This is a genomic window from Enterococcus ureasiticus, assembly GCF_001730285.1.
Lineage (GTDB): Bacteria > Bacillota > Bacilli > Lactobacillales > Enterococcaceae > Enterococcus_L > Enterococcus_L ureasiticus.
Window position 1 is genome coordinate 346,029 of the sequence record NZ_MIJZ01000014.1, and the last position, 50,594, is coordinate 396,622.

General features: G+C 34.8%; 48 protein-coding genes and 1 pseudogene (1 of these 49 only partly in view). 7 read left to right on the forward strand and 42 right to left on the reverse strand.

What is annotated here, in order from left to right; genetic code table 11:
* From BCR21_RS12425 to BCR21_RS12505, 17 genes are all read right to left on the reverse strand, one after another.
* A protein-coding gene (locus BCR21_RS12425) for a cation-translocating P-type ATPase (protein WP_069646766.1) crosses the window boundary here: on the reverse strand, positions 1 to 2,651 show its 5' portion. The gene continues 61 nt to the left of window position 1, outside the view; the window shows 2,651 of its 2,712 coding nt (coding positions 1-2,651); it begins with the start codon at positions 2,649 to 2,651; its stop codon lies beyond the left edge, outside the window.
* Positions 2,652 to 3,142: 491 nt separating this feature from the next.
* Positions 3,143 to 3,895 carry a tRNA 2-thiocytidine biosynthesis TtcA family protein gene (locus BCR21_RS12430; protein WP_069646767.1) on the reverse strand — a complete coding sequence of 251 codons (753 nt, stop codon included), beginning with the start codon at positions 3,893 to 3,895 and terminating at the stop codon, positions 3,143 to 3,145.
* Between the two features lie 27 nt (positions 3,896 to 3,922).
* The gene (locus BCR21_RS12435) at positions 3,923 to 5,761 is read right to left on the reverse strand and encodes an LTA synthase family protein (protein ID WP_069646768.1); all 1,839 of its coding nucleotides are present in this window, start codon (positions 5,759 to 5,761) and stop codon (positions 3,923 to 3,925) included.
* A gap of 103 nt (positions 5,762 to 5,864) precedes the next feature.
* Positions 5,865 to 6,899: a Gfo/Idh/MocA family protein gene (locus tag BCR21_RS12440; protein WP_069646769.1), complete on the reverse strand. Its 1,035-nt coding sequence runs from the start codon at positions 6,897 to 6,899 to the stop codon at positions 5,865 to 5,867.
* 204 nt (positions 6,900 to 7,103) lie between these two features.
* Positions 7,104 to 8,072, reverse strand: a complete 969-nt coding sequence (locus BCR21_RS12445) for a sugar phosphate isomerase/epimerase family protein (RefSeq protein WP_069646770.1) — start codon at positions 8,070 to 8,072, stop codon at positions 7,104 to 7,106.
* Positions 8,069 to 8,806 (reverse strand): ThuA domain-containing protein, encoded by a 738-nt coding sequence (locus tag BCR21_RS12450; RefSeq protein ID WP_069646771.1) that lies wholly within the window; start codon positions 8,804 to 8,806, stop codon positions 8,069 to 8,071. The genes BCR21_RS12445 and BCR21_RS12450 overlap by 4 nt, the downstream gene beginning before the upstream one ends.
* A 319-nt stretch (positions 8,807 to 9,125) precedes the next feature.
* Entirely contained in the window at positions 9,126 to 10,202 is a 1,077-nt protein-coding gene (locus BCR21_RS12455) for a Gfo/Idh/MocA family protein (protein ID WP_069646772.1), read from the reverse strand.
* Between the two features lie 894 nt (positions 10,203 to 11,096).
* On the reverse strand, positions 11,097 to 11,237 hold the full coding sequence (locus BCR21_RS17035; RefSeq protein WP_167351787.1) for a putative metal homeostasis protein: 141 nt from the start codon (positions 11,235 to 11,237) through the stop codon (positions 11,097 to 11,099).
* Between the two features lie 46 nt (positions 11,238 to 11,283).
* A complete protein-coding gene (gene rpsN / locus BCR21_RS12460) occupies positions 11,284 to 11,553 on the reverse strand; it encodes a 30S ribosomal protein S14 (RefSeq protein ID WP_069646773.1) in 270 nt (89 codons plus the stop codon).
* Positions 11,554 to 11,859: 306 nt separating this feature from the next.
* Positions 11,860 to 12,546 (reverse strand): winged helix-turn-helix domain-containing protein, encoded by a 687-nt coding sequence (locus tag BCR21_RS12465; RefSeq protein WP_069646774.1) that lies wholly within the window; start codon positions 12,544 to 12,546, stop codon positions 11,860 to 11,862.
* A gap of 376 nt (positions 12,547 to 12,922) precedes the next feature.
* Positions 12,923 to 15,580 (reverse strand): leucine-rich repeat domain-containing protein, encoded by a 2,658-nt coding sequence (locus BCR21_RS12470; RefSeq protein WP_167351788.1) that lies wholly within the window; start codon positions 15,578 to 15,580, stop codon positions 12,923 to 12,925.
* A 277-nt stretch (positions 15,581 to 15,857) separates the two neighbouring features.
* Complete coding sequence (locus tag BCR21_RS12475) at positions 15,858 to 16,889, reverse strand: WxLIP family cell surface protein (protein ID WP_069646776.1); 1,032 nt, start codon at positions 16,887 to 16,889, stop codon at positions 15,858 to 15,860.
* Between the two features lie 14 nt (positions 16,890 to 16,903).
* On the reverse strand, positions 16,904 to 17,596 hold the full coding sequence (locus tag BCR21_RS12480; protein WP_069646777.1) for a WxL domain-containing protein: 693 nt from the start codon (positions 17,594 to 17,596) through the stop codon (positions 16,904 to 16,906).
* 54 nt (positions 17,597 to 17,650) lie between these two features.
* Positions 17,651 to 18,316 (reverse strand): WxL domain-containing protein, encoded by a 666-nt coding sequence (locus BCR21_RS12485; RefSeq protein WP_069646778.1) that lies wholly within the window; start codon positions 18,314 to 18,316, stop codon positions 17,651 to 17,653.
* A gap of 87 nt (positions 18,317 to 18,403) precedes the next feature.
* Entirely contained in the window at positions 18,404 to 19,105 is a 702-nt protein-coding gene (locus BCR21_RS12490; RefSeq protein WP_069646779.1) for a hypothetical protein, read from the reverse strand.
* A 357-nt stretch (positions 19,106 to 19,462) separates the two neighbouring features.
* Positions 19,463 to 19,807 (reverse strand): cell wall protein, encoded by a 345-nt coding sequence (locus BCR21_RS12500; protein ID WP_069646781.1) that lies wholly within the window; start codon positions 19,805 to 19,807, stop codon positions 19,463 to 19,465.
* Positions 19,808 to 19,820: 13 nt separating this feature from the next.
* On the reverse strand, positions 19,821 to 20,945 hold the full coding sequence (locus BCR21_RS12505) for a WxLIP family cell surface protein (RefSeq protein ID WP_069646782.1): 1,125 nt from the start codon (positions 20,943 to 20,945) through the stop codon (positions 19,821 to 19,823).
* Positions 20,946 to 21,374: 429 nt separating this feature from the next.
* On the opposite strand from BCR21_RS12505, the gene BCR21_RS12510 reads away from it, so the two are divergent.
* The 3 genes from BCR21_RS12510 (at position 21,375) to BCR21_RS12520 (ending at position 24,915) form a co-directional block, all read left to right on the forward strand.
* Positions 21,375 to 22,148, forward strand: coding sequence for a LytR/AlgR family response regulator transcription factor (locus BCR21_RS12510; protein WP_069646783.1), 774 nt, complete (start codon positions 21,375 to 21,377; stop codon positions 22,146 to 22,148).
* Positions 22,102 to 23,469, forward strand: coding sequence for a sensor histidine kinase (locus tag BCR21_RS12515; protein ID WP_240488098.1), 1,368 nt, complete (start codon positions 22,102 to 22,104; stop codon positions 23,467 to 23,469). Before BCR21_RS12510 ends, BCR21_RS12515 begins: the two co-directional genes overlap by 47 nt.
* A gap of 162 nt (positions 23,470 to 23,631) precedes the next feature.
* The gene (locus BCR21_RS12520) at positions 23,632 to 24,915 is read left to right on the forward strand and encodes a GHKL domain-containing protein (protein WP_069646785.1); all 1,284 of its coding nucleotides are present in this window, start codon (positions 23,632 to 23,634) and stop codon (positions 24,913 to 24,915) included.
* 178 nt (positions 24,916 to 25,093) lie between these two features.
* Here the strand turns inward: BCR21_RS12520 and BCR21_RS12525 are convergent, their stop codons facing one another.
* The 5 genes from BCR21_RS12525 to pfkB form a co-directional block, all read right to left on the reverse strand.
* Positions 25,094 to 25,963: an AraC family transcriptional regulator gene (locus BCR21_RS12525; protein WP_069646786.1), complete on the reverse strand. Its 870-nt coding sequence runs from the start codon at positions 25,961 to 25,963 to the stop codon at positions 25,094 to 25,096.
* 120 nt (positions 25,964 to 26,083) lie between these two features.
* Positions 26,084 to 27,061 (reverse strand): tagatose-bisphosphate aldolase, encoded by a 978-nt coding sequence (gene lacD / locus BCR21_RS12530; RefSeq protein ID WP_069646787.1) that lies wholly within the window; start codon positions 27,059 to 27,061, stop codon positions 26,084 to 26,086.
* A gap of 9 nt (positions 27,062 to 27,070) precedes the next feature.
* Entirely contained in the window at positions 27,071 to 27,526 is a 456-nt protein-coding gene (locus BCR21_RS12535; protein WP_069646788.1) for a PTS sugar transporter subunit IIA, read from the reverse strand.
* 24 nt (positions 27,527 to 27,550) lie between these two features.
* Entirely contained in the window at positions 27,551 to 28,960 is a 1,410-nt protein-coding gene (locus tag BCR21_RS12540; protein ID WP_069646789.1) for a PTS fructose transporter subunit IIC, read from the reverse strand.
* A 1-nt stretch (position 28,961) separates the two neighbouring features.
* On the reverse strand, positions 28,962 to 29,900 hold the full coding sequence (pfkB, locus tag BCR21_RS12545; protein WP_069646790.1) for a 1-phosphofructokinase: 939 nt from the start codon (positions 29,898 to 29,900) through the stop codon (positions 28,962 to 28,964).
* A 162-nt stretch (positions 29,901 to 30,062) separates the two neighbouring features.
* Between pfkB and BCR21_RS12550 the strand changes: the two genes are divergently transcribed.
* Entirely contained in the window at positions 30,063 to 30,806 is a 744-nt protein-coding gene (locus tag BCR21_RS12550; protein WP_069646791.1) for a MurR/RpiR family transcriptional regulator, read from the forward strand.
* A 52-nt stretch (positions 30,807 to 30,858) separates the two neighbouring features.
* Here BCR21_RS12550 and BCR21_RS17040 read toward each other — a convergent pair whose 3' ends face one another.
* Complete coding sequence (locus BCR21_RS17040; RefSeq protein WP_167351789.1) at positions 30,859 to 31,014, reverse strand: hypothetical protein; 156 nt, start codon at positions 31,012 to 31,014, stop codon at positions 30,859 to 30,861.
* Positions 31,015 to 31,230: 216 nt separating this feature from the next.
* Between BCR21_RS17040 and BCR21_RS12555 the strand changes: the two are divergent.
* Positions 31,231 to 31,929 (forward strand): annotated as a pseudogene (locus tag BCR21_RS12555) (TIGR00266 family protein).
* Positions 31,930 to 31,986: 57 nt separating this feature from the next.
* Here BCR21_RS12555 and BCR21_RS12560 read toward each other — a convergent pair.
* From BCR21_RS12560 to BCR21_RS12645, 19 genes are all read right to left on the reverse strand, one after another.
* Positions 31,987 to 32,919 carry a DUF975 family protein gene (locus BCR21_RS12560; protein WP_069646792.1) on the reverse strand — a complete coding sequence of 311 codons (933 nt, stop codon included), beginning with the start codon at positions 32,917 to 32,919 and terminating at the stop codon, positions 31,987 to 31,989.
* A gap of 198 nt (positions 32,920 to 33,117) precedes the next feature.
* Positions 33,118 to 34,044, reverse strand: a complete 927-nt coding sequence (locus tag BCR21_RS12565; RefSeq protein WP_069646793.1) for a hypothetical protein — start codon at positions 34,042 to 34,044, stop codon at positions 33,118 to 33,120.
* A 532-nt stretch (positions 34,045 to 34,576) separates the two neighbouring features.
* Positions 34,577 to 36,046, reverse strand: a complete 1,470-nt coding sequence (locus tag BCR21_RS12570) for a glycoside hydrolase family 32 protein (protein WP_069646794.1) — start codon at positions 36,044 to 36,046, stop codon at positions 34,577 to 34,579.
* The gene (locus BCR21_RS12575; RefSeq protein WP_069646795.1) at positions 36,043 to 37,479 is read right to left on the reverse strand and encodes a PTS transporter subunit EIIC; all 1,437 of its coding nucleotides are present in this window, start codon (positions 37,477 to 37,479) and stop codon (positions 36,043 to 36,045) included. Before BCR21_RS12575 ends, BCR21_RS12570 begins: the two co-directional genes overlap by 4 nt.
* On the reverse strand, positions 37,469 to 39,160 hold the full coding sequence (locus BCR21_RS12580; RefSeq protein WP_084013304.1) for an alpha-glucosidase: 1,692 nt from the start codon (positions 39,158 to 39,160) through the stop codon (positions 37,469 to 37,471). The genes BCR21_RS12575 and BCR21_RS12580 overlap by 11 nt, the downstream gene beginning before the upstream one ends.
* A gap of 62 nt (positions 39,161 to 39,222) precedes the next feature.
* Complete coding sequence (locus BCR21_RS12585; RefSeq protein WP_069646797.1) at positions 39,223 to 40,221, reverse strand: LacI family DNA-binding transcriptional regulator; 999 nt, start codon at positions 40,219 to 40,221, stop codon at positions 39,223 to 39,225.
* Between the two features lie 101 nt (positions 40,222 to 40,322).
* Positions 40,323 to 40,745, reverse strand: a complete 423-nt coding sequence (locus BCR21_RS12590) for a helix-turn-helix domain-containing protein (protein WP_069646798.1) — start codon at positions 40,743 to 40,745, stop codon at positions 40,323 to 40,325.
* A gap of 129 nt (positions 40,746 to 40,874) precedes the next feature.
* Positions 40,875 to 41,309 carry a GNAT family N-acetyltransferase gene (locus tag BCR21_RS12595; RefSeq protein ID WP_069646799.1) on the reverse strand — a complete coding sequence of 145 codons (435 nt, stop codon included), beginning with the start codon at positions 41,307 to 41,309 and terminating at the stop codon, positions 40,875 to 40,877.
* 31 nt (positions 41,310 to 41,340) lie between these two features.
* Positions 41,341 to 41,799 (reverse strand): DUF3592 domain-containing protein, encoded by a 459-nt coding sequence (locus tag BCR21_RS12600; RefSeq protein ID WP_069646800.1) that lies wholly within the window; start codon positions 41,797 to 41,799, stop codon positions 41,341 to 41,343.
* 218 nt (positions 41,800 to 42,017) lie between these two features.
* Complete coding sequence (locus BCR21_RS12605; protein ID WP_069646801.1) at positions 42,018 to 42,206, reverse strand: hypothetical protein; 189 nt, start codon at positions 42,204 to 42,206, stop codon at positions 42,018 to 42,020.
* A gap of 157 nt (positions 42,207 to 42,363) precedes the next feature.
* Entirely contained in the window at positions 42,364 to 43,044 is a 681-nt protein-coding gene (locus tag BCR21_RS12610; RefSeq protein ID WP_069646802.1) for an amino acid ABC transporter permease, read from the reverse strand.
* A complete protein-coding gene (locus tag BCR21_RS16870; RefSeq protein ID WP_069646803.1) occupies positions 43,045 to 43,890 on the reverse strand; it encodes a transporter substrate-binding domain-containing protein in 846 nt (281 codons plus the stop codon).
* 9 nt (positions 43,891 to 43,899) lie between these two features.
* A complete protein-coding gene (locus BCR21_RS16875) occupies positions 43,900 to 45,360 on the reverse strand; it encodes an amidase (protein ID WP_069646804.1) in 1,461 nt (486 codons plus the stop codon).
* 128 nt (positions 45,361 to 45,488) lie between these two features.
* The gene (locus BCR21_RS12625; RefSeq protein WP_069646805.1) at positions 45,489 to 46,004 is read right to left on the reverse strand and encodes a GNAT family N-acetyltransferase; all 516 of its coding nucleotides are present in this window, start codon (positions 46,002 to 46,004) and stop codon (positions 45,489 to 45,491) included.
* Between the two features lie 36 nt (positions 46,005 to 46,040).
* Positions 46,041 to 46,217, reverse strand: coding sequence for a hypothetical protein (locus tag BCR21_RS17045; RefSeq protein ID WP_167351790.1), 177 nt, complete (start codon positions 46,215 to 46,217; stop codon positions 46,041 to 46,043).
* 99 nt (positions 46,218 to 46,316) lie between these two features.
* A complete protein-coding gene (locus BCR21_RS12630) occupies positions 46,317 to 46,745 on the reverse strand; it encodes a hypothetical protein (RefSeq protein WP_069646806.1) in 429 nt (142 codons plus the stop codon).
* A 50-nt stretch (positions 46,746 to 46,795) separates the two neighbouring features.
* Positions 46,796 to 47,278, reverse strand: a complete 483-nt coding sequence (locus BCR21_RS12635) for a hypothetical protein (RefSeq protein WP_069646807.1) — start codon at positions 47,276 to 47,278, stop codon at positions 46,796 to 46,798.
* Positions 47,279 to 47,485: 207 nt separating this feature from the next.
* Positions 47,486 to 47,908: an SRPBCC family protein gene (locus tag BCR21_RS12640; protein ID WP_069646808.1), complete on the reverse strand. Its 423-nt coding sequence runs from the start codon at positions 47,906 to 47,908 to the stop codon at positions 47,486 to 47,488.
* 446 nt (positions 47,909 to 48,354) lie between these two features.
* Positions 48,355 to 48,477, reverse strand: coding sequence for a putative holin-like toxin (locus tag BCR21_RS12645; RefSeq protein WP_069646809.1), 123 nt, complete (start codon positions 48,475 to 48,477; stop codon positions 48,355 to 48,357).
* Positions 48,478 to 49,639: 1,162 nt separating this feature from the next.
* Here BCR21_RS12645 and BCR21_RS12650 point away from each other — a divergent pair.
* Both BCR21_RS12650 and BCR21_RS12655 read left to right on the forward strand, forming a co-directional pair.
* Positions 49,640 to 49,924 (forward strand): hypothetical protein, encoded by a 285-nt coding sequence (locus BCR21_RS12650; protein ID WP_069646810.1) that lies wholly within the window; start codon positions 49,640 to 49,642, stop codon positions 49,922 to 49,924.
* Between the two features lie 104 nt (positions 49,925 to 50,028).
* Positions 50,029 to 50,594: restriction endonuclease subunit S (locus BCR21_RS12655; protein ID WP_420809829.1), on the forward strand; the 566-nt coding region annotated here is incomplete at its 3' end.

Sequence of the window (50,594 nt, forward strand, 5' to 3'; positions counted from 1 at the left end):
AATGATGTTCCGGCAACGATTGCCCATTGGTAACCGTCTAAAGAAGTTACGCTGAACAAGTCATTGAATCCTGGAATTAGAATCGTTGCTGCTAGTAATAAGAACGATACTAAAATTGCCCAGTTGAATGATTTGTTTCTGAACAAGCCAACTTTAAAGATTGATTGGTAAATAGATTTTACGTTAAATGCATGGAACAATTGGATCAAACCTAATGTTGCAAAAGCCATTGTCAACGCATCGCCATGTTGTAAGTCGTACAAGGCTGTTGCAGATAAGTTTGGCATATTTGCCGCCGTATGTGCAGGGAATTCAATCGCCATTTTATAGACAATCAGAGTCAAGGCACCTTGTGTGATCCCTTGATAAATGACACTGCTCAAGACACCGCCAGAGAAGAAGTTTGATTTCTTTCCACGAGGAGCATGGCTCATTACGTCACGTTCAGCAGGTTCTACACCCAACGCAATTGCTGGGAAGGTATCCGTTACTAAATTGATCCACAATAAGTGAACAGGCAGTAAGGTATCCCAAGCTAACATTGTTGCGATAAATAGTGTTAATACTTCCCCAAGGTTGGCAGAAAGTAGGTATTGAATCGTTTTTTGGATATTTGAGAAGACTTTACGTCCTTCTTCAACAGCTACAATAATTGTCGAGAAGTTATCATCCGCTAAGACCATATCAGAGGCACCTTTTGATACTTCTGTACCAGTGATCCCCATCCCAATACCGATGTCGGCTGCTTTCAAAGCTGGAGCATCGTTCACACCGTCACCTGTCATGGCTACAACTTTACCTTCTTGCTGCCATGCTTTAACGATACGAACTTTATGTTCAGGTGAAACACGAGCATAAACGGAATAATGTTCAACCATTTTGGCAAATGCTTCATCCGTTAATTCGTTTAGTTCAGCACCTGTAATAACAGCATCGTCGTCGCCTTCTTTGATGATACCTAGACGAGCAGCGATTGCTTCTGCTGTATCTTTGTGGTCACCTGTGATCATAATTGGACGAATACCTGCTTCTTTAGCAACTTTAACAGCTTCTGCGGCTTCTTTACGCTCTGGATCGATCATACCCACAAGACCTGCAAATACTAAGTCCTTTTCAACTAAATCAGAATCCATTTCAGCAGGAACTGCATCAACGATTTTGTATGCCATTCCTAAGACACGTAGTGCTTGTTTGGCTAATTTTGTGTTGGTTGTCAAAATTTCTTGACGTTGTTTGTCATCCATTGCTGGTGTTTGTCCATTTAATAAGGCTTGGTTACAACGTTTTAATAATTCATCTGGTGCACCTTTGACAGCAACTAGGAATTTACCATCTGCTAATTGGTGAACAGTTGTCATTAATTTACGGTCTGAATCAAATGGAATTTCAGCAACACGAGGTTCAGCTGCAACTTTTTCGGTTACGTTGAAATCGTGGTCTAAACCATATTGGACAAGGGCTGTTTCGGTTGGATCACCGATCAACGTACCATCTTGTGCAATTTTTGTATCATTTGTATAGTTCATGATTTTTAATGCCATATTATCCATTGCAACAGCATCTGTCGCAGGTTTTACTTCATTATCTGTGTAAAGAGCTTCAACGGTCATTTGGTTTAATGTTAACGTTCCAGTTTTATCAGAACAGATAATGTCTGTACTACCTAATGTTTCAACTGCAGGCAGTTTGCGGACGATCGCATTTTTCTTCGCCATTTTTTGTGTACCTAATGCTAAAATGATTGTTACGATTGCTGGTAATCCTTCTGGAATTGCTGCAACGGCTAATGAGATAGACGTTAAGAGCATGTCGATCCATGTACGGCCGTTCATCATACCGACAACGAACATCACAGCTGCGATCACTAATATAGCGATCGTCAACATTTTACCTAATTGATTTAAATTTTGTTTTAATGGAGTTTCCGTTTCTTTTTCGTTGGCTAACATGCCGGCGATTTTACCGACTTCTGTATTCATTCCTGTACCAACGACCACGCCGATTCCGCGGCCATAAGTGACATTACTGTTTGAATACGCCATATTGATACGGTCACCAATGCCGATATCATCAGATGTTCCTTCTAAAACGATTGCTTCTTTTTCAACTGGTACAGATTCACCAGTTAGAGCTGCTTCTTCGATTTTTAGACTAGCTGCTTCTAATAAACGTAAATCTGCAGGAACAACATCTCCTGCTTCTAATAAAACGATATCTCCTGGTACTAATTCGTCACTTTTAACCGTGATCACATGACCATCACGACGAATATTCGCATTTGGTGAAGACATTTCTTTTAATGCTTCAATCGCTTGTTCTGCTTTGGCTTCTTGGATTACACCAAAGATTGCGTTTAAGATAACTACGAGTAAAATGATAATCGAATCAACAAAATCTCCTGAAAAGACTGCCGAAATCACAGCCGCAAATAGTAATACAATGATCATAAAATCTTTAAACTGTTCAAAGAATTTTACAACGATCGATTTCTTTTTCCCTTCATCTAAAGCATTAGCCCCATAGCTTTCTAACCTCTTCTTGGCTTCTTGATCTGATAGTCCATCGACTGTCGTATCAAATTTTTGCAAGACCTCTTCATCTGACTGCGTGTAAAATGCTTCAGATAATTGAACCTTTTTCTCTTCTGACATGTTCTTCCTCCTTATAATTTGCAGCTACTTAAATCTATTTTACTTCATAATAGCAAAACGAACACGTTTTTGGACTTATTCGTTCGCAACAAAAACGAAAAAAAATAGACCTCTGTATGCTAAATAGAACATACATAAGTCTCACCGTTTAAGACAACACCAGAAATTTCTTTCGGAGTTGGTGATGTTGCCGCAGCTAGCGCCGCCAGTTACTCCCTCATGAAATAATAACCTGGCGACGGACAAGTCCTTCACCAACTATTATTGATAAAGTAATTATACCTGTTCTTTTAGTGTTTTTCAAATGAAATCGTATTGATTTTCAGAAAAATTTCTGTTTAGTTTGAAAAAGACTTACGTTATTTGATAGACGGCTTTTTTCGCTGCTTCTTTTAAGGAGGTAGTTTTATCAGTTAAACAGTAAAACACCTCGAATGCCCAAATAATACTGAGCAATCGGGGTGTGATGATGTCTACTAGAAAAGTAACCTTCACTCTTGATTCATTGATTTCGTCCAGAAATTGTCAGACAAACCTTGTTCCATACCCAGAATAAATTTTTCTCGGATATCAGGATAGCTTTGTGCCAATCCACTTACCAGATGTTTGATTTCTTCTCGCTTGGTTTTCTTATCAACAGGACAGGGATTGAAAATCACAGGCAATTCTTCTCGTTGAACAAACTGAATAATCTGTTTCTCTTCAAGGTAAAGTAATGGACGGATCAGCGTAATATCTGTTTTTGATAAATAGCTTAGTGGGTCAAAACTAGCCATTTGACCATGGAATAGAAAATTCATAAAATACGTTTCGATCGCATCATCCAAGTGATGGCCTAAAGCAACTTTATTACAACCGACTTCTTTCGCTCGTTTATACAAAATTCCTCTACGTAGCTTGGCACATAACGAACAAGGTGAGCGTTCTTCCCGAATATCAAACACAACTTGCGCAATATTTGTTGGCACAACATCCAATTCATACCCTAAGCCTGTCACAAATTCCTGTAATGGTGTGATATCCATCTCAAATCCCATTGCTAAGGTGATCGGCACGATTTCAAATTCAAAGCCTAACCGCTTTTGTTTGCTGATCATATCTAGAAAATACAATAAACTTGTACTATCTTTCCCACCACTCATTCCGATCGCCACTTTATCACCTGGCTGAATCATTTGATGATTCAAGACTGCACGACGAATCGGGTTATAATAGGTCTGATTGTCTTTCTTTTTAAAACTCATTGTATACTCCTTTTTTGCTCACTGAATTTATTTGAAAAAATTGGTGTTCAAACTATAGCTTTCACCTGAAACAATGTCGTATTGAATCAAACGATAGTCTTCATATAATTCTTTTTGTGATTCATTCAATGATAATGTTTTGCTCCATTGGTTATCTTTATAATAGAAGCCTTTTTCAAATGCAGGAACTTGTTTTTCAAGCTCGGTCAATAATTGGTAGAATCCAGTCATTTGCATACCACTTTGATCAAATAGTGTTGGTGCAAAGTAAAATGGACTGCTAAGTGCATCATGGGTATTTTTTCCACTTAACTTATCTTGATTGTCATACATTAAAAATTCCGTTTCATGCATCCGGACTTCATCGTTTTCTGCTTTGATTTCATCTGAATAGATACTTGGTAAATGATCTCCCCAGAAAACAACCAGCGTTCGCCGTTTTACATCTTTTAAAGCTGTCGTAAATTGTTTCAACGCTTCACTGCTGTACGCAACATCCTGCATATAGCTATCGATTGCTGTTTTATTGCCTAGACTTTGAGAAGAATAATCTGACTTAGTATATTTATCGCTATACGGCATATGCGTTTGCATCGTGACTAAATGGACAAATTGTGGATCATCATCATTTTCTAGCAGATCCAACACTTCTTTGTAGGCGGATTCGTCCGAGATAAAAGGATTTTTTTGTAATTTTTCTTTATAAGTCATTGTGTCTTCGCTGATAAATTGATCAAAACCTACTGTTTTATAGACATCTTTGCGCTTATACATCGAAGTATTATAAGGATGAATAGCGGTTGCTTGATAGTCTTGCCCCTTTAGCAGTGAAACGATCGATGGAATTTCGGTCATTTTTGGAATCAGCATAGTATAAGGCGTTGTCATTTGCGGATTGAACAACTCCATTGAAAAGCTAGTTAGTGCTTCAAATTCAATATTGGCCGTTCCACCACCGTAATTTTGTGATAACATCTTACCGCTATAAGTCGTTTTGGCTATGTCATAATAGTCTTTTAAAGGATCTTTATCAGCTGTTACACCTGTTAAATTCTGCGGATCAGAAAAACTTTCACTCATCACAAAAATAATGTTTGGTTGTTCTTCTTGTGAGCTAGTATTCGTCTCTTTTATCTTGTCAGTGTATTTATTGGTAATTTCTTCGATCGTTTTTTTAGAATAATTCTCTGGTTTATCCATCGCTTCTACCTTTAAATTATATAAAAAACCACCCATAAATCCTGTGTTGTAGTAATTCATTTTTTGGCTGTAAGGAATCCACAGCGCCGTTCGATCATAAGCTTTTCTCAATAGATTATTTTGACTGTTAAAATTACTAACATAAATCAATAAAAGCAGTGTCAAAATGAAACCTGAGATACGAATAATTTGCATTTTTTTCGATAGCAGCCGACTTTTGTAGATTGCTCGCCCAAAGAAGAACAAACCAATGACTGCCACGAGTAGAATAAATAGGAATGGAATCGTTCCGATCATTTCTCTTAGTAAACCAAACTCAGTGATCATTTTTAAATCATCCGGATAAATTGGCTCCGAGCGGTAGAACATCTTTTGATAATCCGCGAACCCCAAAATACCGATCGTAATTGTGTAAAGTAAGCTTCCTAAAACGAGCGATCCTGCTAAACTACATAGAAATAGTAAAAATATCAATAAGACCAAGCTACCTAGAATAAATTTTTCTGTATGCCATGAAAAAGCAAATTTAACTACTAAATCCAGTGATAATTCATTTTGGCACCATTGTAAATATAGATTGCTGATCAAAACTAACAACAGTAATCCTATCACGATCAGTGTATATTTAACTGGTTTTTTCTTGACTATCTGCAATTTTTTCTTCACAACATTCTCCCTTTTCTCTTTCCTTAATACGTCCCTTAATATTTTATGCTTAGACGAAAAAAAAGTAAAGCTCCTGCATTGAGAAGCTTTACGTTGCATTTGATTATCTTTTGGCTGCTTTAAAAATTTCCTCGATCAGAACCATTACTTTACGAACTTCTTCATTTTTGACGACTGGTTCTGCTTGTTCTCGTACAACTTTATAGAAATTCTTATAGAATGTGTCATATTCAGCAGAAGCTTTTGGTAATGGTAAGGTCTCCGTTGCTTCTTCTGAGGGTGGCGCCATTGTTTTGGTTAAGCCGACCCCTGCTTGGATTGGTTTTGGTGCTTGGATATTTTTCTTCCCTGATTCGATGACCATTTCACCTGATAAATCCCAGTCATGAATGACAGCTGTTCCTTGTGTTCCTTTTAGATACCAGCGTGGGAGTTTAGTATAATTCGTTGTTCCAACTTCTATGATTGCGCGGACACCATTTTCAAAAATAATATACGTGATGAAGCCGTCATCTACTTCATCGCCAAGAATGTAGCTTAAATCGGCTGATACTTTTTCAATCCGACTATCAACTAAAAATAATAGCTGATCTAGTAAATGGACACCCCAGTCTAAAAGCATTCCACCGCCATGTTTTAATTCATGGCGCCAATCACCAGGAATTCCGTTAGCGCCTTGTACACGAGTTTCGATTTGGAATAATTCTCCGATTTGTTGATTTTTATAGAGTTCTCGAGTGATTAGAAAATCTGGGTCCCAACGGCGGTTTTGGTGGACCATAAAGGTTTTGCTTGTTTCTTTGGCTACTTTTAATACGTCGTCTAATTCTTCTACATTCATTGTGACTGGTTTTTCGCAGACAACGTGTTTTCCTGCTTTTAATGCTTGGATCGCTAAGTCTTTATGGGAGTCATTGGGTGTAGCGATCAAAACAGCTTCGATGGTATCATCTGTTAGTACGTCTTCAAGTGAAGTGTATATTTTATGATTGTGTTGGCTGGAAATTTGTTGACGCTCGCCTGAAATATCGTAGGTTCCGACAACGTGGATTCGTTCGTTTTCGTTGGGCATAATGTTATGGATATGGTAAGAACCCATACCGCCGTAGCCGATTACGGCAAAGTTGATTGCTGTCATTTTTTGAGTCCTTTCTATTATTGAGGATGATTGATTTTTGGTGGTGAAAGAGTTGGTCAGAAACTGTCGTATTCTTCTCTTTGACATCCAGCTTCACGAACTAGCTCTTTCGGCAAATAGACAAATTTTCTTCAAAGATAAAAAGCATCTTTGAAAAAATTTCCTAATTTGCTCAAGAGCTGAACGAGTTCGTTCAGCTTTTGATTACACCCACCACATTTCCGTAGGTTGTTCTTTGATCATAATACTTTTCAAATTAGTAATCGCTCTGTTCAAACCTTCTTCTGTCGACATGATCGGGTCTTCATGTTCAATACTTAAAACGTAATCGTATCCGTAAATTCTAAGTGCACTAATAATATCTGACCAGACTTTTAAATCATGGCCGCATCCAACTGAACGGAACGTCCATGCGCGGGTTTTAACATTTCCATATGGTTGCATATCCGTCAGTCCGTGCATATTGATGTTGTCTTGATCTAAATACGTATCTTTTGCGTGAAAATGGTGGATCGCACCTGCTTCACCTAAAATTTTAACTGCTGCAACTGGATCAATGCCTTGCCACCATAAATGACTTGGATCTAAATTACAGCCGATTGCGTTGCCCGTTGCTTCACGGAGTTTCAACATTGTATAAGGTGTATGACATAAGAAGCCGCCATGCAGTTCGATCCCGATTTTCACCCCTGCATCTTCTGCGATCGTATTGATATTTTTCCAATAAGGGATCAATTTCTTTTCCCATTGGTAATTGTAGTTATCATCATATTCAGTTGGCCAAGGCAAAACAGGCCAATTGACTTGTGTATCTGTTGGGTTTCCTCCTGAAACACCAGAAAAACCATTGACTACTGATACATTCATTAAAGAAGCTAACTTGATTGTTTTTTGTAATAGTTGGTCTGCTTCTTGGGCGGTTTCTTTTAATGGAGAAATCGGATTATTATGACAGCTCAATGCACTGATCGTTAACCCTTTATCAGCCAGTTTTGCTAAATACTCTTTTCTAGCGTCAGAACTTGCTAATAATTTATCAATATCTAAATGTGCATTTCCAGGAGAACCACCTGTTCCGATTTCAACTGCTTCTAATCCTGCTTTTGAGACTGTATCGATCATTTCTTCAAAACTTAAATTATTGAATAATGGAGTAAATACACCTAATTTCATTGTTTAGTTCCTTTCTCGTTCGTAATAGATTCTAAAGGTTCGTGATGCCCGTAATTTGGATAAGCATTTTGTGTTGGTTGACACCAACAAACGCCGTTTTTAATGACTTTTTGGATCTCTTTATTATAATAAGAAGGATACGTTTCATGTCCTGGTTGAAAATAAAAGATTTTTCCATTGCCACGATGATAGGTACAACCACTACGGAAGACTTCTCCGCCAGGATACCAGCTAATAAAAATCAAGTCATCTGGTGTTGGGATATCAAAATGTTCGCCGTACATTTCTTCTTTTTCTAGTTCAATGTACTCGCCGATTCCTTCGACAATCGGATGACTTGGCGCAACGGTCCATATGCGGCAATGTTCTTCAGCTTCTCGCCATTTTAAATCGCAAGATGTGCCCATTAGTTTCATAAAAATCTTTGACATATGGCCTGAATGAAGTACGACTAATCCCATTCCTTCTAACACACATTGATAGACACGTTGAACGATTTCATCCGATACTTCTTGATGCGCGACATGTCCCCACCAAATCAACACATCGGTATTCGCTAGAACCTCTTCTGTTAAACCATGTTCTGGTTCGTCTAAAGTTGCCGTTCGAACCGAAAAATCATCTTCTTTTAAAAATCGAGCAATTTGTTGATGAATGCCGTCTGGGTATACTTTTTTTACAGCTTCATCTGTTTTCTCATGACGGAATTCATTCCATACTGTGACTTGGATCATTATTTTTCCTCCCTAATTTAAAAGCGTATCGGGCTCGTTTAGTCTCGACTGAAAAATAGGAAATTATGACTGAGGCGCTTTTTGCCTCATTCATAATTTATCTTTTTTCGAGACCTTCAATCCTTAGAGCTTTAGCTCTTAGGAATTGATGTGATCGAAGCAAAGCGTAGTACTAGCCCGTGAAGCTAGATAATTTAAAAGCTGAATGGGCCGTTTAGCATTGACGAAAAATAGGAAAACATGACTGTGACGTTTTTTGTCACATTCAGGTTTTATCTTTTTTCCGAGATGCTGGCTCATGAAGCTAGATAATCTTGATTTAATTGAAAAATACAGGTTGATTCGTTTCAGATGCTTTGTAAATGGCTTCAAGAATTTCTGTTACAACTAAAGCTTGTTCTGGTTTAACAATCGGTTCTGTGTCATTGATGATTGCATCGATCCATGATTGTGCTTCTAAAACTTCCGGTTTGTCGCCAGCGCCATCGTAAAAATCAACACCACCAGGTTCTAATTCGATTTTTTTCTCAAAAAGTGTGTTGTGGTCTTCTCCATTAATGGTTAAGCCATTATTCATATCAGCTCCACCTTTCGTACCGTGAAGAGTCGTTTTGGCTTCTTTTACATCTAAACTATTCAATGCCCAGCTAGATTCTAAAAAAATCGTTGCGCCGTTTTCCATCATGATAAAACCAAATGCTGAATCTTCGACGGTGAACTTTTTGGGGTCCCAAGAGCCCCAAGCATTGGCTGCATTATTAGTCTCAGCTAATTTATGATAGGCTTTTCCTACTACATATTTCGGTTTGTAATTGTCCATCATCCATAACGTCAAATCCAAGGCATGCGTGCCGATATCAATCAATGGTCCACCACCTTGTGCTTCTTCATCGAGAAAAACACCCCAAGTTGGCACTGCACGACGACGAATGGCATGAGCTTTGGCGAAGTAAACTTCACCTAACTCACCTTCTTCACAAACCTCATGTAAATAAGTCGAATCTTTCCGGAAACGATTTTGATAGCCAATCGTTAATTTTTTTCCTGTTTTATTTGCTGCTTCGATCATACTGCGTGCTTCAGCAGATGTTTTTGCCATTGGTTTTTCACACATCACATGACAGTCTGCCTCCATTGCTGCGATCGATAGTTCTGCATGCGAGCTATTTGGTGTACAAACATGAACCACATCCAAGTCCATTTCTTCAAGCATCTCTTGATAATTTGTAAATGTTTTCGCTGTCAACGTTCCATAATGCATTTTTGCTTCTTCTGCTCGTTCACTGATCAAGTCACAAAAAGCAACCATTTCTACTTCTTTTACTTGTGCAAGTGCCGGTAAATGTTTGCCATTAGCAATTCCGCCGCAACCAATAATTCCTACTTTCAACGTCATCAAAAAACCTCCAGTAATCTACTCATATTATTTTGTGGAAAAAATAAAACGGTTCCACTTCTACACTCTTACTATACAAAATTATGAAAGAGCTTTCTTCCTAGATTTCGGTTGGAAAGTTCCCGGATATTGCTGTGAATCACTGCGACTGGCTTCGCCAGAGCAGATGATGAACAGTACTTGGCGACCAGCGGGAGAGAAGTTTCATTACTTGTGAATCACCAAACGCCTTATTCCAAACTGATTTTAAACAGTTCTTAACAACCAGCGGGAGAGAAGTTTCATTACTTGTGAATCACCAAACGCCTTATTCCAAACTGATTTTAAACAGTTCTTAACAACCAGCGGGAGAGAAGTTTCATTACTTGTGAATCACCAAACGCCTTATTCCAAACTGATTTTAAACAGTTCTTAACAACCAGCGGGAGAGAAGTTTCATTACTTGTGAATCACCAAACGCCTTATTCCAAACTGATCTTACACAGTTCTTAACAACCAACGGAAGAGAAGTTTCATTCCTTATGCATCACCAAACGCCTTATTCCAAACTGATTTTAAACAGTTCTTAACAACCAACGGAAGAGAAGTTTCATTCCTTATGCATCACCAAACGCCTTATTCCAAACTGATCTTACACAGTTCTTAACAACCAACGGAAGAGAAGTTTCATTACTTATGCATCACCAAACGCCTTACTCCAAACTAGTCTTAAACAGTTCTTAACAATCACCGGAAAGAAGTTTCGATCATGCCAAATTAATCACACCATAGAAATAGAAACGGAGCAGCATAAATAAAAAAAACTTTACAAGCCTAATAACCTCAACAAAAAAAGCCCTTCCCTTCTATACTAAAAAGGAAGAACTTTATTCTCTACTTTTAAAAATGATACACTCAGCCAACACTACCAGAAGCCATCACTCGATGTCTTTGCTCCCGTTTATATTGTTGAATGATTTTCAATGCTCGTTTTCTTGTTTTTCGATTCGTACACTTTAATCGTCTGCGTGCACTTGAAAGATCTTGTTTCTCCATCAAATCACCTCTTTGCATCTGTTTGTCGGTTACTTATTCTTACTGATTACCAGCTTGCTTTGTGTACACCAGGAATTTGTCCTTGATGTGCTAAAGTTCTAAAATTGATTCGTGACATGCCGAATTTACGTATGTATCCTCTTGGTCGTCCATCGATCAAATCGCGATTTTTTAAGCGATTTGGGTTTGAATCTTTTGGTAATTTTGCTAAAGCTTCATAGTCTTTATTCGCTTTTAACTCAATGCGTTGTTCAGCGTATTTTTCAATTAGCGCTTGTTGATGCTTTGCTTTGGCAATTTTTGATTTTTTAGCCATATTTTTCCACCTCCCACAAAACGTAATGATTACTATTTGACAGATGTAATGCTAACATCAACTAACATAAAATGCAAGTATTCTTCTTTATTTCATATCCGATATATATCCTTTTGAACTGACTGTTTTAATAATTCTTGACTTCATCGAATTTTATTGCGTTAATGGAAAACGACATTAGCTGAAGATATGTATCTATAGTTCAAAAAAATAAAAGCAAGAGAACGATGTTTTATAACACAGTTCCGCTTGCTTTTATTTTTTTGTTAACGCAGAATTTTTTCCATCTAATGCTGGATTATAAAACTATCTATCGTTAAACATGTATCCTTTAGATCGAATCGTTTTAATAAACCTTGGCTTCATTGAATTTTGTTCTATCTTACTCCTTAAGTGGAAAACTGTATTAGCGATGCGATAGTTTTTATCCTCAATATCTGTTTCGTTCCCCCATATTTTTTCCTTAAACTCTTCATACGAAATTGCTCTACCTGGATTGTTACATAAAATTTCCATTGTTTGAAATTCTTTTTTCGTTAAAGGAACTTCCCGCTCTCCATCAATGACAACACTTAAATTGTTTGGCAATAATATGAAAGCATCGGAATTTATCGGATATCCCTGTTCTAACGCATCACTGAAGGGTTGACTATCTGTTAAGAGATTGTTCAAAGTCAATAACAATTCTTCTGGATAGATTTCTGACGAAAAACAAATTTTGATTCCTAATTGTAAATAGACAATATTTGCGTGAAAGTCGCCCTCTTTTGAAAGCAAATAAATTGGTGAATAAGTATTTTTTGTCAGTTCGATCAGCCAATTGCAAGTTGTAGGCATATTGGTTTCTTGGATAATGATTGCATCAGTTTGTATTTTTTCAGTTGGTAACTTATCGTTTGGTATCAGTACAACATTCCAGCCTTTTTCAGTTAAATATTTCATATGAGCACATTTTTCAGGTTTTTCTGACGTTAAAAAGCCAATTGTATGCATCCTCTAGTCCTCCTATTAATTTAATTTGGTTTTACTAGTCCATCATCTAATGGATAAATTAGCTCTTCTTTATATAACTCTCCTTCATGAAAAAATACAGAAGAGACAATTCGATTGATTGAAATAGTTTTATATACAAGTTCTATTATATAAAATGTTTGGCATAAATAAGTATAGTGATCAAGTTTAGTGTAGCCTCAATAAGTGATCAACCTATAAGTTACTTCTGTCATATTTAATATGGCAGGTAATAGCTTGCAGATTGATCACTTTATTTTCACTCTATTTAGTGGCATGTACCGCTATGAGTAATTGTCACGACCTCATTCTCATTTATTTTCCATAGTCCTAATTTAATCATTCATATTTGTTGTATTTATCCTCCTGTCGGAGCATCTACTAATTGCCATTCAAGTTGTCCAGTATATGAACCTTTATAATTACCGATATTTACCTGTTTATAAAATAAGCCTTGTTTGCCATTCCACTCGTTAGATAAATTGATTGTCCCTAAAGTTGGCTCACTCTGTCCAATTTCAATTGTTTTAAAAGTATTCTTCGGAATTTCTTGAGGTATCTTATCTTTTAATTTATAAAAATAACTCCCTAACATAATTCTATTCTTATTTTTCAACTCACTCGCCCTAACTTTTAGTTGCCATCGGGCGTTCAAGCGATTATCAAAAATACTTAAACTATCTTCACTTGAAATTTTCACTGGTTGATAATCTAATTCACCTAATTTTAAATCTAGTGATAAATTTTTAGGTACTTCACTAAATTTATACTCACGAAGTTTAGTTTCAAATTCAGTAATATTGTTTGAATTTTTATCTGCATCATCCATAATGACTTGATAATTCGCATCCGAATCAACTACAATTTCAATTTTTTCATTTGAAGGACCATCATACAGTACTTTACCACTTTTTTTGTTCAAAATTTTGAAAGTGTGTCCTGGATAAAGTTCAATTTTAGATTGATCACTTTTTTGTGCATGAAGATTAAGAAAACCTTCATTGGTCGAATCAAAGGGCCTTATTTTTGTCCCCATATCAGTAATTGGAAGATTCTTAACACTTGTTAGTGATAAACTATTAGCACCTGCTACAAATGTTTGCTGATATTGCGATGAAGTATTAATAAAAAAGGGAGAGATTTTATCATTATAAGTCAATTGAGTTTCACTTATGTCAAAATTCAAAAATGGACCTAAATCAAAGATTGGTATGACTCCAACTAACTTATTCTTATTTAAATAAACTTGCTTTAATTTTGGTAATTTTTCTAACCCGGGCGGAATAATCTCAATTAGTCCATTATTATTAAGGTCCAAATATTCAAGCCCCTTCAAATCAGCTAATGACTTGGGTATACCCCCTGAAAAGCTATTGCCAGATATTGATAATTTGTTTAACTTCGTCAAGTTTCCCAGTTCATCTGGCAACCTTCCATCAAGATTTTTATCTTTCAACTCTAATATTTGTAAATTTTTAAGGCTCTTTATATTTTTAGGAATATACTCGCCTGAAAAACTTGCTCCTTTTTTATTACTGATTGTGGTTATTTCTAATAAGTCATTCATATCAAGATTATCATCTATCCTCTTATTTTTACTAGCAAATTGTTGATTTATTTCATTGATAAGCCATGTTTGATTTTCAAAATACTCTGAAGTAACTATTTGCGCTTTAGTGACGCTTATTGGCACATTAATCAATTTCGTTAATAAAGGTGTTTTTGTGCTTGCTATTTCAACATCAACTGTATAATTTCGAAGCTCATTAAAAATAACTTTATTTTTAAAACCAACAACTTTAACACTATCACCCGGAAAGGCCGAATAAATATTTTCTACTAAATTTTTAGGGTCTAAGTCATCAGTGCTTGATTTAATAGCAACAGAAGTTGGAATAGGTTCGCCATATAAACCAGGAGTTAAAATTGCATTTGCACTATTCACTTCTGATTTTTCTTTTTTATCATCTATAATACGCTCATTGTAAACCGACATGGGAATTTCATATTTATTGCTTTTTTCATTATACTGCTTTTCCAATGTATCTATTTTAAATGACTTAAATGAAATATCTATAGTAATCATATTATTTGCTAGCTTTTTCAGGCAACTATTATTTAATTTCAATTTAATTTTTTTATCACCTACTTTATCCATACTAACATCTATTGTATTAGTAATATCTTTCCCATCTTGATCTTTTATAATAAGTTCATGTTTATCTATGTCTTTGATAATATCTTTAGTATCCTCAATGTATATATTCAGATTATCTGGATATAAGTTATCGTAAGTTAGTGGCAAAGCTTGGTTAATGGTAAATGACGCAACAAACTTTGTATCTGTAGATTCGTGTCCTTTAATAAGCGGAGGACTATATTCAGGATAATAAGGAACTTTAATAAATTTATCGAAAAAATCGTAACCGAAATAACTCCCTAAATAAGAACCTGGACCTTTGACTTGATAAACCCAAAATGGACTTTCATTCGTTGTAATAAGTCTCCCCCTAAACTCTCTTGCACCATCTACTTGTAAGTCTCCTGTATTATTCATTGAGAAACCCGTATATAGATCAGTGTTAACTAACCTTGTTAATCCTTCAGTTCTAATAAGAAAAGAACTTTTTGTATTAGTTATATGAAAATTTAATGGAATATCAAAATAAACATTTTTATCTTTAACAACTTCATATATAGGTGTATCTGTATAAACTACTACTACAGAAAAAACATTACTATTATCATTTTGTTTAGAAGAATTTGCCTTCAAGTAAATTTTTCTAGAATTTGAGTCTAGTTCAAACATAATACTATTGCCAGATTTATCAGCAGCATTCTCCTCAGTATACTGAGTAATAGCAATTCCAATTTCGCGATTCTTGTATTGGGCAAGCTTTGGAATAATAATCCTATCCCCTTTATTGAGAAAATCTTGATAATAATTTCCAGAATTATGATATTTCATCTTTCTAGGAATATTATTATAGCCATAAATAGATATACTCTCAACCAAATCCTGAGAACTAGTTTTTTGATCTAATAGAATATACTTTCGATCATGGGGTAATGGTTTCCCTTTTTGAATCGTTCCGTCCTCATTTAATAATGTAACATAGTCATCGACAGTTGCGGCATTTGTAGTATCCCCAAGAAAAAATACGATGAATAATAATATTAATACGCCTATCTTTTTAATGATAATTCCTCCTCTCCATAAAGATTAGAACCTAATTTTTATTAAATTTTTTTGAATGTTAGGCTATATAAATAGAATTCCATTAAACAAAGAATCACCTTTTTAGGCGATTCAAGGTGATAATAATTCCACCCAAAATAATCAAACTTACAAAAACAATAATAATAATTATTATGAACTTATATTTTGGCTTTTGTTTTGATTCAATTTCAACAGCTTCTTCATTTAATCGAGTTGCTTCTTCATCTGTAATCCTAAAAATCCTTGTAAATGCCCATGTTTCACTTTTCGAACGTGCAGTGATTTCTAATTCATAGCTTCCTTCCACTAATTCTTGGTTTTCTAGCGAAATTGGAAAGTCAAAGTTAGAATTAGGTGCCATTGCTAAATCTGATTTTTCAGCTTCATAAATCACCTTTTTTGATCCATTTTTCCTTACTTTAGACTTTATTGATAGGTCACTGATAAATTCCGGTTTAATATTTTGAATATTAGCCGTAATCGCTGTACGATAATTGAATAGTCCTGCCTTAACCGCATTTAACTTAAGTTCTGGTTTAACTCTGTTCAAGTTCTCCCTCAATTGAATACCGATTACAATTGAGAAAACATTCTTAATTTGAACATCATTTTTCTTTGAAGTTGACTCTATTTGTCTATCATTTTCTTGCTCATAAACATTAAAGCCACCAACTATTTTTCCAATATAATCTTTTTCAGGCATCTTCAAACGGAAAGTAACTCTTTTAGTATCTTTCGGTAAAATTGTTACTTTCTGTTTTCCGGAAACTAATCTTGTAATTGGATAAACTATGCTCGAATCATTTTTCTCTGGCTCTATACTATACTCCAGTTCACCATTTTGATTTGTCGTAGCACTGTAAGGCTCAACAACTAAATTTAATGTCTCAGTACTATTACTTTTAATTTCTAAATCTATATTTTGTATTTGTCCAGCAGTCATTTTCAAATCAAAATAGGTCTTTGTTTTGTCAATTTGATTTTCTGGAATGATCGCTTTTACTGAATACCCCATATCTTCCGCAAAAGCCGTTTCACAAACACTAAATAGTGTCACTAACAAAAGTGTCATCAGACCGTGCTTTATTATTTTAAAAAATGTCATCTACTACTCTCCATCTAATTTTCTGTACTGGGGACATCTGCCAATTTCCAATAAATGGTTGCAGTGTATTCTCTACCTACCTTGGCAGTATTAGGTAAAATGTCCAACGTAATCATTTTATTTACCGCTCGCCCGCTTTTCCATCTTGTTGCCCAGATACCTTGCCCAGAGTCCTTATCCGCTGCCATAACTTTTTGCAAATCTTTGTTCAGTGAAACAGAATAACTTTTAGGAGGGACTGCATATTTAGAATTATATTCCTGAATATCTCCTTTATTTAACGTCAAGCTAGCTCCACTCAACAAATATTTTTTTTGATCATTCGTTGTCGGCTCAGATACAAAATTAGATATCTTTGCATACAGTGTCCAACCACCTAAGCTTCCTCTTAAATCTGACACTTGAATATATGGATTAGAATTGATTGCATATTCTTCTTGATATAATCCGCTTCTAACAACTTTTCCAAAACTAAAATTTGGTACTCGATCAATTTTTAACAAACCAGAACTGTTCGTACCGCTATTTGTTGGATCTTCTGGATCTTGACCAAACAATGGGGGAATGGGATTTTCTTTCCCTTCGATAACGGCTGCGCTAATATCAGACTTTACAGATTCGTCATTTCTTGCTAAACAAGTTCTTGCCACAAAGACTGGTGATACAGTTACTCCTACCAAAGCAAATTTGAAATATTTTGAATTCACTATTATCTATCCTCCCATTTTTTGATTTATCTTTTTCAATCCTTTATCTTAATTTTAATTAGGTGCATTCGTTAATATCCAATTTAATTTCCCAACATAACTTGCTTTGCGTGCTGTATTAGGAATAGATAACTGAACCCCAGTTTTTCTAGTTGACTCTTGTTTATCTGCATATCTTTCAAAAATGTTGGTATAGCGTCCCATTCCTTTTCCAGCATCTGCTTTAAATACTAAGCTGGATAACTGACCCGATATTTTTGCTTCTTTTCCTATCGGTGTATTTTCAGGGCGGATTGATGAACTTTTTGATGTGACTTCAGCTGTCGGTATTGTTAGTTCCCAACCCTTTAAATCTTCTCCGTCATTTTCTCCACCTTTTACCTTAAAAGAATCCATTGCTACTTTTACGTTCCAACCAGTTCCCTCTCCTGTTACATCTACCACTTCAATACCATAAGCTTTATTTTGAGGAATTGTTGCTGATCTCGTTTCTCCTAAAGGAACAGATGGATAATTAAAATCAGAAACTGCTTTGATGATAAATTCTCCATTACGGGCTGGTTTGTCTGATATATCTTCTTCTGTTGGACCTTCTCCAGTTCCAGAATTGACATTCACAGTTACATCAGATTTCAACTCATCTGCTCTGGCTACATTGGGTAATAACGCTATTCCAAATGTCATCGTGGACACTAAACTTGCTACTATTTTCTTATTCATAAATCTTTCCTCCAATATTTTTATTTGCTCAACAGCTTACTACGACAACTTCCCTAAAGATTAAAATATTATTTATTTGTTATATTACTAAATTACATCTTCTAATGACCAACTAACATTACCAGTAAATTCATTACCGCTTGTATTTTTTTGTTGACCAGAGTTTACAGCTAACTGTACATTTTTGATTTCAGCAGCGAAACCTTTAGTGCCAGGTTTTGTACCCGTCATAATTGGTGAACTCCCAGTTGCTCCAGCTTCTAGAGATACTTTTGTTGCACCAGTAACTTTGTCTTCTGTATATTTAGTTAGTTCCGGCAATTTTTCGATTGTTGATGGCAAGTTGCCTGTTTCCTTATCTCTTTGATTATCTAAATCAAACTTAGAGATATTTGCAGAATTTAGTGTCAATGTTGATGCTAATTTCACAGTAGAATCTTTTGTACTAACTAAATCTGACATTTTAGCAGTCAGTTTCCAGTTAGTTTGTTCATTTTCATCACGATCTTCATAAATTGCGATGTATTGTTTCCCACTCACTTTTTGATAATAGACGGAGCTAAGTGCACTTGCTTCATTTTCAGAACCAAATTTGAAAGCAGTTGGTTTGTTAATTAAACTTAGAGCTTTGTCATAAGGTCCAGGAATAATTGTATTAGGGTCGTCACTGCTAAAACCAATACCAACTCCTGTATTCGATTCTCTTTCTGATGCTTGAGTAGCTGTTGGCAACATTACTGCCCCAAAAAATAAACCTAAAACTAATGATCCTAAAACTTTTTTATTCATTTCTTTTCTCCCAACACATTTTATCTCTAAGGAAGTTACCGTAGTAAACTGTTGAAATATTAATATATCTAACTCAGATTAAATATATTAATTTGTTTTTGAATATACATAAATACATAAATTAATAACAGAAAACAGATGATTGACATTGCTAATAACAGCCAGTTCACTAATATTTTAGATTTTTTTAACTTTAATTTTTTTAGTAAAATATTGTCTCGATTCAAGGAGAAGAGAAACAGTCCTAAAGAAATTGCACTACATGCTCCTAATAAATATAGCCAAGTATAGGCTCTCATAAAATTTATTCTCCCTTATTCAAACTTTATATGACACTTTCTCTAATAAATTTATCTGTTAATTACCTCCTACTTTGATTTGTCTGTCTAAAATAATCGAAAAACTAATCACAATCAGGAGCATCCCACTAACTAGGAATGTTAGTGGCTTCAGCATTTCTCCAGTATTTGGTAAACTAACTCGTTTGTTGATTGGTTTACTTTTACCGGTTGATGGTGTGTTCTCACGAGAGGATGATGTAAGCACTTCATCTTGTGTATGTTTAAATGTAATCCCAACATCAGCTGTCCCACCTTCATCAGCAAACACAGTAGGTGTAGGTATTAATAACAATGTTAAACTGAAAAAGAATATTATGATTACTAATCGATTTTTTAATGTTTTACCAAATTTCTGTTTCATGATTTTCACTCCTTCATTCGATTTTTTTATTCTTAGATCGCTTTACATTCTTTCTTTTATTTTTTTTTAGTTTTCTTTTTTTTGAACGTTCACGAACCATTTTTTTCCAACGTTTATTTCTGATACTTAAAGCAACAACTACTAATAAAAGTGAGCCAATAGCTAGAATAACTATATATGGTAACCATTTAGGTGACTCTATTTTGAATACTGTTTCTTCATTCATTTTTTTCGCTTTTTCAGCTGAAACATTGAAATCTTTTTTCCAGTTCCAATCTTCTTGATTATTTTGAGCATGAACATTTAAAGTGTATTCACCTGGATTGATTGCTTCGACTCCCCAATCAACGGAAAATTCATACGTACTATTAGGTGCCATGCGAGCATTTTCAACAGTTTGTTTTTTTAAAATATTTTTTGAACCTTTTTTTGTTACAGTAGCTTCTATTTTTAAATTATCAGCTATTTTTGGTTCTGGATTATGTATAACAGCCGAAACTTGCTTACGACCTAATTTTAAACCAAGTTTAGCTGATGCTAGATTCAGCTTTTTAGCATTCTCATATTCTTCTCCTGTTTCAGTAGTAATTAACCCAATTTTATATTGATATTTACTGGCGATCGTTTGTTGCTTAGTTTTCTCTTCATCTTCAACACTTTGAAAAACAATAGCACCTAATTTGATTCCTTGATAACTATCTTTTGGTGGTGTCATTATCAGTTCAATAATTTTTTCTTCAAAACTTTCCAAAGTAATTTCAGGTTCACTTACTTTAACAATATTTGTCAATGGATCTTTTAAAGTTTCATCAAGTTCTTTGGTTGGTTTATCATACTCAATATTCCCAGTAGAACCCGTTGTACCATTAGTGACAAAAATTTTAACTTTTGTTTTTTTATTTTGAGTTGATTTGACTTTCACTTTCAATATTTGGGTCTCATCAGGTTTGGTTTCAATAAAGAAATAGGATTTGTTTGTTTCAATTTGCGTATCTGGTCTAATTGCTTGAACGACAAAACCTAATGGGTCCGGTTCTTTATCGGCAGCAATTGAATGGTTTGGTAAAATAAATAGTATAACGCCAACCAATAAAACGTATCGACAATAACTTGAGATTTTTTTTAATTGCGCAATCATCTTAACTTCCTTTCTCTGTGTAAAAATAACATCGACTCGCTTTGTTATAACTAAAAATAGACTATACTGATTTTAGTTAGTATTTTTTGAAAAGTATCATCCGTCATTTCCGATAATAAAATATGAACACCCTTTTTCAAGGTCCTTATAATATACAGCATCAAATTAGTTTTTTTTACAGTTTAAGACATCAAAATAAAATGTAGCATTAGCTGACTGCACGAATAAGGTGCTCATATTTGTTTATCAATGAACTCATTCATAGTACAATTACTTAGTAATAAATAAAACAACAAGTAAGCGCTTTCTTATTACATATGAAGTTTTTCCTATTTTTAATCTATTTAAACCTTTCTTTTTCTATCATTATATTCTAAAATATATTAAAATTATTTTTTTTAAATATTTATTTTTCTAGGAGGGAAAATAATGACTATAAATACAACAATTTATGTAGTTGAAGATGATAATCTTTATAGAAAAAGAATTATTCATTATCTTGAAAACTACCACTCAAATTCTTTTCATTATAAAATATCTTCTTTAGACAATCACTTGCTTTTTATGGAAGATATTCCAACATTGGACATTTCTGATAATGATGTCTTTTTTTTAGATATTGATTTGAAAATGCAGTATTCAGGAATTGATTTAGCCAATAAAATCCGAGAAATCAATTCAAAATGCTCAATTATTTTTCTAACTAGTTTTGAAGACAAAGCAATTTCAATTATCAATAGTGAGATTTTTCCGCTTGGTTATCTTGTAAAAAATCCAATTGACTCAGCTGAACTGAAAGCCACAATCGAAAATGTGCTGCTAAAAATTGAAAGTCTCGCTAAAACGGCTTGGCGGCAAGATCAAGACATCACGACGTTTATGAATGGATACGAATCGATTTATCTTAACTGTAAGGAAATTTTATATATTGAATCATTAAAGGGTTTTAAGAGCCGAATTTTAATCAAAACTTTCTCAGAAGAGTTAATCATTGAAGGTAAAATTGGTAAAATCAAAAATAACTTAAAACAATCGTATCTATTTTCATCTCTTCAGTCTTATGTAATTAACCTTGAAAATATTTCAGCAATCAATCGAAAAAACGGTACGATTACTTTTACAGATGACAAAGACCTTTTTGTAGGGACTAGGATCATTGATAAAGTTAAAAAAGGGTTACAGGAGTATCGATATGCTGGATAGACCTTTCTTCATCTCTTTATTATCACTAAATCTTCTACAACTACTTTGGTTATTCGCTTATAAAAAGATATTGCTTTTTCGAGAAACTATGATATTAAGTATTATTTTAATTGTTCAGTTTATCGTAAGTTCGCTGACCAATGATCGCTTAGTTATCCTGCTGTTGATTCCTTTTTTTCTTTTACAATTTTTATTCCCTGTAAAAAGAGTTCAAAACTGGTTAACACCAGCTTTATTTTTAAGCTTTGAAAATGCAATTGTGTTGCTCTCTTGGTTTTTAACTTTAGATTTTTGGGATATTTTATTTATTAATCATTTTATATCATTTGAGACCTACTCTACGTACTTACAATTCTTTATTTTTCTGCAACAATTTGTTTTCTATTTACTTTTGATCTTTGCTAATTATTTAAATAAACGATTTAGCATGACAGTAACTCTTCATCTTTTACCTAAAAAATATCGATTTATATCTGCCTTACTTTTATTTTTCTTGTTTTTTACAATTGGATTGCAACAACTTAGTGTTTTAGAAGGATACTCAGCTCCTTTTTTTTATAGTACATTCATGATTATTTGTTTTACGGCTTTTCTTAGTTGGAATATGTTGCTTGTTGTTAAGCAACAAAACGAACAGCAATATATTAGTATTCTCAAAGAAAAGTATGAGCAAGAACAAGAAAAAATCGAACGTTCAAATGAGTTTCGTCATGACTATAAGCAACTTTTGATGGGACTGACTTCATATCTAGAAACAAACAATACGAAGCAAGCTCTTGAGCTACTTCATTCAATTATTGATTATTCAAACTCATTACTTACTCCTAATCTATATAAAACAATCGCTGTGATTCATAATCCCCCGATTCAAGGTCTTTTAACAAACTTTCTTAAAAAGTGTTCAGAAGGAAATATCCAGCCCAAAATTCAAATAACTGAAAAGCTTACAGATATTGATATGAACATCGTTGATTTTATTCGTTGTTTCTCTATTTTATTAGATAATGCTTATGAAGCAGTTCAAGAAATTAACCTGCAGCTAATTGAGATAAATATCACTGGTAATCCTGAATTTGTAAAAGTAACAGTCAAAAATACTTATAGTGATGATAGTAGCCTCTCTTTTCATTCACTTTTACAAAATAATTTTTCGACTAAAGAAAATCATCAAGGGAAAGGATTATATATCCTTGCAAAATTGATCGATAAGTACAAAAAAGCCAGTTATCAATTAGCTAAAAAAGATAACTACTTTATCGCAAGTTTTTCAATCCCCAAATTAAAAAACAATAATCCATCACTAAAAAATGTAGAACAATGATTAGTACTAATCATTGTTCTACATTTTTACTATCTTTATCATCTAAAAGCATCAGCAAAAAAAATATTTTTTTTATTATACTAGCTATAAATTGTACCTTTTAATACTTTTTGATATGATAATACAAAGCTATTTTTTCTACTTAAAGGAGCATACAAATTTATGGAAACATACTTAGCAACAGAATTATTTGCTATAAATTATCTTCAAATTGTTTGGGCTCTTCTAAATAAAAAATATATTGATAAGAAACAAACGATTCTATTATCTTGCCTATTAATTCTAGTCATCATTATTAGTTTTTTTATTAGAACGCCTTATGTTTTTTTACTATTATTTGCTTTTTTTGCCTCCTCAGCACTCTTTATTGTCCAGCACACTAGCAGTTGGATATTGATGGCTCTCACTCCTTTTTTGATTAATTCATTAGTCATTATTTCTTGGCTATTTACTTATGATTTATTGAATGTTCTATTTCAATTGAATTATATCGATGCAACTCAACGACAATTTTTTGTTCCTTTTTCATTGCTTGCTCAGCAAGTATGCCTTCTTTCACTAATTTTAGTGGTTAAAAAGGTAGATAAAAAATATATGATCTCTGATTCTATTTTACATATTCGTAAAAGTTACAAGCTACAATCAATGATTGCCCTTTTTTTTCTGATTATTTTTTCTTTGCTTAAACAAATCGCCATTACCTTTTTTTACGTACAATCTTTTTTTTACCTAACATTTTTACTACTCACTTTAAACCTAATCGTTTATACTACGGCGTATCTATATAGCACGTATTATCAGGAACAATTAAAAAAAGAGGTTTTATTCGAACAATATAACCAAGAACTGGAAAAAATTACAGTCTCAGATGAATTCAGGCATGATTACCGCAATATCCTTTTGAGTTTAGTAAATTATCTTGAGCAGGGTGAAAATCAACAAGCGCTTAATTACATTGCTTCAATCACTGATTATTCGAAAGATTTTTTGGAAGAAGATTCTTATGATGATCTCAGTAATATCGATAGTCCATCCGTTCAAGGTTTCTTGATTTCTCTGATTGAACTATGCAAAAAAGAACAGGTCAAACTTCACCTTGCTATACCTGACAAGATTCAGGAAAACAACATTTCCTTTCTCTTGATCGATTTTCTTCACTGTCTATCAACCTTGTCTGATTTTGCTGTAAAAGAAACCACGAATAGCAAAGAAAAAAATTTGTATATGATTATAAAAAAAGAAATAAATGGACTATACATTCAATTAACAAATATGCCTCATCCTGAAAATAATTTAGAAAAGATGACTGAACCATTGAAAAATCAAAAAAAATACTATAAAGAAATCGGACTTAAAACAGTGATCAAAACAATTCAGCAGTATGAAAATGCTGATTTTTCCCTTCAATCCAATGAGAAGCATTTTTTAGTCCAATTTACTCTATGACTGAATATATCATCAAACAAAAGAGTTTTATTAAAGTCACTCAAAATATGAATAAACCCTATACCCTATTAATCTTCGGCAATTCCCTAAAAACCGCACAATGCATATAATGCATTGTGCGGTTTTTAGTCCGACTGCTCGAGCCTAAACAGCTTTTATCACAGCCTCTTTCCTATATTTAGACAACAATCAACTTTTGATACTTCAAAGGCGATATCCCCACCTGCTCTTTAAACACATGATGAAACGTCTTCACACTAGCAAAACCTGACTTTTCAGCCACTTCGATCATCGGAACTTTTTCATTAGCTAAAATAAATTTAGCTTGATTGACACGGTATTCCGTTAAGAAACTCATAAAGGTCGTTCCAGTATTTGCCTTAAAAAAGCGCGTAAAATAATACGAACTAAAGCCGCTGTATTTTGCAATTTCTTCCAACGTAATTGACTCTTCATAATGATTTTCCACATAAGTAAAGATTTTATCTAAATGCTCCAAATTTTCTTTATATTTTATTGTAGAGGATTTCGCTCCTTTTTTTACTTCCGTTTGCGTTTGAGGTAGCCTTCTATAAAACGTTGTGACTAGCTGAAACAACAAGCTAAACAATGCATAATTCTTTCCTTGGTTGTTATTTGTGTATTCTTCAAATAATTGCTGCAATACTTTTTTCATGTCCAACACTAAAGACTTCGACCATTTTGAACTATGTTTTTCCCCGGTTTCAAATAATTCGATCAATGAACAATCATCTGCTGATTTTAAGTTCATCTCATCAAATAAGCTCAAATCAAACTGATAAACGATCCGTTCACTATCAGGAGAAGCTAAAAAGTAGTGCGGTTCACCACTAGCGAAAAAATAAATTTCTCCTTCAGCTACATGAACGATTTCATCGCCTACACCGATATTGACTGTTCCTCGTATCGAGTAAATAATTTCGATTTCTTTATGCCAATGAGGATATACGATCGTCATGCCATCATTGATAAATGCTCGAAAAAGAATATTTTCTTCAAATTCTGGTCGTTCTAAATATACACTCATGTTCAGCCTCCTATTGTTTCTCTTACTCTTTACTTTATCAAAATTTTGATTATTTACAACTGATTATGTACAAAAAAGCAATCCCTAATAGTAGCAGATTGTCTTTTATGAAGATTTGTTTTATCTATTCATCCATGGTGTCGCTGTTTCTTTTAAAACCCGATTCAAGGATTCAATATTTTCTTTGCCAGCAGTTCTCATCCAGTGCTCGGCAGCTGCTTTTCCTTCTTTAGCAAAAGGTGCTACCCCTTCTTTCCAAGTTGCTCGACCACATAAAACACCGTTAAATGTCGAACCTGCTTCTTTTGCAAAGTACAATGTTTCTTGGAATAACTGACTACTAACACCAGCACTTAGAAAAATAAATGGAAGCTCAGTTGCTTCACTTTGTTCTTTAAATAATTGTTTCGCCATTTCCTTTGAATAACAAGATTCTTCACCAAATCCTTCTACAAAGGACATATTTACAGGAACTTCCACTTTCAACACATCAACATTGTATCGCGGTTTACTGAATTCTTTCATCATTTCAATGACTTTGTGCGGCTTGATTTTGGCATATTCTTTACTTGCTCCATCCGTGATCTGTGCATCATAAGACACTAATTCTAAGAAAAATGGCAACCCTTCAGCAACACATTCTGAACCGATTCGTTCCATAAAAACGTGTTTTTGTTCATTGATCGCCTTACTTTCGTCCACATCATAATACAGCAAAAATTTTACTGCATCAGCACCGGCTTCTTTTAAACGTTTAACGGACCAATCATTTAAAAGATCAGGCAAACGTCCTGGTTCACTAGCATCATATCCAGTTTTTTCGTACGCTACTAATAATCCTGCCTGTTGATCTCTGACTTTTGCTGCTGGTAATCCGTACTCAGGATCTAAAAGGATCGCTGAAGCATAGGGTGTTAATTCACGAGAGACAATTTCTTTAAAAGTGATGATCATTTCTTCATCTACTTCGTGTCCACAAGATTTTTCAATCATTTTTTTCAATGATCCTCGTTGATCGATCGCAAGTGCGGCAATGATTCCGTCTTTATTACACATTTGATTCATTGCTGTTAATTTAGATTCTGTCATTTTTTTCATCGTTAGTGCTCACTCCTCAATTAATTGTTGATTCACGTATTCAGCGATTTCTGCTGCTGATTCTAATTCTTTCAACTGTGTTTTAAAATCATCTTTCATTAATAGCCGTGCAACTTTGGATAATAATTTTAGATGGGTAGTTCCAGCTTCTTGTTCAGGAATCAATAAAGCGATGATCACTTCGGTTGGTTTGCCATCTAAACTGTCCCATTCAATTGGATTTTTCGTTTTTACAATCAGAATACTTGCTTCATTGATGGCAGAACTCTTTGCATGGGGGATAGCAAAACCATCCATCATCCCTGTACTGCCTTGCATTTCACGATCATTAAAACTTGCTAAAACATCTGCGCCATTGGTCGTAATCTGTAAATTTTGAGCGGTTTGAGCTAAAAATTGAAGGGCCGTTTCCTTTGTTCCAATTGATGTTTCAATAAAAACGTGTTGTGCGTTTAATAAATCCATTTATTTTCAACCTCTTTCTATCACTTAAACTGTTGCTTCTATCTTCTCGATTCGACGTTTTTGAATGATTCCTAGCAAAAATCCACCCACTATCGAGCCAGCTAAAATAGCCAATACCCATAGCAAACCATGTGTCACAACAGGTAATACTAAGAAGCCACCATGCGGCGCTGGCACTTGAACTTTAAACATATACGTTAAAACCGCAGCAATCGAGGAACCTAACATCATCGTTGGCAATACTCGCAAAGGATCTTTAGCCGCAAATGGAATAGCTCCTTCTGTAATATGCGTCGAGCCTAAAATAAAATTGACCAACCCAGCATTTTGTTCACTTGTGTCAAAATATTTGCGGAAAAATAGGACCGCGAACCCTGTAATCAATGGTGGTGCAATACAAGCAGCAGAAACACCTGCCATAAAGCTTGTATTTCCTTGGGCTAAAAGCGCTGTTCCTGTCACATAAGCTGCCTTATTCACTGGACCACCCATATCAAAGGCACACATACATCCAACAATGATGCCTAAAACCAAAGGACTTGAGTTTTCAAACCCAGCTAGAAAATCCATCATGCTTTCATTGATTGCGGACATTGGTCCTGCAATGCCAAACATGATCAATCCTGTGATTGCAACACCTAAAACTGGATATAAGAAAATCGCCTTTAAGCCGTCTAAAGATTTTGGTAAAACTTTAAACACTTTGATCAATCCCAGCACAACATATCCTGCCAAGAAACCAGAAACAATCCCACCTAAAAAGCCAGTCCCGCCATTACTTGCGACTAATCCACCCACAAATCCAACGACTAAACCTGGACGTTTTGCTATTCCTTCTGCAATATAAGCAGATAGAATCGGTACCATCATCCCCATTGCCAAACCGCCAATTTCTTTTAACGTCGCTGCAAATTGATTGAATTGTGTACTTTCAGGATCTGCAGAATAAATCCCCCATAAAAATGAAATAGCAATCAGTACCCCGCCACTTACCACAAAAGGCAACATATGTGAAACACCATTCATCAAGTTCTTATAAATGCTATGACCGATTCCTTTCACTTCATTTTCCTTTTCTTCTAAATCAGCTACATTGATCGGCTTCTCACCGCCAAGAATTTTTCCTTTTCCAGCAAGTGCCTCATCAATTAGCTGACTAGCTTCCTTGATCCCTTTACTAACGGGCACTTCGATGACGCGCTTTCCTGCAAAACGTTCTGCATGAACATCCTTATCCGCCGCTATAATGACTGCATCAGCTGCTTCGATTTCAGCTTTCGTCAATTCATTTTCGACACCGATTTGTCCATGCGTTTCCACTTTGATCGTGATACCTTTTGCTTTCGCTGCTTGTTCCAACGCTTCTTGTGCCATATACGTATGTGCAATTCCTGTGGGACAACCCGTTGCTGCAATCAATTGATACTTTGTCATATTAGATCTTCCCTTCTATTATCTTGATCACAATTTGTTTTTCTAACTCTTCCGTATCACTAAAATCAGTCAAACCTTTTCTAAAAGCTGTTGAACTGCCAGCTGCAATGCTTTGTTTCAACGTTTCATCCAGCGCTTCCCCTTTTAACAACCCACTAATGAAGGTTCCTAATAAGGTATCTCCTGCACAAGCTGTGTTAACGACTTTTCCTTTGGGTGAATTTCCGTAAATAATTCTGTTTTTGTCTGCATAGAAACACCCTTTACTGCCAAATGACAACAGCACTCTTTGAGCCCCATTGTTAATTAACCGTTTTAAATACGTTGGACTTTCCTCTAAAGAAATTTCTTTTTGATCGAACCAACTCGCTAATTCTTCTTCATTTGGTTTGAGTAAATAAGGCTGATAAACTAAGCAATCCATCACACTGTGGTAACTACTATCCAGCACTAAATTAAACTTCTGCTCTTGTGCGATTCGGCTGATTTCCGGCAAAATCGTTTCTGAAATTCCTTGCGGCAAGCTCCCCGACACACAAAGATAAGAACCTGATTCGATCATTGCGATCATTGTTAAAAGTTCATTGATTTTTTCCCTAGGAATCTTAGGTCCTTTATTGACTAATTTGTATTCCGTTTGTTCTTGATTGACTTGAGTGAACACATTAATTCGAGTATTTTCTGGTACATGGATAAATTGTGTGATAATCTCTTTTTCAAGCAGAAACTCTTCAATGTATCGACCTGTAAAACCGCCACTAAAACCAATTGCCGTGCTGTTTATATCTAGTTTTTTGAGTATCAGCGATACATTGACCCCTTTGCCGTTCGCTTGAATATCATCATCGATCGTTCGATTGACTACTTTTGGTTTCATTGTTTCAGTTTCGATAAATAGATCGATCGCTAAATTCATTGTACAGGTATATAGTTGAACCATTTTCCTCCCCCTTTCCTCACACTTGTATTATCGACTACTTTCTTATGTAAATGTTTTCATAATCACGGAAACCGACTGAAAAACGATACAATCTTTATTTCTCTAGGATGAAAATGGTATGATGGACAAAGGAATACATAGTAGAATGGAGGAGTCTTCAGCATGGAAAAAGCCTTAAGTGAATCAGAAAAATATTTATGGGATTTTATTGATCAGCATCTTGTTGAGATCCCTAATTATTCCATCGTCAAACTAAGTGAAAAAGCGAATGTTTCTACCGCAACGATTGTTCGTGCGATGAAAAAGAAAGGCTACGAAGGGTTTACTTCTTTCAAACATCATTTAAAAGACCAATCCAATACAACGATCAACTTTTCTGGTGTTGAAAAAATCGATGCAGAAATCAAACGAGCGATCCTAAAAAATGAACGTGAAGTTATCCGCACGATCAACATGCTTGATAGCGGAAGTATTGAAGATGCGATTCAAAAAATCAAAGCAGCACAAAAAATCGTGATTTTTGCCCGTGGTTTTTCGGAATTGATCGCCCAAGAAATGACGGTAAAATTTCAACTGTCAGGAAAATATTGTGAAATGCATGCAGATCCCAATATCATTACCAGTATGAGTAAAAAAATCACCAGTAACGATATCGTGCTATTAATTTCTTTAAATGGAGAAACGCCTGAATTAGTCACTGCTGTGAAAAATTGTTTAAAAAATGACGTTAGTACGATTACCTTAACCGCAAATTCAGGTAGTTCTTTAGCTCAGCTATCCGAAATCGTCTTCACTGGTTTTAAATCGGAAGGTTCTTATTTTCCAGAATATGAAGTTCGTTCAAGATTGCCTTTATCTATCATGGCGAGAATATTATTAGATTCTTACGCGATCCGAACAAATTGAGCTAAAAAAATAAACGACCTACACGAATAAGTGTACGTCGTTTATTTAAGATTTATTTATTTTGACCTAGTTTCATCTTTATTTCTTCAAGTGAATACGTTTTAAGCAGTCTTTTAACTTCTCCTTCAACGTTAAAAATACCAGCTTTAGTATACCCTAAGTTTTTTAATGCCACAGTTAAATAATCAAGAAACACTTCCTCTTTCATACACTTCATCCCCTTAAAAATAATTAAGCTTCTCTCAAAAAAAACAGAACCAACAAAATTCTAATTTCTATTCCGTTTGGTAAATACCCGCTTACCAAAATTATCTATTAATTGGTTTTATAACACAAGCCTATTAGCAAAAATCAAAAAATTCTGAAAAAAGTAGCGTACAGATAAGGTATACTAGAATATGAACTATCAAAGGAGGTTGTTTTAATGGATTATAAAATGACAGAAAATACCGTTTTTCCATTAGTAGAAGTAGATTTACGTAAAGGTGAAAGCATCCAATTAGAAAGTGGTGCAATGGTTTATCACAATGGTGAGATCAATCTTGAAGGAAAAATGAACAGCAATGGAAAGTCAGGGTTTGGCGGTGCGATTCGAGCATTGGGTCGTTCAATGTCTAGTGGTGAAAGTTTCTTTATCACAAAGGCAACTGGTCTAACAGATACTGCCAAAATGGCTTTAGCTCCCGCAACACCAGGTGCGATCAAAGAACTTCAAGTTGGAGCAGAACATTAGCGCTTAAATACAGGCGCATTTTTAGCTTGTGATGCTAGCGTGTCTTATAATATGAAACGTCAAAAACTTAGCGGCGCTATTTTTGGCGGTACGGGTGGGTTATTCGTAATGGAAACAGCTGGTTCAGGCTCATTGCTGATCAATAGCTATGGAGATATCGTCGAAATTCATTTAGATGGGACGAAACCATTTGTTGTGGATAACCAACACGTTGTCGCTTGGTCTGAATCATTAGATTACACGATCAAAGTGGCTTCTGGACTCTTTGGTTTCACGACTGGTGAAGGTGTGGTCAATGAATTCCACGGTACTGGAACAATCATGATTCAAACAAGAAATATCGAAGGTTTAGCTGGTCTGATCAGCCCTTTTGTTAGCTCTGGTTCATAAAATAAAAAAAGTGTGAAGACCTTTTTATAGGTTTTCACACTTTTTTATTCAATTCAATTAAAAATCAGCAAATCCTGCTTCTTTTTCTTGAGAAAATAAATGATGTTTTTCCGCAATGATTTGATCAAAAAACAGTACTTCTGATACGCCATAATAAGGAATAACATAAACGCTAGCTAAACCAAAACTAAAGAATGTGGCAAACTGCCAAAAGATAAAGGAATAAGAAAAAATCAAATACTCCAACTTGTACCCTTTCATCAGTACTTGGCTAAGTTCCATCGCTTCTTTGGGTGTTAGTTCTGGATCTTTTTTCAATAAATAATTCGTCATACCATATGATAACTGCTTGATAACACCAGGAATAACCAACAACAATGACCATAAAAAGGTGTATAATGCTACTAAGATGTTGGCAATTACCGTTCTTTTACCGTTTTCTCTAATGAATGCGACAAAGACTGTTTTAAGACTAAAAGCACGTCCTTCCACATTATCCACGGCTGCCCACTGAACTAATCCACGATACAAAATCGTAACAAGTAATACAATCATCCCAACTAAAAACCCAATAAAACCGCTAATTCCTGATCCCATAGTTGATGTCTGCGTATAAGTAATTGTCCGCTCCGTATTTTTCAACGATACTGCTGGACTATTTGCCAAAGAATCGAGATTTTTTTCATTATAGTTGTCTTTACCATAAGAATCATCTTCATAAAAACCGTCGTCATAGCCATCTGAATAACCATCATCATAGCCACTTTCATAGTCATTGTTGAAACGGTTAGATTTTTCAGAGTAATCCTCTTGCCAAGATCTATAATCATTTGATTGATCTACAACGCCCGCCGATGATTGAAAAAGCACCATTATAGAAAAAAAATAGATAAATAAAGCCGCACAAGGGATTAGTGCAATCAAACTCCAGCTTCCGTAGTGACCGTGCAGATGAGCCTGAGCTTTCTTTTTTAATTCACTTCGAATCATGTTTTCGCTCCTTTTAACGTCTTTAGACAAATTCTCTAGAGTCGTTGCTATGTATTTTATCGCTTTTTTAATTATACCTCTTAATTCATTAGCAAAACCACTCAATTCCCTTTATTATTACCGAAATTTATGAGAACTAGTGAATCAAATAGAAAAACTCACTAAAAAAATTTCAGTGAGTTTTTCTTACGGTTTTTATTATTTCCAACGAATCGGAATTTGACCATCTCCGGTATAAGAGATATTTCTTCCTTTATCTATGCGCCAGCTAAATTCCAAATATTTTTCATTCCCTGTTAAATTGTTCCATTCTAATGATTCGTTACTTGTACTATCTGAATAATACTTCATTTGGGCACCATCAAATTGTTTTGACGGTACGATTGGATCAAATAATTGATAGGATGTTGTCCCTTTTTTTAAAGTGATCGTTGCCATTCTTCCTCTAGCACTGATCCTTAATTCTTTTAATTTATCCAAGTTAGATAATGCAGAAATATCTGTTGTTAACGCTTGTGTATATACTCCAATTCTACTTTCATCATCATTTTCGAATCCATCAAACCTCAAAATAATTGTTTCCAAGTCAGTTAAATTTTTAAAACTATTTAATGTTAGTTGGTTATTCGCTTCCAACATAACTGTTTTCAATTTTTTTAATTCTCCTAACTCTCTAAAGCTGTTGAAGTTCCCGCCTTCTCCTTGAATTTGTTCTAATGCTGTCATTTGTTCGAATCCGGCAAGAGAAGAATAATCTTCAAAATCTGTGTCGAAATGGGTCATATTTTTCATGTCCACTTTTTTTAGTAATCCATACGTATTAAAAAGTGTTTCCCTTTCAAGTAAATTCTTTTCATTCGCCTCGTCCAGTTGTTCAAATAATTTATCAAATTCATCGTCAGTAATCAAGCCTTTTTCATGATCTTCACGTAGCTTGTCCACCTCAACTTGGTAACGATTGGAATAGATTTCGTTTACACCAGAAAATCCCGCCTGTCTTATTCCATAATCATTAAAATAGGAATAAGGTGACTCATACATCGCTTCTACTTCTTCAGATGTTCCAATTGATAACCCCAAACCTAACGCCAACACAATCATTGATGATTTTACTGATTTTTTCATTATTTAACTCCCCTTTAAATTAAAAACGTAATAAGCTAAATATGCTTATTTTTCAATATTAACTTTTACAAATAAAAATTACATGTATATTCATATTATCTAAAAAATGAAGGTACGTCTATACTTTTTTTACAAATTGATTGTTATATCTGAATGGAATAATTGACTAAATAGAAAATAAGATTATGTCAAGAGTCAATCTATCTAGACAGATAGACTAAAAAAATGACTGGAACTCACGTCCCAGTCATCCCCTATTTTTATTTACCAATCTATATACCTCAAAACAAGTTATTCCGGATATTGTTTTAATAAATTCGCATACTCTGGGTATTCATGTAAATTATTTTAAAGATGTTTTTTATTTTTATTTAAGAAACAATACCGCTTGATCGCAAAATAAATCCAGACGCCAATTCTAGCTAAAACAAGTACGGCAAGAAATGGTCCAGCTTCATCTGCAAGAATATCAAATATAATGAGGACATTTTTTTCAGACTTGGCTCAATGATTAACCCACCACAGTACAACCTTATTCATAAAGCCATTGTTTTATTTCGATTTGAGCTACTCCATTTTCTGCAAATATTTCAATAAAACGGCTGTCTTTTTCCGGAAAAATCCGACTAGAAAATACAGCCTCGCCATCATTAACAAAAATTTCTAACGATGACTGATCTAAAAAAACAGTTAGATGAATGACTGATTGATTATACGCAATTTTTCTAACTGTGCCATAATCAGTCGCCACTGGTTGTCCAGAATGTGTACGATCTAAGCAAAAGTATTCAGCTGCTTTATCCAATAAACAGATTGTTTCTTCTTCTTCACCAACTCTAAACGCAATCCCTGCTCGAGTTGCAGTTTCCAAATTTATTGTAATCTGGTATTCCCCAGGTTCAGAAAAAAGGGTTGTCAATCGTTGTCGGTCATTGGCTATTTCTAGATGCTGGTGATTTTCACTCGTTCGTTTTTGCTTTAATTCACGGATTGGTTTTTGCTGGATTTTTCCGTTTTTTATAGATAGTTCTCTTGGTATCGTCAAACAATTCGCCCAGCTATCCCCATCAGAGGGGTAAGTCGTATCCGGTAAGCCCATCCACCCAATCAGAATTTGCCGACCATCAGGTGCTTGAGTTGTTTGCGGTGCATAAAAATCAAAGCCTTTGTCCAACTCTTGAAAGTCTTGTGTATCAAAAACTCCTTTCTCTTCATTGAATTCACCAATAAAAACCCCTGAATGATAGATATTTTGAAAATCATTACCTTGAGGTTTTAACCCTTGTGGGGAAAGTAACAACACATCTTTTCCTTGAAGTGAAAAGTAATCGGGACATTCCCACATAAAACCAAATGATTCATGATTGGTTTTTAATTCCTGCTTAAATTCCCATTTCTTTAAATCATCTGACATATATAACAATAAGCAACCTTCTAAGGCCTCTCTTTGCGCACCGACTAACATGTAATAATGATCCCCTTTTTTGAAAACTTTAGGATCTCTAAAATTGTGTGTATATTTTTTAGGCGGTTCATTAATGATCGGTTCAGGCATTTTTTCTATTGTACCATCGCTTGAAAGTACCGCTAAGCATTGAGAAGATCGCCGTTCCCAAGCTGAATTCCGATGATTTCCCGTATAAAATAAATATAGCTGATCCTCTTTTACTAAAGTTGTTCCCGAAAAAATTCCATGTGATTCATGTCGATATTCCGGTATCAAGGCAACGCCTTCATCTTTCCACTCGATCAAATCAGTACTCGTTAAATGATACCAATGTTTCATCCCATGAACGGCACCAAATGGGAACCATTGATAAAATAAATGATACTTTCCATGATAATAGCAAAATCCATTTGGATCATTGAGTAATCCGTAATTTGGTTGAATATGGTACTTTTGCCGCCAGGTACTTTTTGCCACTTTCGCTTCTAATTGTGCTAATTCTTCATCTTTAGCATCTGTTATTGGGCGATATCGTTGTTCATTTGTCCAGCTCATTGCTCTTCTCCTAAATACTCATCATCTGACATCATCACTTCTTTTGGTACACCAAACAGATACGTCAAAACAAACGATAAGATGAAAATACAAATGCCAACAATAATATAGGTCACTAATTGATACGAGCTATAAATATACATCAATGGTGACAAAATCACTGCTAAACCGTATGAATTCGCTTGCACATTTAATAAAGACAAAACAGCTCCACCTAATGCAGAACACCCTAACATAATGCCTAACGGTTTTGTGCCATAACGAATCGTTATCCCGAATAAAGCTGGCTCACTTACTCCTAAAAGCTGTGTTACGCCCGCACTGGTTCCGATAACTTTCACATTCTTATCTTTCGCCTTCACACTGATTGCAAAACTCACCGCAGCATTAGCAAATCCATACATCGCACACAATGTAATCAATGGATTGAACCCCGTTGTTGCAAGTAAACTTGTTTCGATCATGATAAATAGATGATGCATTCCGGTCATAACCGCTAGTGGATATAAAAATCCAATCAACAAACCACCAATCCCAAAAGGTAATTTGATCAAGCCAGTAATCAAGTAAACCAAACCATTTTCGACAAAGTGCAAGATTGGGCCTAATACCAATAACCCAGTTAACAGCATAACCAAAATAACCACAAAAGGAGTAAACATCAAATCCAAAGAATTCGGCATTTTTCTACGTAGAATCTTTTCTAATTTTGCGCCTAAAAGACCAATCACTAATGCCGTCAACACACTTCCTTGGTAGCCTACGATTGGAATAAAACCAAATGCCATCAAAGGTTCAACGCCACTATTGATATCCGCCACAGAATAAGCATTCGGCAACATTGGTGACACTAACATCAACCCGATCACAAAACCTATGATCGGTGTTCCACCAAATTTCTTAAATGCCGACCAACAAATCAACGCTGGTAAAAAGGCAAATACCGTATCTGTCAATACACTTAAAAGAACCAAGACAAATTCCGGGATCTTATCTGTTGATGTTCCAAAAAAAGAAAGAACACTTTCGTTTAAAAAGACCCCTTTTAGTCCTAAAAATAACCCCGTTGCAACGATTCCTGGAATAATGGGGACAAAAATATCGGAAAGTGTCCGAATCGCGTACTTAATTGGATTACTTGGTTTTTTCATTTCTTCTAAAGACGTCTGCTTTTCTAATAATTCATTGTTGTTTTGAACCAAAGAATCATAAACTTTATTGACGATTCCCGTACCTAGAATAATCTGATATTGTCCAGCATTGAAAAAGACACCTTTTACTTGATCGATTTTTTCAATTTTTTTATCATCGATTGCTTCACGGTCTTTCACTTCTAAGCGTAAACGTGTCGCACAGTGGGTAATTCCTGTAATGTTCTCTTTCCCGACAACGTTTATGATTTCTTCCCCGATTTGTTGATAATTAATTGCCATTGTCACTCACCTCGTTGATTTTTTTAACCAAAATACTTTGATAAGGATGTAGCGCTAATTCATTTGCTTCACTTGGTAGATCATCATGAGAATTTAAAAGAATCTGAATGTTCTCTCCTTCCAGTGAAATCATTTCTTGCGTCTCACTTAAATTCGTATAACAGTAGACTTCTACTTCATTTAAAGTACGTTTATACGCAATCACATTGTCTGGTACATTTTCTAGGAAAGTAATGGTACCATTCGTTAGAACCTCACTTACTACGCCAAACTGTCTCAGTTCGATCATCTGTTTATAATGATTTAGCACCTGATTTTGCTGTGCATTTCGACTTGGATTTTCTTCTGTCATCTCTAACCATGGCGTTGTCTTTGAAAAACCGCCGTATTGACTGTCATCCCAAGGAAATGGCGTACGTGTATTATCTCGGCTACGCTGATTCACAAATGTCATCGCTTCTTCTGGTGTAAATCCTTCTTGAATCGAACGATAATAATTGTCGATACTTGAAATATCATTGAATTGATCGATCGTTTTGCGCTCAGCATTTTGCATTCCTAATTCTTGTGCTTGATAGATAAATGGCGTTCCTCTTAAAAAGAAATACAGCATCCCTATTGCTTTAGCTGCTTCATCTGTTTGATAATCAGGCTTGATAAATTTAGAGACAGCACGTGGTTGATCGTGGTTTTCAATAAAATTAGCCCCCCAACCATTCTTCTGTAATACTTCTTGCGATCGTTTTAATTTTTCTTTGAATTCCTTCGTCGTCCAATTCGTCCGTTTAAACCAATCTGAACCAGATTCAACATCGATATCAGAATAGTTAAAATCGAAAATCATTGAAAAATAGCCATCATCTCCGATAAAATCTCCGTATTCTTCATAAGGGACACCAGGCGCTTCTCCCACTGTTACACAGTTATATTTTTCAAACGTCTCTTTTTTCAGTTCATTTAAAAATATTTCAATACCTGGACGATTTCGTGTTTTACTTTTACATGAAGCCAAACCATCTACCCCGTCGGCTGGTAAACTAGCAAAGTCTTGGTCTTTTTTGATGAAAGTAATCGAATCGATCCTAAATCCTGCAATGCCTTTTTCTAACCAGCGATTGATCATCCCATACAACTCTTGGCGCAAGGCTTTATTCTCCCAGTTTAGATCAGGTTGTTTCTTATCGAATGCGTGAAAATAATACATATCTTCGTTCGGAAGTTTTTCCCAAACAGAACCGCCAAAAATCGACCGCCAATTATTGGGTTCTGTTTTTCCTTCTTTAAAAATGTAATAAGCTCGATATGGACTTTCTTTGTCTTTTAATGCGGCTTGGAACCACGGATGCTCATCTGAAGTATGATTGATAACTAAATCTAAAATCACTTTTATCCCTACTTGATTAGCCTTTTTTAGCAAATGATCAAAGTCTGCCATTGTGCCAAATTCTGGATTGATTCCTTCAAAATCAGAAATATCATACCCATTATCGACCATCGGTGAAGTAAAAATCGGGCAAATCCAAATCGTTGTGATCCCTAACTCTTTTAAATAAGGTAACTTTTCTTGAATCCCTTGAATATCACCGATTCCATCATTGTTTGAATCCTTAAAACTTTTGGGATAGATCTGATAAATCACTTCTTTTTCCCACCATTTTTTGTCTTTGTTCTCTACACTCACTATTTATTCATCCTTTCATCACTTGTGGTATCGATATCATATCATCGTAAGAATAAATCCACCTACGTGGATTTACGCTCAATTAATGATAAAATAAGTTCTTTTGTATTTACTTCATAGGTTGCGCCTTCGATCAGAGCAACCATTAATTTCGTTGCTTCGATTCCTAATGTCGTTGTTGGCTGATTGATCGTAGTTAGAGGAACGGCAATAATACTCGTACTCGGTTGATTATCGAAACCTAATACCGCCAAATCTTCTGGTACCCTTAATCCTTGCTGAAGCACTTCTTGGATGATCCCAATACCTACCTCATCACTACCACTAAACACAGCATCCGGTCTGTCATTTTTAGGTAAAGCGAGTATTTCTCTCGCTACTTTTCGGCCGTCATCCATGTTATGGACTTGTTTGAAGATCCACTTATTTTTGATCGACAAATCATGTTCAGAAAGTGCCCGTTCAAAGCCTTTGGTTCGTCGCTGCCCATGTCCGCCTATGGTTAAATTCCCGCCAGTACAATAGGCGATTTTACGGTAGCCTTTTTGAACGAGATAATTAGTCGCTTCATAGCTGATCTCTTCTTGATTGGTCGAAATGTTTGGAATCTTTGTTCCTTCAAGTTTTTCATTGCACAATACGATTGGACCATATTTCGAATAGTTTTCAATCACTTGTGAATCGCTTTCAATGGATGTCATAATCACACCAGCGACAACTTGTTGTTTTAGATACTCTAGCATTTTCAGCTCTGCTTTTGGATCATCATATGTTTGCATGATCAACAACTGATAGCCCTGTTCTTTAGCTTGCTTTTCGATTGCATCGACTAAATAAGAAAAAAATGGATTGGTGATTCTTGAAATCAACACACCGATCGTCGTACATTTTTTTGAGCGAAGTTGTGTCGCTATCGCACTCGGTGCATAGTTTAGTTCATCCATTGCTTTTTGGATTCGTTCTTTTTTATCATCAGAAATATATGGATGATGGTTTAAAAAACGAGAAACTGTCGAAACCGATAAACCAGCTTTTTTTGCAACATCTTTGATTGTGGCCATCTTTTTCTCCTTCTTATGATATCGATATCATAAATATAAAATACATTCTTATTTTTGTCAATGCTAAAATGAAAGACGAACAGATCAGCATCAATAACTTCTTACTTTAACAGCTTTTCAAAAAATCCATTTCGCCATAAAAGAAAAACAAAACAGCCAAGTGTCATCACAATAAGAACAATTTGACCCATCGTTGAAAAATGAATGCCAAAAAAGATACAAGTAAGAATTGAACCAAGGATCATAGCGGATAGTTGTTCTGATAGAAAGCCATATACCCGAATTTTCTGCTCATATGTATCTTTTTTTAGTTTATCAACCATTCTGTAATCCTCTTTAATTAATTCATCCAAAGAAACACCATAAAAATCACTTAGATTCAATAATTTTTCTATATCTGGATACGTTTTTCCCATTTCCCAATTAGAGACCGTTTGTCTAGATACATATAATTTTTGAGCAACTTCTTTTTGAGTATAACCAAGCTGTTCTCTCTTTTCTTTTAAAATTTCACCGATTGTCATTTCGATCACCTCACATTTATTATCACTTAAAAAGAGTAGAAAATCACGCAAAAAAAGCTTGCATTGTAGCAAGCAAAATAAATTAGCACCCTTAAATAGAGTATTTGAGCATTTTCAAAAATACAAAAACTACTTTCCTAAAACAATCAAATCCGATAATTTATGAAAACCATTTTTACGATAAAAATCTGCTGAAGAAAAACTGGCTTCGGTATTTAATATCAACCCATTCATTCCTAATAAAGAAATTTCATTTTCTATTTTTGCTAAGAATTCACTTCCAATTCCAGTCCCTTGTCGTTCACTTTTTATACAGAATTCGTCAATGTAATATTCGATCCCTTTTATCCAAGGCTTTTTTAAACCTAAACATAGCCCAACCAATTCACCCTCTTCTTCTGCAATGAAATTGATATAGGTGTCACTCGCCATAAAGTTTTGGATGAATTTTTCTACCTCTTCAATTGACTCATATTCATCATTCCATGGTTCTTGTGAAAATACAGAAATATAAAGTTCTGTCACTTTTTTCACATCCATGTTCTCCAAGTATCTCACTATCATTTTTATGTCCTCTTTTCTGATTTTTCTCAATCTAAAAATAAATCCCAATTTCCTTCAACAAAAATAAAATAGGAAATAACGTAAAAAATAGAGCAAATACAGAAAAGAAAAAAATCATAAAGTTTTTTCCAAATTGATTATCCACTGCTGAAAATATTTGATTGATATTAGTAGGATTATAGCGTAATTCAACCTTAGAATTAACGGGTAATCCCCTCTTTTGACCAATTGGTACTCTATGAAAATAAATTAATTGATTGATTTGAAATTCTTTTTTGTACTGTTTACCGTTGATTGTATATTCAACCAATGACACTCTACCGTAACTTGCTCCATCAGAACTTCCCACCATGTAAGTTCTATTACTAAGTACAATCCCCACAACTTTTTCTGTCGCTTTTTTATCCACACTTTTTTTTCTAAGATAAATAAGCAAAACAATCACCCATAAAACAACTGCAGGAATTGCAAAAATCAATACATCCTTCATATTTAACTCCTTAAAATCTTTATCTACGCTTTTTTAAATACTAAAATATCTCTTAACGCTTTTTCTCCATTCATATTACCAAATGTTTTCATATCAATATCTGAACAAGGAATGTCGATTGGTGTTAGAAGCTTCTGTAAACCAACTGTTTTATAGCGGACTTACGAGCAAACCATCACACAATCATATTCTTCCTACTCTCAAACATTATTGAATCATTATTTAGTATTCTCTTTAAATTCTTGCTCTGCTTGCTTTAATAATGGACGAACATACTCTTCGACTTTTGGCTCTGTGTTCATGCGCATCATAAACTGACTTGGCGTTTCAATAAATCCATTCATAAGGCTATCTTTATATTCCGTTACTAAAAATTGACTTGTCTCTTTTATTTCTTTCATATCCATTATTATTCCTACTTTCTATTTTTAATTATTCTATACATTAATTATACTCGTTTCTTGAGAATAAAAGAATAATAATTCACCTTATTTTTGTATACTCTAAAAACAATAAAACTGTCTAAGCAGCTATCTTTTACTCAGCTACTTACACAGTTTTATATTACGTTCTTATCTTTGATTTAAACTTATAACGATTGATATAATGTCTTTCCAACCAACCTTGCCCATAACCAATCGCCACACAAAGCAGCCAATACATCACGGCCACCAAAATATACATCGACATATAATCAAAGGTTCTGCCACCAACAATTTTTGCTTTTTGAAAAATATCAGGAATCGTGATCATCGCAGCCAATGAAGTGCCTTTTAACAAATCCATCGCAACATTTCCTAAAGCCGGAATCGAAATCCGAAATGCTTGCGGTAAAATAATTTTTCGCATCACTTTTCCAAACGGCAAACCTAACGCATATGCCGCATCCCATTGCCCTGCTTCCACTCCTGCGATCGATCCTCGATAGATTTCGGCGATAAACGCACTACTCGTCAAACTAAAACAAATACACGCTGCAGTTAATGCGCTTAATTGATAAGGCAAACCAAAATACAAAAGAAATAACAACACCAGTCCTGGAACACCCCGTAAAAAAGAAATATAAAACCGCACAAACCCTTTGATCAATTTCGATGGCAACATTCCTAATATAGTCAAAACAATCCCCAATACATTTCCCATCAAAAACGTCACTACGCTGATCCCAATTGTATAAGGCAACCCTGTCAGAAGAAACGGAATAGAGTCAATCATTAACTGAAAATTGATTTTCGGTATATACATCTATTCTACTGAAACACTTTCTGTCACTTTTTCTTTTGGTTCAACAGAAACATCTGTTTGAAAATACTTCTCAGAGATTTTTTTCATGGTTCCATCATCTTGCATTTCTTTTAATGCACCATCAATTTTTTTACTTAATGCAATACTATCTTTTTTCATTAAGAATCCAGTATAGTTTGCGTTAAAGTAAACGCCTTCTAAAATTTTTACTGGAATATCAGGTAACGCACCTACAGACATTTTTTGTAGATAGTAGTCGTTCAAAATAACATCTGTCCGACCATTGGCAACATCCGTCAAGTATTGATCATTTGTCGCATTGTCGTATGTTACCAATTTTGCACCATATTTTTCGGCTATTTTCATGTAATTTGTATTTGGCTCTCCTGCTGCTTTCTTGCCTTTTAAATCTTCAAGAGAAGCAATCCCAGAATCGTCACTTTTTCGAACGATCATACTGTCAAATGAATACTTGATTGGCGACGACAAGATAAATTTTTTCCCTCTGTCACCCGATAAACCGAAATCATTCGCCGCTAGATCTGATTCACCTTTATCTACTGAAGTGATTTGGCCATCGACATTGTATTCTTTAAACTCAACATCAAGATCTAAACGCTTGGCAACTTCTGTGATCACGTCTACATCATACCCCGTTAATTTATTTTCATCATTATAATAAGAAGAGGGGAATAGCGTTCCTGATGTCGCAACGGTTAACTTCTTTGAATCTTCTACTTTTTTCCAGCTGTCATCTTTTCCACCCGTCTTGTCCTTTGTTCCACCACACGCAACTAACATTAAACTTAATGCAACAATACTAAAACTAGCAAATACTTTCTTCATTTGAACCTCCTAAGATTTACGATAATATTTTGGTAATACGAATTTTTCCTCTTGCTCAAATAACTTACCAACTTGGAAAAGGAGATCTTCTCTCCCTTTTGACGCCATAAATTGAATCCCTAGCGGTAAACCAGATTCTGTTACATGTGTTGGTAAACTAATCGCTGGTTGTCCCGTTAAATTTGCAAGTTGAGTAAACGGTGTGATCGCCAAGCTCTTTTCAAACATGTTATACACTAAATCTTGTAGCTGTAAAACAGATAAAGATTCTGCTTGTGCTAAGTCTTTGCGAATTTGGTCACTTTGCAATTCAGCTTCAATTTTAGGGGCGCTATCTGCTGTGGTTGGCGTTAATAACAAATCATAGCTTTCAAATAATTGTTCCATCTTATACGCTGCTTGATCCCACAGTTGAAGCGATCGTGTATACTGACTCGCTGGTAATCGTAAGCCATATTGGTAAATTCCCCAAGTCATTAATTCCATATCTGACTTAATAAGCGTTCTCTTAAATCCTTGTTGAATCTCTTCGAACATGGCGGCCGTTTCTGCACCGTTCATCAGATAATAGCTCTCGATCAACTGACGTCGATTTACAGGATAAGGAATTTCTGTTACTTCATGTCCTTGTTGCTCTAAAAATGTTGTTGCATCCCGAATCGCTTTTACCGCTTCAGCTGAAACCGTTGTCCCGACTGGTGATTCTGTTAGAAAAGCAATTTTCAATATTTTTTTCTTTGCTGCGGATCGGTGAGCCCACTCTACTTTTGGTGCTTGATACGGCGCTGCTTGTTCCGTTCCACGTAAATGATAAAACAGTGTCTCCGTGTCTCGCATAGAAATAGTTAAAGCAAAATTGATCGAAGCTCCTTGCCAACCACGCCAGCCATTAGGTCCCACTGGCATACTGCCACGTGTTGGCTTTAGACCAATCAAACCGCTAAAAGAAGCCGGAATCCGAATCGAACCACCACCATCACTTGCACCAGCAATTGGAAACAAACCGCTAGCAACGGCTGCTGCCGCACCACCACTAGAACCACCAGGTGAATAATCCAGATTCCACGGATTTCTAGCAGGTCCATAAATAGTCGGATCTGAAATATTTTTAAAACCAAACTCAGGGGCGTTGGTTTTTCCTAAAGGTATGAAACCTAATCTTTCTAAGCCTTTCACAAAGTTATCCGTAGAAGTGGCACGGTTTTCTTTAAATAAACGAGAACCTGATGTTGACTTCATTCCTGCTTTGTCTTGTCCTAGCATTTTTAAAGGAATAGGCAAGCCAAAGAAAGGACCATTTTCTGCTCCTTTAGCTTCGTATTCTTTTTTTGCTGCTTCAGCGTCCCAATCGACAAATGCATTCAATTCAGGATTCAGTTTTTTTACTTGTTGCGTTTGAGCATCTATCCATTCTGTAACACTTAATTTTTTCTCTCGAAATTGTGTTGCATAGTACAAGCCATCTCTCATAATCATCCCCCTTATATCCCGATAATAGTATTATACAGGTTTACATAGAAATGTTAGTTGATTTTGCTTAGAGCTATTTTCCACGATAAATTAAACGTCTTTTAGTAAATCATTTTTACTATTACAGATTAAAAGAGTTCCTTTTTCATAATTAAATCGATTTGTTCATCCTCGCCCATGTAAAAAGAGTGATTTCCTATCTGAGTAAAGCCCATCTTTTGATAAAATTTCATTGCAGAGAAATTATACTCCCAGACACCTAGCCATATAGAAGTCTTGTTTAGCTCTTTTGCTCGTTCTATCGCTTTACTATACAACATCTTTCCAAGCCCTAGTCTCTTAAAATTCAAATCAATATAAATACGTTCTATTTCTAAAGCATCTTCACCAATAGATTCAGTTTGTGCATCATCGATATTTATTTTTAAGTATCCAGCAAGTTCTTCATTGGAATAGATAAAATAGAATTCTGACTGTTTGTTTCGAAGCTCACTTGTTAGTTTTTCATCCGTATACGCTTGGTCAAGATAATTTTTTAAATCCTCCGGTGTATTCTCTTGCGCAAAGGTATCTGTAAAGGTTTTGATACTTAACGCTTTCAATGCGGCTAGGTCATCTATACTGATTTTTTTGATTTCTATCATCTTTTTTCCTTCTTTCTCATCTATTTTAGAACGGAATTAATCAAGCCAAATAAGGAATAAACAAACGGCTAATCCAAGAGCAACAATAGTAAAATTAAGCAGCTGCTGCTTGGTTCCGCCGATTAAATCTGGCTGCTCATTCTTATAGCTTGGATTGACTGATTTAATGTTGTAATCTAGTGTACTGCTGAAAAAAACATCTGACGGAATCATGAAAACAAGCACCTATATAATGATTCATAATTTTACACTCCTTGTACTATTAAATTTAGGCGAAGCCTTTTGACAAGTCTAACGAACAAAATTTTAAATTTATTTGAACATATGGTCGATTCCCAATATCTTTTGTAATTCGTCACACGCCATAAAACCATATCTTATGTATATCAGTTCTGCTAATTGTCTTATCTGCTTTTTTGTATAAGGACGAACATTCCAAGCTATAATGGTTTGATCTTTAAAATAAAATTGAATTTCTTGGGAAATATAAGTCCCTTTCGCTCCATGGATTGTCGGCTCTTGAATTGTTGATCCTAACTCTTTCGGTAAACCGAACTTCATTAATTTTTTCATATCCAATTTATCAACCTTTCTATCAAAGGTATTTGAATTTTTTCTTGCATAATAGCGACTTATGATAAGGTCATCATTTTTCACTATATAGTATGTATTAAGATAACGCCATGGCATTAATATGCATAATATAAGATAAATGGGATTTTGTGGTCTGATTTTTTTCATTATTTTTCCTTTTCACTGAACCAAAATTGCGTAATTTTCTGTTTTTAGCGCTATTCAATTGGACTATTTTGAGCTGATAATTCATCGATCTTTTGTTTGTGTAATAGAATTAAGTCTTTCAGCTCTTTAACCGTTATACTATTTTTATCCGTATTAGAATCAACTTTCGTACCGTTCTCATCTATACCTATTTGCCCTGCTACTATCGTCCCATCTTTAGATACTAAAATTCGATCTGAATCATCATGATCCATTTCTACCAGACTGATAATTTCATCTGAATTTGGTCCGTTAAATGTTTTATATATCGTTTCAGCGTCAGCATTTTTAAGGTCAATTGAAAAGGCTTCTGTATTTTTCGCACTTATTTTTTTCTTGAATTGTTCAATCGATTCTTTGTCTAGTTTTTGGTTTTTGAGTGTTGTTTCTTCGATATGTTGAGACTGTGCTTTTGTTTTGTTATAGACCGTAAATGTTACAAAACTGATTAGTAAAAGTAATGAAAAACTGACTAAATAGACCTTCTTTTTCATGTTGCTCTCATCCCTTCTTTGTAAAACCTAAAATACTTATTAGACTCTCTGTTGCAATCCTTACTTTAATTCTACAGGTTTGAGATCTCTTTGTGTACTCTTAAATTGAAAAAAGTGAGACAATAATCAGTTTTTCTCGATTATTGTCTCACTTTTTTTCGTCTTAATTTTTATCATTTTAACTGTCTGTTTCACTCTGCTTATGCATCAATTGCTTAATCTTATTAGTTCCACTCCCGCTTTATCCCATAAATCATTCATCATATCATAATACTCATCATCCATCACAACATCCACAAGCATTTTCGTTTGATTGCCCACAGGCTCAAATAGGTAGTGCTCAAGCATCTCTGCAAATTCAGGAACTTCTACATACTTACCATCTGTAATTTCTCCTAAGAATGCGAATTTGATTTCTTTTTCTGGTTCAAAAACGACCACTTTAGAAACCAAGCCATTCCCTTTCTCATCAACAAATGAAATCGTTTCGTTCAATTTCATCTCACCAGAATAGGTTGATCCTGCTTGAAAAGCAGCCGCCCACCGTTCATATTTGCTACGATCTACGACAAGCTGCCAAGCTTTTGCGGGAGCACAATTAAGTAGGAATTCTTTTTTGATATGTTTCATTGTAAATCCTCCTTTTGCATCTTTTTGTTGAGATTTTTTAATAATTTAGTCTGTATATAGTATACCATGTAAGCGGACTCAACACAGTGTTGTACGTACTACTATCTTCTCTGTTTCATTTTTTTTACTTCGATTTAGTTTAAAACCAGAAAGCTATCGTTTTATATCTGACAGTACTTAACCAAAGAGAATCGTTCTTTAGTAAATGTATATCTTAAGGTAATATTTGACCACACCAGTCATTTATATTTTAAGGAATTATGCTGTTTGATCTTTTTGAGCGCATTTCTATAGATATGGTAAAAAAATTTGTTGTATGCTATAATTACAGGTGATAAGAGAGATATGCGCTAACATACCTCTCCTATGCAGAGCCGTTTAAGACGGTAGCAAGTATTTTATATCATTATGAAATGATCGTTTAACTGGCTAAAGTTAATGAACGGTCATTTCTTTTTGTCGTTTTTAAGCAATTCTACAACTAAACGAATTAAAGCGATGGTAAACATACCAAAGCTTAGGATCAGTTTAATTGTATCCAATGCTGACAAAAGGCTTTCTCCTTCCATAGATTTCAGTACTTATCTCCATAAGCACCACCACCTTTCAGAAGTCGCCACCGTCATAACTTCTCTGCAATGAAAAGTATATCATACTAATTAAACTTTTTAAACGAACGATTTCACTTTTATATAGCTGTCATTTGAGGCTAAAAATAGCCTTTTGAAAAAAATTTTTTGTTATTTTTTCTTATATATAAGAGAGCGATTTTTAGTGTTATTTAATGCTCTTAGTAAGAAAAAACATGTTGCGTGTTCGTATTCTTTTCGGATATACTTAAGAGGTAGAATAGAACGAGGGAAACTTATCTCTCTTCGGTCGCCAAGTATTGCGCATCGTCAGCTCTTCATTTAATTGCTGTGATGTGCAATAAAAAACAGCTCATATTGGTATGAACTGTTCAAATCTGAATATAAAAATAAATTGGCACTTCAAAGCCTGGCAGCAACCAAGCATTTGAAGCCTTGTAAAGACAGAGCAAACTGCCCAAACAAGTTGCCAATAGTGCTAGCAACATGTACTAGCTTCTTCATTGTACCTAAAGTTTGCCTATTTTTCTATAGGTTTCTTGGATTCTCTTTGGGTTATGCTGAAAAAGTGGTAGATGATTCTTTGGGACTATTGTGAACGATATTGGGTGAGGTTACCTGGTATCGTTTTTTTCTATTCTACAAATTTAATGAAAGGAGGTTTCGTTCAAACGCAAAACAACCAATTAAATAGAAAAAGGCACTTCATCATCTGACAGCAATCACATGATGAAGCCTTGCATAGACAGAGCAAACTATCTATACAAGTTGCCAATTGCTAGCACATAAGCACTAGCTCTTTTTATTGTACCTAATTTTACTGGAATTTTCTAGTCTGTCTGGAAACTTTTAGTTTGGGTTTTGTATTTTATGGAGAGATTGAGCTTTATCTAGAGGATTGATGACGGTATTGGGTTGCGCTAATAGCGTTTTTTGTTTTGCTTTGAGAAGAAAGTGATGGGAACATCAGCAAGGCTTGGAAAAATTAAACATAAGTCGTTTTTATCACTGGTTCGTTTAAATAGTTGCCTAAGTTAATGTGCAGATAGATGTTTTAAGCGTATGAAGCCGTTGGATGCTATTGTTCAGCGCTTCGAATTAATGGTTTTATGAATACTTTTAAAATGGGAGGAAATGGGTTATGAAAAAAGAAGGTCAGAGTTTAAAGGTGATTCCTTATCAGGATATTACGGATTTGCAGCATACGTTGGATCGTTTGCAGTCTTGGGAGGAGCCGCTTGCTGTGTTGGATCATTTTTTTCAGTTTCGGAAAGGGCCGATTAATAAGAAAAAGGTCGTGAAGGAGTATTATGCTTGTGGGCATTTGTTTCATGCTTTTTTTGAGGAGTTTTTGAGGTTGATGGAGATTGAGGAGGAGAAGGTTAGGAAGTTGGATGGGGAGAGGAAGATTAAGGTTAATTTATGATGGAAAATGTGATTCTATTTTTTGAGATTAAGAGATACTTAATAAAATTTAAATTGATAGAATGGTAATTATTCAAAATAATTGACGCTTGGGAACAGCGTAAGTTGGGAGAGCTAGCTGATATTGTACGCGGAGCTTCACCAAGACCTATCCAAGATCCAAAATGGTTTGACAATACTTCTGAAGTAGGATGGTTAAGAATTTCCGATGTAACTGCGCAAAATGGTCGAATTAGATATTTAGAACAAAGAATTTCTGAAGTTGGACAAGAAAAAACTAGAGTATTAAAAGAACCTCATCTTCTTTTAAGCATAGCTGCAACAGTTGGAAAACCAGTCATAAATTATGTTAAAACTGGGGTACATGATGGATTTCTAATTTTTTTAAATATAAAATTTGAACAAGAATTTCTATTTCAATGGTTAGAAATGTTTAGACCATCATGGAAAAAGTATGGACAACCAGGAAGTCAGGTCAACCTAAATTCAGAATTAGTACGAAATCAAGATATTTTAATGCCATCAATGAAGGAACAATTAAAAATTTCCAGCTTTTTCAGATATCTAGACAATACTATCGCTCTTCATCAACGTAAGTTAGATACTCTAAAACAGATGAAAAAAGGATTTTTACAGCAGATATTTCCTAAAAATGGTGATAAAGTGCCTGT

Excerpts from the sequence above, each read along its gene's own strand:
- BCR21_RS12430 (WP_069646767.1), bottom strand. The coding sequence starts at position 3,895 with ATGAGTTTTAAAAAGAAAGACAATCAGACCTATTATAACCCGATTCGT.
- BCR21_RS12440 (WP_069646769.1), bottom strand. The coding sequence starts at position 6,899 with ATGACAGCAATCAACTTTGCCGTAATCGGCTACGGCGGTATGGGTTCT.
- BCR21_RS12445 (WP_069646770.1), bottom strand. The coding sequence starts at position 8,072 with ATGAAATTAGGTGTATTTACTCCATTATTCAATAATTTAAGTTTTGAA.
- BCR21_RS12450 (WP_069646771.1), bottom strand. The coding sequence starts at position 8,806 with ATGATCCAAGTCACAGTATGGAATGAATTCCGTCATGAGAAAACAGAT.
- BCR21_RS12455 (WP_069646772.1), bottom strand. The coding sequence starts at position 10,202 with ATGACGTTGAAAGTAGGAATTATTGGTTGCGGCGGAATTGCTAATGGC.
- BCR21_RS17035 (WP_167351787.1), bottom strand. The coding sequence starts at position 11,237 with ATGGAGAAACAAGATCTTTCAAGTGCACGCAGACGATTAAAGTGTACG.
- rpsN (WP_069646773.1), bottom strand. The coding sequence starts at position 11,553 with ATGGCTAAAAAATCAAAAATTGCCAAAGCAAAGCATCAACAAGCGCTA.
- BCR21_RS12465 (WP_069646774.1), bottom strand. The coding sequence starts at position 12,546 with ATGCATACAATTGGCTTTTTAACGTCAGAAAAACCTGAAAAATGTGCT.
- BCR21_RS12475 (WP_069646776.1), bottom strand. The coding sequence starts at position 16,889 with ATGACATTTTTTAAAATAATAAAGCACGGTCTGATGACACTTTTGTTA.
- BCR21_RS12485 (WP_069646778.1), bottom strand. The coding sequence starts at position 18,316 with ATGAATAAGAAAATAGTAGCAAGTTTAGTGTCCACGATGACATTTGGA.
- BCR21_RS12490 (WP_069646779.1), bottom strand. The coding sequence starts at position 19,105 with ATGAATAAAAAAGTTTTAGGATCATTAGTTTTAGGTTTATTTTTTGGG.
- BCR21_RS12500 (WP_069646781.1), bottom strand. The coding sequence starts at position 19,807 with ATGAAACAGAAATTTGGTAAAACATTAAAAAATCGATTAGTAATCATA.
- BCR21_RS12505 (WP_069646782.1), bottom strand. The coding sequence starts at position 20,945 with ATGATTGCGCAATTAAAAAAAATCTCAAGTTATTGTCGATACGTTTTA.
- BCR21_RS12510 (WP_069646783.1), top strand. The coding sequence starts at position 21,375 with ATGACTATAAATACAACAATTTATGTAGTTGAAGATGATAATCTTTAT.
- BCR21_RS12520 (WP_069646785.1), top strand. The coding sequence starts at position 23,632 with ATGGAAACATACTTAGCAACAGAATTATTTGCTATAAATTATCTTCAA.
- BCR21_RS12525 (WP_069646786.1), bottom strand. The coding sequence starts at position 25,963 with ATGAGTGTATATTTAGAACGACCAGAATTTGAAGAAAATATTCTTTTT.
- lacD (WP_069646787.1), bottom strand. The coding sequence starts at position 27,061 with ATGAAAAAAATGACAGAATCTAAATTAACAGCAATGAATCAAATGTGT.
- BCR21_RS12535 (WP_069646788.1), bottom strand. The coding sequence starts at position 27,526 with ATGGATTTATTAAACGCACAACACGTTTTTATTGAAACATCAATTGGA.
- BCR21_RS12540 (WP_069646789.1), bottom strand. The coding sequence starts at position 28,960 with ATGACAAAGTATCAATTGATTGCAGCAACGGGTTGTCCCACAGGAATT.
- pfkB (WP_069646790.1), bottom strand. The coding sequence starts at position 29,900 with ATGGTTCAACTATATACCTGTACAATGAATTTAGCGATCGATCTATTT.
- BCR21_RS12550 (WP_069646791.1), top strand. The coding sequence starts at position 30,063 with ATGGAAAAAGCCTTAAGTGAATCAGAAAAATATTTATGGGATTTTATT.
- BCR21_RS17040 (WP_167351789.1), bottom strand. The coding sequence starts at position 31,014 with ATGAAAGAGGAAGTGTTTCTTGATTATTTAACTGTGGCATTAAAAAAC.
- BCR21_RS12560 (WP_069646792.1), bottom strand. The coding sequence starts at position 32,919 with ATGATTCGAAGTGAATTAAAAAAGAAAGCTCAGGCTCATCTGCACGGT.
- BCR21_RS12565 (WP_069646793.1), bottom strand. The coding sequence starts at position 34,044 with ATGAAAAAATCAGTAAAATCATCAATGATTGTGTTGGCGTTAGGTTTG.
- BCR21_RS12570 (WP_069646794.1), bottom strand. The coding sequence starts at position 36,046 with ATGAGCTGGACAAATGAACAACGATATCGCCCAATAACAGATGCTAAA.
- BCR21_RS12575 (WP_069646795.1), bottom strand. The coding sequence starts at position 37,479 with ATGGCAATTAATTATCAACAAATCGGGGAAGAAATCATAAACGTTGTC.
- BCR21_RS12585 (WP_069646797.1), bottom strand. The coding sequence starts at position 40,221 with ATGGCCACAATCAAAGATGTTGCAAAAAAAGCTGGTTTATCGGTTTCG.
- BCR21_RS12590 (WP_069646798.1), bottom strand. The coding sequence starts at position 40,745 with ATGACAATCGGTGAAATTTTAAAAGAAAAGAGAGAACAGCTTGGTTAT.
- BCR21_RS12595 (WP_069646799.1), bottom strand. The coding sequence starts at position 41,309 with ATGATAGTGAGATACTTGGAGAACATGGATGTGAAAAAAGTGACAGAA.
- BCR21_RS12600 (WP_069646800.1), bottom strand. The coding sequence starts at position 41,799 with ATGAAGGATGTATTGATTTTTGCAATTCCTGCAGTTGTTTTATGGGTG.
- BCR21_RS12605 (WP_069646801.1), bottom strand. The coding sequence starts at position 42,206 with ATGGATATGAAAGAAATAAAAGAGACAAGTCAATTTTTAGTAACGGAA.
- BCR21_RS12610 (WP_069646802.1), bottom strand. The coding sequence starts at position 43,044 with ATGTATATACCGAAAATCAATTTTCAGTTAATGATTGACTCTATTCCG.
- BCR21_RS16870 (WP_069646803.1), bottom strand. The coding sequence starts at position 43,890 with ATGAAGAAAGTATTTGCTAGTTTTAGTATTGTTGCATTAAGTTTAATG.
- BCR21_RS16875 (WP_069646804.1), bottom strand. The coding sequence starts at position 45,360 with ATGAGAGATGGCTTGTACTATGCAACACAATTTCGAGAGAAAAAATTA.
- BCR21_RS12625 (WP_069646805.1), bottom strand. The coding sequence starts at position 46,004 with ATGATAGAAATCAAAAAAATCAGTATAGATGACCTAGCCGCATTGAAA.
- BCR21_RS17045 (WP_167351790.1), bottom strand. The coding sequence starts at position 46,217 with ATGATTCCGTCAGATGTTTTTTTCAGCAGTACACTAGATTACAACATT.
- BCR21_RS12630 (WP_069646806.1), bottom strand. The coding sequence starts at position 46,745 with ATGAAAAAAATCAGACCACAAAATCCCATTTATCTTATATTATGCATA.
- BCR21_RS12635 (WP_069646807.1), bottom strand. The coding sequence starts at position 47,278 with ATGAAAAAGAAGGTCTATTTAGTCAGTTTTTCATTACTTTTACTAATC.
- BCR21_RS12640 (WP_069646808.1), bottom strand. The coding sequence starts at position 47,908 with ATGAAACATATCAAAAAAGAATTCCTACTTAATTGTGCTCCCGCAAAA.
- BCR21_RS12645 (WP_069646809.1), bottom strand. The coding sequence starts at position 48,477 with ATGGAAGGAGAAAGCCTTTTGTCAGCATTGGATACAATTAAACTGATC.
- BCR21_RS12650 (WP_069646810.1), top strand. The coding sequence starts at position 49,640 with ATGAAAAAAGAAGGTCAGAGTTTAAAGGTGATTCCTTATCAGGATATT.